Source organism: Deinococcus fonticola, assembly GCF_004634215.1.
GTDB classification, from domain to species: domain Bacteria; phylum Deinococcota; class Deinococci; order Deinococcales; family Deinococcaceae; genus Deinococcus; species Deinococcus fonticola.
This window is the reverse complement of record NZ_SMMH01000009.1, coordinates 1-55,390: the sequence shown is the minus strand read 5'-3', so window position 1 is coordinate 55,390 and position 55,390 is coordinate 1. Positions and strand designations below refer to the sequence as shown.

Annotated in this window: 56 protein-coding genes and 2 tRNA genes (1 of these 58 cut by a window edge); 27 read left to right on the top strand and 31 right to left on the bottom strand. The window is 65.1% G+C overall.

The genetic code is table 11. From position 1 onward, the window contains the following. From E5Z01_RS07095 to leuB, 4 genes are all read left to right on the top strand, one after another. Positions 1–685, top strand: partial view of a hypothetical protein gene (locus tag E5Z01_RS07095; RefSeq protein WP_135228728.1) — the 3' portion only. The gene continues 569 nt to the left of window position 1, outside the view; only the last 685 of its 1,254 coding nucleotides appear in the window; its start codon lies beyond the left edge, outside the window; the stop codon is at positions 683–685. Further along, entirely contained in the window at positions 678–1,958 is a 1,281-nt protein-coding gene (locus E5Z01_RS07090; RefSeq protein ID WP_135228727.1) for a hypothetical protein, read from the top strand. Before E5Z01_RS07095 ends, E5Z01_RS07090 begins: the two co-directional genes overlap by 8 nt. A gap of 167 nt (positions 1,959–2,125) precedes the next feature. Next, a complete protein-coding gene (locus tag E5Z01_RS07085; RefSeq protein WP_119766098.1) occupies positions 2,126–2,686 on the top strand; it encodes a 3-isopropylmalate dehydratase small subunit in 561 nt (186 codons plus the stop codon). 63 nt (positions 2,687–2,749) lie between these two features. Next, a complete protein-coding gene (leuB, locus tag E5Z01_RS07080; protein WP_119766099.1) occupies positions 2,750–3,805 on the top strand; it encodes a 3-isopropylmalate dehydrogenase in 1,056 nt (351 codons plus the stop codon). A 46-nt stretch (positions 3,806–3,851) separates the two neighbouring features. Here the strand turns inward: leuB and E5Z01_RS19440 are convergent, their stop codons facing one another. From E5Z01_RS19440 to pgeF, 6 genes are all read right to left on the bottom strand, one after another. Further along, positions 3,852–4,007 carry a hypothetical protein gene (locus E5Z01_RS19440; protein WP_167757812.1) on the bottom strand — a complete coding sequence of 52 codons (156 nt, stop codon included), beginning with the start codon at positions 4,005–4,007 and terminating at the stop codon, positions 3,852–3,854. Positions 4,008–4,107: 100 nt separating this feature from the next. After that, complete coding sequence (locus tag E5Z01_RS07075) at positions 4,108–4,596, bottom strand: GreA/GreB family elongation factor (protein ID WP_119766648.1); 489 nt, start codon at positions 4,594–4,596, stop codon at positions 4,108–4,110. Between the two features lie 188 nt (positions 4,597–4,784). Beyond that, positions 4,785–6,080, bottom strand: coding sequence for a PilT/PilU family type 4a pilus ATPase (locus tag E5Z01_RS07070; protein WP_240738219.1), 1,296 nt, complete (start codon positions 6,078–6,080; stop codon positions 4,785–4,787). Positions 6,081–6,153: 73 nt separating this feature from the next. Further along, positions 6,154–8,814 carry an ATPase, T2SS/T4P/T4SS family gene (locus E5Z01_RS07065; protein ID WP_167757811.1) on the bottom strand — a complete coding sequence of 887 codons (2,661 nt, stop codon included), beginning with the start codon at positions 8,812–8,814 and terminating at the stop codon, positions 6,154–6,156. A 145-nt stretch (positions 8,815–8,959) separates the two neighbouring features. Beyond that, positions 8,960–9,460, bottom strand: coding sequence for a YqeG family HAD IIIA-type phosphatase (locus E5Z01_RS07060; protein WP_119766100.1), 501 nt, complete (start codon positions 9,458–9,460; stop codon positions 8,960–8,962). After that, positions 9,457–10,188 (bottom strand): peptidoglycan editing factor PgeF, encoded by a 732-nt coding sequence (gene pgeF / locus E5Z01_RS07055; protein WP_135228726.1) that lies wholly within the window; start codon positions 10,186–10,188, stop codon positions 9,457–9,459. Before pgeF ends, E5Z01_RS07060 begins: the two co-directional genes overlap by 4 nt. An 87-nt stretch (positions 10,189–10,275) precedes the next feature. Here pgeF and ruvA point away from each other — a divergent pair, with 87 nt between their 5' ends. The 9 genes from ruvA (at position 10,276) to mntE (ending at position 18,993) form a co-directional block, all read left to right on the top strand. Then, the gene (gene ruvA / locus E5Z01_RS07050) at positions 10,276–10,875 is read left to right on the top strand and encodes a Holliday junction branch migration protein RuvA (protein ID WP_135228725.1); all 600 of its coding nucleotides are present in this window, start codon (positions 10,276–10,278) and stop codon (positions 10,873–10,875) included. Then, a complete protein-coding gene (locus tag E5Z01_RS07045; protein ID WP_135228724.1) occupies positions 10,872–12,170 on the top strand; it encodes a low temperature requirement protein A in 1,299 nt (432 codons plus the stop codon). The genes ruvA and E5Z01_RS07045 overlap by 4 nt, the downstream gene beginning before the upstream one ends. A 2-nt stretch (positions 12,171–12,172) precedes the next feature. Continuing rightward, positions 12,173–12,493 (top strand): hypothetical protein, encoded by a 321-nt coding sequence (locus E5Z01_RS07040; protein WP_135228723.1) that lies wholly within the window; start codon positions 12,173–12,175, stop codon positions 12,491–12,493. A 55-nt stretch (positions 12,494–12,548) separates the two neighbouring features. After that, positions 12,549–12,866, top strand: coding sequence for an ATP-dependent Clp protease adapter ClpS (gene clpS, locus E5Z01_RS07035; protein WP_135228722.1), 318 nt, complete (start codon positions 12,549–12,551; stop codon positions 12,864–12,866). After that, a complete protein-coding gene (locus E5Z01_RS07030) occupies positions 12,863–15,148 on the top strand; it encodes an AAA family ATPase (protein WP_135228721.1) in 2,286 nt (761 codons plus the stop codon). The genes clpS and E5Z01_RS07030 overlap by 4 nt, the downstream gene beginning before the upstream one ends. 108 nt (positions 15,149–15,256) lie before the next feature. Beyond that, the gene (locus E5Z01_RS07025) at positions 15,257–15,487 is read left to right on the top strand and encodes a FeoA family protein (RefSeq protein WP_135228720.1); all 231 of its coding nucleotides are present in this window, start codon (positions 15,257–15,259) and stop codon (positions 15,485–15,487) included. Between the two features lie 17 nt (positions 15,488–15,504). Further along, positions 15,505–17,730 (top strand): ferrous iron transport protein B, encoded by a 2,226-nt coding sequence (feoB, locus tag E5Z01_RS07020; RefSeq protein WP_135228719.1) that lies wholly within the window; start codon positions 15,505–15,507, stop codon positions 17,728–17,730. A gap of 10 nt (positions 17,731–17,740) precedes the next feature. Continuing rightward, a complete protein-coding gene (locus E5Z01_RS07015) occupies positions 17,741–18,028 on the top strand; it encodes a MarR family transcriptional regulator (RefSeq protein WP_135228718.1) in 288 nt (95 codons plus the stop codon). 56 nt (positions 18,029–18,084) lie between these two features. Then, complete coding sequence (gene mntE / locus E5Z01_RS07010; RefSeq protein WP_135228717.1) at positions 18,085–18,993, top strand: manganese efflux transporter MntE; 909 nt, start codon at positions 18,085–18,087, stop codon at positions 18,991–18,993. Positions 18,994–19,232: 239 nt separating this feature from the next. On the opposite strand, the gene E5Z01_RS07005 is transcribed toward mntE, so the two are convergent. The 6 genes from E5Z01_RS07005 to sdhC all read right to left on the bottom strand — a co-directional run bounded on the left by E5Z01_RS07005 (position 19,233) and on the right by sdhC (position 24,024). Further along, entirely contained in the window at positions 19,233–20,327 is a 1,095-nt protein-coding gene (locus tag E5Z01_RS07005) for a cytochrome P450 (RefSeq protein WP_240738218.1), read from the bottom strand. 69 nt (positions 20,328–20,396) lie between these two features. Then, entirely contained in the window at positions 20,397–20,600 is a 204-nt protein-coding gene (locus E5Z01_RS19930) for a cytochrome P450 (protein WP_240738216.1), read from the bottom strand. Between the two features lie 85 nt (positions 20,601–20,685). Continuing rightward, the gene (locus E5Z01_RS07000) at positions 20,686–21,393 is read right to left on the bottom strand and encodes a succinate dehydrogenase iron-sulfur subunit (RefSeq protein ID WP_170311953.1); all 708 of its coding nucleotides are present in this window, start codon (positions 21,391–21,393) and stop codon (positions 20,686–20,688) included. 126 nt (positions 21,394–21,519) lie between these two features. After that, positions 21,520–23,271 carry a succinate dehydrogenase flavoprotein subunit gene (sdhA, locus tag E5Z01_RS06995; protein WP_135228716.1) on the bottom strand — a complete coding sequence of 584 codons (1,752 nt, stop codon included), beginning with the start codon at positions 23,269–23,271 and terminating at the stop codon, positions 21,520–21,522. 10 nt (positions 23,272–23,281) lie between these two features. Further along, positions 23,282–23,659 carry a succinate dehydrogenase hydrophobic membrane anchor subunit gene (locus E5Z01_RS06990; protein WP_119766112.1) on the bottom strand — a complete coding sequence of 126 codons (378 nt, stop codon included), beginning with the start codon at positions 23,657–23,659 and terminating at the stop codon, positions 23,282–23,284. Beyond that, positions 23,659–24,024: a succinate dehydrogenase, cytochrome b556 subunit gene (gene sdhC, locus E5Z01_RS06985; RefSeq protein WP_135228715.1), complete on the bottom strand. Its 366-nt coding sequence runs from the start codon at positions 24,022–24,024 to the stop codon at positions 23,659–23,661. Before sdhC ends, E5Z01_RS06990 begins: the two co-directional genes overlap by 1 nt. 297 nt (positions 24,025–24,321) lie before the next feature. On the opposite strand from sdhC, the gene E5Z01_RS19750 reads away from it, so the two are divergent. The 4 genes from E5Z01_RS19750 to recD2 all read left to right on the top strand — a co-directional run bounded on the left by E5Z01_RS19750 (position 24,322) and on the right by recD2 (position 28,530). Beyond that, positions 24,322–25,089 (top strand): hypothetical protein, encoded by a 768-nt coding sequence (locus E5Z01_RS19750; protein WP_205750469.1) that lies wholly within the window; start codon positions 24,322–24,324, stop codon positions 25,087–25,089. A gap of 101 nt (positions 25,090–25,190) precedes the next feature. Beyond that, positions 25,191–25,769, top strand: coding sequence for an AAA family ATPase (locus E5Z01_RS06975; protein WP_135228714.1), 579 nt, complete (start codon positions 25,191–25,193; stop codon positions 25,767–25,769). Positions 25,770–26,093: 324 nt separating this feature from the next. After that, positions 26,094–26,243 carry a hypothetical protein gene (locus E5Z01_RS19435; protein WP_158591669.1) on the top strand — a complete coding sequence of 50 codons (150 nt, stop codon included), beginning with the start codon at positions 26,094–26,096 and terminating at the stop codon, positions 26,241–26,243. A gap of 148 nt (positions 26,244–26,391) precedes the next feature. Then, positions 26,392–28,530, top strand: a complete 2,139-nt coding sequence (recD2, locus tag E5Z01_RS06970; protein WP_135228713.1) for an SF1B family DNA helicase RecD2 — start codon at positions 26,392–26,394, stop codon at positions 28,528–28,530. A gap of 127 nt (positions 28,531–28,657) precedes the next feature. On the opposite strand, the gene E5Z01_RS06965 is transcribed toward recD2, so the two are convergent. Beyond that, positions 28,658–28,733 (bottom strand) — tRNA-OTHER (locus E5Z01_RS06965). A 215-nt stretch (positions 28,734–28,948) separates the two neighbouring features. On the opposite strand from E5Z01_RS06965, the gene E5Z01_RS06960 reads away from it, so the two are divergent. Further along, positions 28,949–29,218: a hypothetical protein gene (locus E5Z01_RS06960; protein ID WP_135228712.1), complete on the top strand. Its 270-nt coding sequence runs from the start codon at positions 28,949–28,951 to the stop codon at positions 29,216–29,218. Between the two features lies 1 nt (position 29,219). Here E5Z01_RS06960 and E5Z01_RS06955 read toward each other — a convergent pair whose 3' ends face one another. Beyond that, positions 29,220–29,645, bottom strand: coding sequence for a hypothetical protein (locus E5Z01_RS06955; protein WP_135228711.1), 426 nt, complete (start codon positions 29,643–29,645; stop codon positions 29,220–29,222). A 92-nt stretch (positions 29,646–29,737) separates the two neighbouring features. On the opposite strand from E5Z01_RS06955, the gene E5Z01_RS06950 reads away from it, so the two are divergent. Beyond that, the gene (locus E5Z01_RS06950; RefSeq protein ID WP_276321243.1) at positions 29,738–30,340 is read left to right on the top strand and encodes a PrsW family glutamic-type intramembrane protease; all 603 of its coding nucleotides are present in this window, start codon (positions 29,738–29,740) and stop codon (positions 30,338–30,340) included. 1,663 nt (positions 30,341–32,003) lie between these two features. Further along, positions 32,004–32,579, top strand: a complete 576-nt coding sequence (locus E5Z01_RS06945; protein ID WP_135228709.1) for a hypothetical protein — start codon at positions 32,004–32,006, stop codon at positions 32,577–32,579. Here E5Z01_RS06945 and E5Z01_RS06940 read toward each other — a convergent pair. The 5 genes from E5Z01_RS06940 to E5Z01_RS06920 all read right to left on the bottom strand — a co-directional run bounded on the left by E5Z01_RS06940 (position 32,554) and on the right by E5Z01_RS06920 (position 36,136). Then, positions 32,554–33,171, bottom strand: a complete 618-nt coding sequence (locus E5Z01_RS06940) for a hypothetical protein (protein WP_135228708.1) — start codon at positions 33,169–33,171, stop codon at positions 32,554–32,556. The genes E5Z01_RS06945 and E5Z01_RS06940 overlap by 26 nt on opposite strands. Positions 33,172–33,173: 2 nt before the next feature. Then, entirely contained in the window at positions 33,174–34,067 is an 894-nt protein-coding gene (locus tag E5Z01_RS06935) for a tyrosine-type recombinase/integrase (protein ID WP_135228707.1), read from the bottom strand. Between the two features lie 168 nt (positions 34,068–34,235). After that, positions 34,236–34,312 (bottom strand) — tRNA-Ile (locus E5Z01_RS06930). 78 nt (positions 34,313–34,390) lie between these two features. Beyond that, positions 34,391–35,503: a deoxyguanosinetriphosphate triphosphohydrolase gene (locus E5Z01_RS06925; RefSeq protein ID WP_135228706.1), complete on the bottom strand. Its 1,113-nt coding sequence runs from the start codon at positions 35,501–35,503 to the stop codon at positions 34,391–34,393. A gap of 51 nt (positions 35,504–35,554) precedes the next feature. Next, positions 35,555–36,136 carry a peroxidase-related enzyme gene (locus E5Z01_RS06920; protein ID WP_135228705.1) on the bottom strand — a complete coding sequence of 194 codons (582 nt, stop codon included), beginning with the start codon at positions 36,134–36,136 and terminating at the stop codon, positions 35,555–35,557. Positions 36,137–36,327: 191 nt separating this feature from the next. On the opposite strand from E5Z01_RS06920, the gene E5Z01_RS06915 reads away from it, so the two are divergent. Then, positions 36,328–36,756 (top strand): DUF3592 domain-containing protein, encoded by a 429-nt coding sequence (locus E5Z01_RS06915; protein ID WP_135228704.1) that lies wholly within the window; start codon positions 36,328–36,330, stop codon positions 36,754–36,756. 101 nt (positions 36,757–36,857) lie between these two features. Then, positions 36,858–38,210, top strand: a complete 1,353-nt coding sequence (ffh, locus tag E5Z01_RS06910; RefSeq protein ID WP_135228703.1) for a signal recognition particle protein — start codon at positions 36,858–36,860, stop codon at positions 38,208–38,210. Positions 38,211–38,319: 109 nt separating this feature from the next. On the opposite strand, the gene E5Z01_RS06905 is transcribed toward ffh, so the two are convergent. Further along, on the bottom strand, positions 38,320–38,850 hold the full coding sequence (locus tag E5Z01_RS06905; protein ID WP_167757809.1) for a metal-binding protein: 531 nt from the start codon (positions 38,848–38,850) through the stop codon (positions 38,320–38,322). A gap of 85 nt (positions 38,851–38,935) precedes the next feature. On the opposite strand from E5Z01_RS06905, the gene E5Z01_RS06900 reads away from it, so the two are divergent. Next, positions 38,936–41,032 carry a S8 family serine peptidase gene (locus tag E5Z01_RS06900; protein ID WP_135228702.1) on the top strand — a complete coding sequence of 699 codons (2,097 nt, stop codon included), beginning with the start codon at positions 38,936–38,938 and terminating at the stop codon, positions 41,030–41,032. Between the two features lie 98 nt (positions 41,033–41,130). Here the strand turns inward: E5Z01_RS06900 and E5Z01_RS06895 are convergent, their stop codons facing one another. Further along, a complete protein-coding gene (locus E5Z01_RS06895; protein ID WP_135228701.1) occupies positions 41,131–41,850 on the bottom strand; it encodes a hypothetical protein in 720 nt (239 codons plus the stop codon). Between the two features lie 103 nt (positions 41,851–41,953). Further along, positions 41,954–42,961, bottom strand: coding sequence for an MDR family oxidoreductase (locus E5Z01_RS06890; RefSeq protein ID WP_135228700.1), 1,008 nt, complete (start codon positions 42,959–42,961; stop codon positions 41,954–41,956). 185 nt (positions 42,962–43,146) lie between these two features. On the opposite strand from E5Z01_RS06890, the gene E5Z01_RS06885 reads away from it, so the two are divergent. Together E5Z01_RS06885 and E5Z01_RS06880 are read left to right on the top strand one after the other, a co-directional pair. Continuing rightward, complete coding sequence (locus E5Z01_RS06885) at positions 43,147–44,286, top strand: LCP family protein (RefSeq protein WP_135228699.1); 1,140 nt, start codon at positions 43,147–43,149, stop codon at positions 44,284–44,286. A gap of 82 nt (positions 44,287–44,368) precedes the next feature. After that, positions 44,369–45,652 (top strand): 3-isopropylmalate dehydratase large subunit, encoded by a 1,284-nt coding sequence (locus E5Z01_RS06880; protein WP_167757808.1) that lies wholly within the window; start codon positions 44,369–44,371, stop codon positions 45,650–45,652. 189 nt (positions 45,653–45,841) lie between these two features. Here the strand turns inward: E5Z01_RS06880 and E5Z01_RS06875 are convergent, their stop codons facing one another. Beyond that, entirely contained in the window at positions 45,842–46,594 is a 753-nt protein-coding gene (locus E5Z01_RS06875) for a fumarylacetoacetate hydrolase family protein (RefSeq protein WP_135228697.1), read from the bottom strand. A gap of 217 nt (positions 46,595–46,811) precedes the next feature. Between E5Z01_RS06875 and E5Z01_RS06870 the strand changes: the two genes are divergently transcribed. After that, the gene (locus E5Z01_RS06870) at positions 46,812–47,702 is read left to right on the top strand and encodes a hypothetical protein (RefSeq protein ID WP_135228696.1); all 891 of its coding nucleotides are present in this window, start codon (positions 46,812–46,814) and stop codon (positions 47,700–47,702) included. Between the two features lie 136 nt (positions 47,703–47,838). On the opposite strand, the gene hpt is transcribed toward E5Z01_RS06870, so the two are convergent. Continuing rightward, positions 47,839–48,366 (bottom strand): hypoxanthine phosphoribosyltransferase, encoded by a 528-nt coding sequence (gene hpt, locus E5Z01_RS06865; RefSeq protein ID WP_119766129.1) that lies wholly within the window; start codon positions 48,364–48,366, stop codon positions 47,839–47,841. Between the two features lie 59 nt (positions 48,367–48,425). Here hpt and trpC point away from each other — a divergent pair, with 59 nt between their 5' ends. Further along, positions 48,426–49,217, top strand: coding sequence for an indole-3-glycerol phosphate synthase TrpC (gene trpC, locus E5Z01_RS06860; protein WP_135228695.1), 792 nt, complete (start codon positions 48,426–48,428; stop codon positions 49,215–49,217). Positions 49,218–49,434: 217 nt separating this feature from the next. On the opposite strand, the gene E5Z01_RS06850 is transcribed toward trpC, so the two are convergent. The 7 genes from E5Z01_RS06850 to E5Z01_RS19745 all read right to left on the bottom strand — a co-directional run. After that, positions 49,435–50,286: a carbohydrate ABC transporter permease gene (locus E5Z01_RS06850; protein WP_135228694.1), complete on the bottom strand. Its 852-nt coding sequence runs from the start codon at positions 50,284–50,286 to the stop codon at positions 49,435–49,437. A 12-nt stretch (positions 50,287–50,298) separates the two neighbouring features. Continuing rightward, complete coding sequence (locus E5Z01_RS06845; protein WP_135228693.1) at positions 50,299–51,273, bottom strand: carbohydrate ABC transporter permease; 975 nt, start codon at positions 51,271–51,273, stop codon at positions 50,299–50,301. A 180-nt stretch (positions 51,274–51,453) separates the two neighbouring features. Beyond that, complete coding sequence (locus E5Z01_RS06840; protein ID WP_135228692.1) at positions 51,454–52,716, bottom strand: ABC transporter substrate-binding protein; 1,263 nt, start codon at positions 52,714–52,716, stop codon at positions 51,454–51,456. Positions 52,717–52,935: 219 nt separating this feature from the next. Further along, positions 52,936–53,262 carry a hypothetical protein gene (locus tag E5Z01_RS06835; RefSeq protein WP_135228691.1) on the bottom strand — a complete coding sequence of 109 codons (327 nt, stop codon included), beginning with the start codon at positions 53,260–53,262 and terminating at the stop codon, positions 52,936–52,938. An 8-nt stretch (positions 53,263–53,270) separates the two neighbouring features. Then, complete coding sequence (locus E5Z01_RS06830) at positions 53,271–53,513, bottom strand: hypothetical protein (protein WP_240738214.1); 243 nt, start codon at positions 53,511–53,513, stop codon at positions 53,271–53,273. Positions 53,514–53,598: 85 nt separating this feature from the next. Beyond that, positions 53,599–54,975, bottom strand: a complete 1,377-nt coding sequence (locus tag E5Z01_RS06825) for an acetyl ornithine aminotransferase family protein (protein ID WP_135228690.1) — start codon at positions 54,973–54,975, stop codon at positions 53,599–53,601. A 9-nt stretch (positions 54,976–54,984) separates the two neighbouring features. Further along, positions 54,985–55,390, bottom strand: a 406-nt coding sequence (locus tag E5Z01_RS19745; RefSeq protein ID WP_205750468.1) for a hypothetical protein, incomplete at its 5' end; no start/stop codon positions are given.

Genomic DNA, 55,390 nt, shown 5'->3' with positions numbered 1-55,390 from the left:
GCCGGAGGCCAAGCGGAGCACGTTCGAGGTTCGTCGACTGGCTCCGTTGTTCGCGCCTTCCAACCCGCCGTTTGCGCGCCAGTACGGGTTCGAATTCTGGCCGCTGGTGCCGCTGGAGTACAGCGCCGACGGAAAGAAATGGCTGAAATACCCCATCGAAGCCGATGAAACGGAGGCCGACGCGGCGCCGGAAGTGGCCGCGCCGGTGCAGGCCGAGGACGACCCCGTGAAAGCGCTGAGCGCCCTGCTGTCCGGCGAGTCCAGCGACGATGAGGATGGGGAAGACCCCTTCGGCATGCTGTCCAGCCTGTTCGAGATGCACGCCGCGCCCGTGACCGTTCACGCCGACGGGCGCGTCGAGTGGGCCGAAGGGGACATCGACGCCGAGCACGCCGAGGCGCTGCGCCAGAGCCTGCGGCGCACGACCGGGGCAGGGGAGGCCGCGCTCTGGGACGAGCGCATGGCGGAACTCGCGCCGGAAGGCTGGGCGGGGGCGCCGGTGGCCGTCAGAATGCAGGTGATGAAGCAACTGCTGAGCGCCGCGCCGGGCATGCTGGACCAGTCCTACGCCCCCACGGCGGTCAGTCTGGACGGCGTGAGCTGGGTGAACCTCGACCCGCTGTTCGGACTGGGCGACGACGAAGATGAAGAAGAGAATGACCTGACAGGAGGAACTCATGGGTGAAGCCAAACGACGCAAGCAACTGGGCCTGATGCCCACCATTTTTCCCTTCGAGGCCGAACTGACCGCCGAGGCGAAGGCCACGCTGATTCGCGGGCCGGAAGATCCGCAACTGCGTGAGGCGACCCTTCAGGCGCTGGAAAGCACGCAACTGGCGGGGAACGCCTGGGCCAGCGAGTACCGCACCGCGCTGGTCTTCGCTGGGAAGTATCAGGGCCGGCTGTATAACGCGCAGGATGTCGAGCAGATTCCCGTGCCGCCGCTGCGCCGCATCACCGGCGAAGTGGTGCTGAACCGCACGCCCGCCGAGGTGGACGGCCCCGCGCTGGGGATTCCCGGCGGGGTGGTGCGCCTGCGCGAGCAACGCCACTCCATGGACGGGAAAAAGTGGGAGTCCCTGCCCCCCGTGCGCGACGCCGCCCGCGTGCGCCGCATCATCGACGAGAACCCCGCTTTCGGCATCGACGGCGAAACCATCGGTCAGTTCAGTGTGGAGCACTGGGCCGAGGGCCGCATCGACGTGGAACCCGAACCGCCGGCCGGAGCCCTGGAAATTCTGGAGGACATGGCCCGCGAGTGGCACGGCAGCACGCCCGACCTGTGGGCCAAGTACCACGCCGAACTCGTGCCCGAGGGCGAAGCGCCCGCCGTACGCCGCACCTTCTTCGAGCTGCGCCACATTGCGCCCCTGCAGAACCCGACGCGCGGCCTGCTGTCGGTGCGCGGCGGATACGAAATCTACCCGCTGGTCGACCCCATGTACTCGCTGGACGGCGAAACGTGGCTCAGTTACGACGATCCGGACGCCGAACCGGTCGAGGACGATTTCCTTCAGGCTTTCTCCGAGATGCTGAACATGGAAACTGTCTCGGCAGTGGTGCACGCCGATGGCCGCGTCGAATGGGACGAACAAGAGGACATTCCCGCCGGTCAGGAGGAGCGCATCCGGGCTGAACTCCGCAGTGCCACCGGTGCTGGCGACCCGGAAAAGTGGGCCAGCTGGACGCGGGACGTGATGCGCGACACCTTTCAGGCACAGCAGAGCGGCACGGAGTCAGGCCTCACCGAGAACGGCGAGTGGCCCGTCCCTGTGGCCGTGCGCCTCGACCTGGCGAAAGACGCCCTGGAAGACCCGGATCCCCTCTCGCAGACTTTCATCGAGTCCGAAATTACCTTCGACGGGGAAACCTGGCGCGACCTGTACGACGAGGAAATGCCCCCCGAACTTCTCCTGGCCATAGCGAACATGAAACCCAACCCCCCGGCCGGGGAATAGGGCGTCAAAACCCCAGAAGGACGGAGGAGCCGGAGAGCCCCGTCCCTCTCTTTGTTCGACCCTTTTCCTGATACGCGAAACTTCTTCACTCCCGCGCTCCACCTTGTTTGCATGACGCGCCCTGCCTTGCTCAGCGGTGCGCCATCATGGGGGAAAGGAGACCTCTGATGCCCCGAGTCCATGTTTTTGCGCGTGACCACATCAACACCGACGAGATCATTCCCGCCCGGCACCTGACGACCTTCGAGGAAAAGGAGCTGGCGAAGTACGCCATGGAGGATTACGACCGGGACTTCGTGAAGCGCGTGCGGCCCGGCGACATCATCGTGGCCGGCGCGGATTTCGGGTGCGGCAGCAGCCGTGAACACGCGGTGTGGGCGCTGCGTGGCGCGGGCGTCACCGCCGTGATTGCGCCCAACTTCGCCCGGATCTATTACCGCAACAGCATCAACAACGGCTTCCTGGCGCTGGAGTGTGACGGGATTGTGGGGGCGTTTCAGGACGGCGACGATGCCGAAATTGACCTGCCGGGCGGCAGCATCACCAACACGCGCACAGGGCAGGTGCTGAAGTTCGTTCCGGTACCGGAGTTCGCGCTGGACGTGCAGAAAGCCGGGGGCTGGCTGGAGTACATGCGCGACCACATGCCGGCGCCGCTCGAAGCCGAGCACCTTGAAGCCCGCAGCGCGCAGGCCGGACACGGCCATCCTGGACGCACGGAAAGCTGACGAGGCTGACCCGTAGTCCCGGAGTCCCTTCGCCCCTTAAACTTCTCCAGAGGAGAACCAACGATGCCTAAAGTCATTACCCTGCCCGGAGATGGAATTGGCCCTGAAGTGACGGCGGCGGCCGTGGAGGTGCTGCGCGAGGTGGCGCCGGACGTGACCATCGAGGAGCGTCCGATTGGCGGCCTGGCCTACGAGGCGCACGGTGAGCCGTTCCCGCAGGTGACGCAGGACGCCCTGAAGGAAGCGGACGCTGTTCTGCTGGGCACGGTGGGCGGCGCTCACGACAGTCCCTGGAACAAACTGGAGCGCCGGCTGCGCCCGGAGTCGGGACTGCTGGCGCTGCGTAAGGCGCTGGGGTGCTACGCCAACCTGCGCCCGGTGCGCGTGCAGCCGGGGCTGGAGCACCTTTCCCCCCTGAAACCGCAACTGGCGCGTGGGGTGGATATCCTGATCGTGCGCGAGCTGCTGGGCGGCGTGTACTTCGACGGTGACCGCAAGATCGACGGCGACACCGCGTACAACACCATGCGCTACACCACGGCCGAAGTCGAGCGCGTGGCGAAAGTGGCCTTCTGGGCGGCCGAGCAACGCCGGGGCCGCGTCACCAGCGTGGACAAGGCCAACGTGCTGGAAGTCAGCGAACTGTGGCGGCGCGACGTGCAGGCCCTGCGTGACCGCGAGTACCGCAGCATCCACCTCAACCACGAGTACGTCGATTCGGTCGCCATGCTGATCGTCGCTGACCCCAGCCGCTACGACGTGATCGTCACCGAGAACCTCTTCGGTGACATCCTCAGCGACCTCGCCGCCGTGATCCCCGGCAGCCTGGGCCTGATGCCCAGCGCCAGCCTGGGCGACGGTGCTGGCCTTTTTGAACCCATTCATGGCAGCGCCCCCGATATCGCCGGGAAAGGAATCGCCAACCCGGCCGCCGCCATCATGAGCGTCGGCATGCTGCTGCGCCATGGCCTCAAGCGCAGCGACGCCGCCAACCACGTCGACCGCGCCGTCGCCCTGGCCCTGCGCGAGCACCCCACCCGCGACCTGGGCGGCACCGCCGACACCAGAACGTTTACCCGCGCGGTGCTGGAGAGTCTGGGAACGCCAGCCGTCGGCTGAAACAAACCATCAAGTCTTGAGGCGGAGGCCCTGCGCTTCCGCCTTTTTATTTCTGCTTTGCCCTCAATTCAGCCACACCGCGTTCAAGATCGCTGATGCGCCGCGGCTGATGGGTGCGCTTCGACACCGCACGCAAAATCAGCACCATCCCCACCAGCAGGGCGAAAATCAGCAGCAGTTCCGGCAGGCCAGTTCCAGGCATGGCCCAGATATAGGTTCACAGATACGGGCTCAACTCCCCGAAAGTTTCCACGAAGAAGGCCAGCCCCCGGTCAGGAAGGCTGGCCTTCTGCTGAATTTTCTCAGTACTCGATGCTCTTGACCTTGTACTTCATCTGCTTGCCGTTGTCGAGGTTCACCACGAAAGCGTCGCCTTTCTTGCGGCCCATCAGTTCCTTGCCCACGGGGCTGTCGTCGCTGATGCGCGGCAGGCCGGTGCTGATCACGGTGGCTTCAGGGGCGCTGACCACCTGCACCTTCATGTCCTTTTTGGTGGCCTCGTTGCTGAGCACCACGATCGCGCCCAGTTCCACGCGGCCCTCGTTCTCGTGATCCTCGATGATGGTGGCGCGGGCCAGCGTCTCCTCGAGTTCCTCGATGCGGGCTTCGATGTTCAGTTTCTCGCGTTTGGCATCTTCCAGGCCGGTGTCTTCGTTGTCGGCGCTGGTTTCCATCTGTTCCTGCAAAATCCGGGTGGCCTCGGCCAGGCGGTTCATTTCCAGTTCCAGGTTCTTTTGCAGGCGGTCATAACCGTCTTTGGTGAGGCGGACTTGTTTGATGATCTGGGTCACTTTGACTTCCTCCACTGGTGGGCCATGCGGGGCCAAACCTGTTGGTGTGCGGGTTAAGAATTCAGCGGGCATTCTGCCACAGCCGCGTGACGCTGACAATCCAGGGCGAACAGTTCCTTTATGAAGCCGTCTATAAAGTGGGGCGCCTCAGCGGCCAGCCCTGACCGTGAAGCGCCGCTGGGGCGTCGTTAACGCCGCCCGAATCCGGTGGTGGTGGCGGGCTGCTGGGTGGTGTTGCCGCGCCCTGCTTCCCCGCGAGCCGACTCGCCGCGTGCTGACTCGCCGCGTGCTGACTCACCACGTCCCAGTGAGTCGCGTCCGGTGGCGGTGGCGGGGCCGCTGGCAAAGGTGCTGGCGGTGGGGGCGCTGATGTTCGCGCCGCCCAGGCCGGTGGTGGGGTCGTTGGCCAGGCGCGTGAATTCCTTGGGGTCGAGCGAGCGTTCCAGGCCTGCCTCGAAGGAGATCAGTTTCCGGCGGAACAGGCCCGCCAGGTAGGCGTCCATGGTGACCATGCCCTCGCGCGAGTTGGTCTGCATGACCGACACGATCTGGTAGGTTTTCCCTTCGCGGATCAGCGAGCGCACGGCGGGGTTGGCCAGCAGCAGTTCGTAGGCCAGGATGCGCCCGCTGCCGTCGGCGCGGGGCAAAAGCTGCTGGGTCATGATGCCCACCAGGTTGTTGGCCAGCTGCACGCGAATCTGGGCCTGCTGCTCCTCGGGGAACACGTCCACGATACGGTCGATGGATTCGGGCGCACTGTTGGTGTGCAGCGTGCCCATCACCAGGTGCCCGGTTTCGGCGGCGGTCACGGCGGCCTTGATGGTCTCGTAGTCACGCATTTCGCCCACCAGGATCACGTCGGGGGCCTGGCGCAGCACGGCGCGCAGGGCGTCCTCGAAGGACAGCGTATCCACCCCGATCTCACGCTGGTTGATGATGCTTTCCTTGTTGCTGTGCATGAACTCGATGGGGTCTTCGATGGTCACGATATGCAGCTTCTTGTTGACGTTGATGTAGTCGATCATGGCGGCCAGCGTGGTGCTCTTGCCGCTGCCGGTGGGGCCGGTCACCAGCACCAGGCCGCGCGGGGCGTTGGCCATGTCCACCACGCTCTGCGGCAGGTTCATGTCCTGGGCGCTCTTGATGGTGGTGGGGATCAGTCGCATGACGCCGCCCACATAGCCGCGCTGCATGAAGGCATTGACGCGGAACCGGGCCTTTTCGCCCAGCGCGAAACTGAAGTCCAGTTCGCGGCGCTCCTCGAAGGTGCGCTGCTGGCGCTCGTTCATCATGGAGTACATCAGTTTGCGGGTATCGGTGGCGCTCAGGGGCGTAAAGCCCTGGCTGTCGTACTTGCCCGACAGCTTGTACTGCGGGGCCAGGCCCGCGGTGAGAATCACGTCGGAGGCGTTCAGTTCGGCGGCGAGGCGCAGGATATCGGTGATGTCGACTTGACTGCTGGTCTGTGACATGGACTGGGTCATGGGGGGCTTCTCCGGGCAAGGAAAGAAAGGGGCGGGGATCGGGGTGAGGGGCAGTTAGAGATCGGGGCAGCGCTCAGTTGGCGGTGACGGCCAGCACTTCCTCCAGCGTGGTCAGGCCCTGCAGGGCCTTCTCGATGCCGTCCAGGCGCAGGGTCTTCATGCCGGTTTGTTCCACGGCGATGTCCTTGATTTCGTTGGAGGACTTGCCGCCGCTGATGGCCTTGCGCAGGGTGTCGTCGATCACCATCAGTTCGTGAATGCCCATGCGGCCCTTGTACCCGGTGCCGCCGCAGCGTGGGCAGCCCGCGCCGCGCACCAGCTGGGCGCCGCGCAGCTCGCGCTCGGTGATGCCGAGGCGGCGCAGCACATCCGGGTCGGCGTTGGTGGGGGCCTTGCAGTCCGGGCAGACCCGGCGCACCAGGCGCTGGGCCAGTACCCCGGCCACCGCCGCCGAGATGTTGAAGTTCTCGACGCCCATCTCCTCCAGGCGGGTAATGGCGCCGGGCGCGTCGTTGGTGTGCAGCGTGGCCAGCACCAGGTGACCCGTCAGCGCCGCTTCCACCGCGATCTCGGCGGTTTCGGTGTCACGGATTTCCCCCACGAAGATGATGTCGGGATCCTGACGCAAGAAGGCCCGCAGGGCCTTGGCGAAGGTCATGCCGGCGGCGTTGTTCACCTGAGACTGGTTGATGCCGGGAATCTCGTATTCCACCGGGTCTTCGATGGTGGTGGTGTTCTTCTCGGGGCGCGCGATGCGCTTGAGGGTCGAAAAACTGGTAAACGACTTGCCCGAACCCGTCGGCCCGGTCACCAGGAAAATGCCGTTGGGGCGATCGATCACGTCCAGGTAACGCTGCATGTTGTAATCCGAGAACCCCAGCTGCTCGATCTCGGGAATGTTGGCGGCTTTCTGCAGGAGGCGCATCACGGCCTTTTCGCCGTACACCGTGGGCAGGGTCGACAGACGCAGGTCGAGGTCGATGCTGCCTTTCTTGAAGCGTACGCGCCCGTCCTGCGGAACGCGCCGCTCGGCGATGTCCAGTTTGCCCATGATCTTGATGCGGGCCAGGACGCTGGACGCTGCCCCTTTGGGCAGGTCGTTCTGGTCGCGCAGCACCCCGTCGATGCGGTAGCGGACACGCACGCTGTGCTCGGACGGCTCGATGTGAATGTCGCTGGCGTCCTGCAAGGCGGCCTCGCGGATGATGTTGTCCACCACCTTCACGATGGCGTTGTCATCCATGCCCGCCGTCAGGTCGACCTCTTCCTCGCGGGCGGCGGCCTTGCGGTCCAGTTCCTGCTTGAGGTCCGCCATGCCGGTGTTGCCGTAGTAGCGCTCGATCAGGCGAACGATGTCCTTTTCGGCCATGACCGCCGGGATGATCTCGCGGCCCGTGATCAGCTTCAGGTCGTCCAGCGCGAACACGTTGCGCGGGTCTTTCATGGCGACCACCATGCTCTGACCCTGCATGCGGATGGGAATCACGCCGTAACGCCGGGCGGTGCCGTCCTGAATGTTGCTGGCCGCCACCACGCCGGAGTCGGGCGGGTTCTGTACCGGGTCGAGGAACTCGTAACCCAGCTGCGCCGCGAGGCTGCGCGCCAGCATCTCCGGGCTGAGTTTCCCGGACTGTACCAGCGTGTCTTCCAGGCGTCCGCCCCCGGCGTTCTGTTTTTGCAGGGCGCCGTCCACCTCGTCGGCCGTGGCGAAGCCCAGATCCAGAATCACGTCGCCCAGCGCCTTGACCTTGCCCTCGCGGGCCTGCACCTGCAGGGCTTCGCGCAGCTGGTCACGCGACAGGGTGCCCTGCTGCACCAGTTGCTCGCCCAGCCGCCCGCGCTGCGGGTAGAACTCCTCGATCAGGCGCTCGACCTCGCGCTGGCGCGTCAGGATCAGTTGCACGGGTTTGCCCAGCAGCGCCTCGATGTCCGCCTGCTTGCGCGGGTCGCTGGTCAGCACCGTCACGCCGCGCCCCGATTCGTCGACCGGCACCGCCAGCAGCCTCAGTGCGTCGGCCCGCAGCATGTTCCCCAGGGTCTCCTCGCTGGGCTGGAAGCCGCTCGGTTCGCGCAGGTACGTGGTGCCCGCCTGTTCGGCCAGCACCTCGAACAGTTGATCCTCGGTGACGGCGCGCTGGCTCAACAGGACGGCTCCCAGCGCCTCGCCGGTCTGCTGCTGGGCGTCAAGGGCCACCTGCAACTGCGCGTCGGTCAGGTAGCCGCGGCTCATCAGGCGCTGCCCCAGCCGCCCGCTGAGGGCCTTGGTTTCCGAGGGCATCGGCACGTCCAGGTTCAGTTCGGGGTAGTGGCTCGACAGGCACCACATGATCTCGTCGCGCATGGCCTGGTACGGCTCGATGTTGTAGCCGCTCTCGTCTTCCAGGTTCTCGATGACGATGCTGGACAGCGGATCGACCAGCGCCACGCGCAGCGTCTGGCCCTCCAGCGCGAACGGAAAGGCCAGCGAGGCCAGGGCCGTGCGCCCCTGCACCGCCCCCACCGCCTGCGGGTCCGGGTTGACCACCAGCAGGCTCACCAGCGGGATGCCCAGGGCCTCCTCGATGGCGCGCGCGATGCGTTTCTCCGCAACGATGCCGGTGTCGATCAGCACGTCCGCGAGGCGGCCCCCCACCTCGGCGTGCCGTGAGAGGGCTTTTTGCAAATCCGCGTCGTTCACGTATCCCTGCTCCAGCAGCAGCGAACCGAGCCGACGATCACCTATCGAAAGAGCCAACGTTCATTCCTCCGTTCCGAATGCTCCCGCAAGACCACCCGTGCGCGGTGCGTGAGGGGCAAAGCTGATCCAGACTACCGGTTTCCAGGGTATGTGCGGCGCTGTCACAAGAATCTGATCCGGGAAACTGCCGTCCCTGGGCCAGTCAATGCGGCCAACGGTGGCCGTAGCGCCCCAGCACCTGGCGTTCCAGCAGCCGCGCCGCGCGGGTGTGCGGCAGGCCATTGTCCGCCAGCGGCCGCACCAGAATGGTGTGCAGGCCCGCCAGATTGCCACCCAGTACGTCCGTGAACACCTGATCCCCGACCATGCCCACCTGCTCGGGCGGCAGGCCCAGTTCGCGCGCACCCCGTTGGAAGGCGCGTGGGTGGGGTTTGCCCGCCATGCCGACGCCCGCGAAAGCCAGGCGGCTCAGCCAGAAGTCGGCGCGTTTCCCGGTGGCGTTGCTCAGCAGGTACAGCCTGATCCCCGCGTCCTGAAGGTCATGCGCCCAGCGCACCACCTCGGTGTTCTCCTGGTAACTGCGGTAAGGAATCAGGGTGTTGTCCAGGTCGAGCAGCAGCCCGCGCAGGCCGCGTGCCGCCAGAAATTCCGGCGTGATCTGCTGCACGTGATCGATCAGGTCGGCGGGGCGCAGCAGATTCATGCCTGTTCCCCCGGCAGGCCGATCACGGCCCACATGCGCCCGGTCTGTCCGGCGTCGCGGCGGTACGAATAGAAATCATCTTCGGTGGAGCAGCGGCCACTGACCCACACGTCCGTTACCCCGGCGCGGCGCAGCAAAAAGGCGTTCGCGCCCGCCAGGTCGATGCGCGCTCTGCCCTGGCCCTGGAGGATAAATTCACCCAGCCCGGCCGCCCTGAATTTCTCTGCCACGTCCTCACCCACCTCGAAGCGTTCCCCGCAGATGCCCGGCCCGACCGCCGCGTGAATCCGTGAAGGGTCGGCGCCCAGCCGCGTCATGGCCCCCACCACCTGGCCCGCGATGTCGCCCACGGTGCCCTTCCAGCCGGCGTGCGCGGCGCCCAGCACGCCCGCTTGCGGGTCAGCCAGCAGCAGCGGGTAGCAGTCGGCTGTGCCGATGGCCAGCAGGACGCCCGGCTTTGCTGTCACCAGGGCGTCGCCCACCCACACGCCTGGCCCCGCAGCCGTGATCACGTCGGTGCCGTGAACCTGATCCAGTCGGGCGAAAGCGGTTGCGGGAAAGCCCAGGGCCCCGGCCAGCCGGGCGCGGTTGCGGGCCACGGTGATCGGGTCGTCGGCCCGGTCGTCCAGATTCAGGCCAGCGTAAGCGCCGGTCGACTCGCCGCCGCGCCGGGTGGTGAAGGCATGCGGCACGTTCAGGTTGGGCGCGTAAAGCAGGGGAGAGGTCACCCGAACAGCCTAACTTGCGCCGGGCAAGGGGGGGCAGAGTGGCCTGGCCCGCGTTTCTGTTCCGGGCGTAACGCATACAATGGGGGCGTGATTGCTTACCTGTCCGGCGTGGTGCGTGAAGTGCGCGAGAGTAGCGCCGTCGTGGTCGCGGGGGGTGTGGGGTACGAGGTGCAGTGCCCCAACAGCACCCTCGCCAAACTGGTGGTCGGCCAGAACGCTGAATTCAGCACGCGCTTCGTGGTGCGCGAGGACGCTCAACTGCTGTTCGGGTTCAGTGACGCCGACAGCCTCCGGCTGTTCGACCTGCTGACCAGCGTTTCCGGGGTCGGGCCGAAACTGGGCCTGGCGCTGCTGTCGGCCATGCCGGTCTCGGCCCTGGCGCAGGGCCTGCTGAGCGGTGACGCGAAACTGCTGTCCAGCGTGTCCGGCGTGGGCAAGAAAACCGCCGAGCGCCTGGTGCTGGAACTCCAGGGCAAAGTGCCGGAGCACCTCGCGGCGGGCGCCACGAGCACGGGGGGCAGGGCCGCGCGGATCACCACCACCGCCAGCCGCGACGCCATTGAGGCGCTGCTGGCACTGGGCTTCCGCGAGGCGCAGGTGCGCGCGGCGGTGGCCGAACTGGTGGCGGCCGAACCGGACGCCAGCGCCGACGCCCTCATCCGTAAATCGCTCGGGAAACTGCGTTGACCGGCGCTTCGCCCTCCGACTCCGAGGTCGATCTTCAGGACGCGCCGCATACCACGGCGGGCAAGGGCCGCGAACAGAAGGTCTCGTGGCTGGAACTGTTTTTCGACCTGATTTTTGTGGTGGCCTTCGACCAGCTCGCCAAACGCCTGGGTGACGCGCCCACCCTGGAGAATGTGGCCGCCTTCACGCTGATGTTCCTGGCGGTGTGGTGGGCCTGGGCGGGCAACGCGCTGCTGTCGGCCCGCTACGGCAACGAGGGCCGGGTCTACCGCTGGGGCACCGTGCTGGAACTGATCTCGATGACCCTGATCGCTGTCACCGTGCGCGGCGACCTGCACCAGACCGGCTGGATGTTCGCCGCCGCCTACGGGGTCAACCGCGTGATTCAGGGGGTCACGTCCCTGATGGAGGGCCGCACGCACGCCGGCCCCTTCGCCCGCCGCAGCGGGGGCGGGACGCTGGTGGTCGCGGCGCTGTGGCTGGGGTCACTGGCTCTGCCGTCCGGCAGTACCGCGCAGTTCGGGGTGTGGGTGGGGGCGCTGCTGAGCGACCTGCTGCTGCCCCTGATGATTCGCCGCAGCCAGACCAGCCAGACCGACCTACCGCACGAGGAACACCTGCCCGAGCGGGTGGGCCTGCTGCAGATCATCGCGCTGGGCGCGGTGCTCAACGAAGTGGTGGGTGGCAGCCGCCGCCAGGAACTGGGCGTACAGACCCTGGTGCCGGCCCTGATGTCGATTCTGACGGTGGTGGCGCTGTGGCGGTTGTACTTCGACCAGGCCCGCGCCCTGCCCCTGCTGTTCGCGCACCTCGGGGGCCAGCTGGGGCGCTTACAGGCGTGGCTCTACGGTCATGTGCCCTTTACCCTCAGCATCGTGACGCTGGGCGTGGGGCTGGGCCACGGCATCAGCGAGGCCGACGCCCGAAAAGACGCCATTCAGCAGCAGTTCGTGGTGTGGCCGCTGGTGGGCGCGTTTCTGACCCTGGCCTTCCTGCGCCTCAATTCCCTGCGTGCGGCCCATTTCGGACTCTGGGGGGGTTCCCTGGCGGGTCGCCGGCGTGACCGCAGCCTGCCGGCCGTGCTGGTCGCGGCGGCCCTGGTCGGCACGCTGGCCTTTCTTGACCTCAATACCCTGCAATTGCAACTGCTGGTGGCCGCCGTGGCCGTGCTGGCCGCCATCGTGGTCGCCACCGACCCGGTGACGCGCCAGCTGGGCCGCCTGGAGGAAAAAGTGAACGAGGTGGTCACCGAGGCCGGCTCCAGGGCTAGCGCTGAGGAAGGCAGCGGGGGCTGACCATGACGGCCCCGCACCTGGCCCTGAACGTCACCGCCCTGCTGCTGGCGGGCCTGCTGCTGCTGGGCCTCAGCCTGCAACGGGGCTGGCGCCAGGATCAGGCCCGCTGGCCCCACCACGCCCTCTTCTTCGCCGTGACCGTCAGCCTGGCCCTCAGCCTCTTTCTGCTGTGGCGCCGTCACCTGCCCGTCTGGCCGCTGCTGCCAGCCCTGGCCCTGCTGCTGTCCATGCCGCTGACCCGGCCCGGTCAGGCCAACCACTGGCAGCGCGCCCTGCTGGTCACCCTCGCCTTCATGTTAGGCGTTCTCATCACCGTTCGTTAATGGCCCTGGCCGCACGCCACTGTCCCCGCCCCGTTCCCCCGCTATCTTGTGCCCCATGACAAGACCAGGCGGTCAGGGCCGCTCGCAGACGCTGGAGCGCACCGGGACGCAGCGGCCCCGGCTGTGGCGCGTGCTGCTCCTGAACGACGACTACACGCCCATGGAGTTCGTGGTGCTGGTGCTGGAACGCTACTTTCGCAAGGCCGAGCAGGAAGCGCAACTGATCATGCTGGCCGTGCACCACAAGGGTCAGGGCATCGCGGGCGTGTACACCAAGGACGTGGCAGAAACGAAGGTGGCGCAGGTGACCGACCACGCCAGGCGCGAAGGTCACCCGCTGATGGTGGTCGCCGAACCGGAGGACACCCCATGATTACCGAGGCATTGCAAGAGGCCCTGCAACGGGCCGCTGACCTGGCGCGCGAGGCCGGGCACGAGTACGTCACGCAGGAGCACCTGCTGTACGTGCTGCTCGACGACCCCGAGTGCCGCGAGGCGCTGCTGGCCCTGGGGCTGGATATTCAGCGCCTGCGCACCCGGTTGCTCGACGGCCTGGATGACCTGGAGGTCGTGCCGGGGGGCGCGCAGCCGGAATTCACGCTGGGCGTTCACCGCGTGGTGCAGGGCGCAGTGCTGCAACTGCACGCCAGCGGCAAGGGCCACGAGCAGGCAGGGGGGCTGCGCGTGCTGGTCGAACTGATGGAGGAGGAAGACAGCCCCGCCCGCGCCGCGCTGGAGGGCCTGGGCGTCACGCGCCTCGACCTGCTGGGTTACCTCTCGCACGGCACCGCGAAAGTCGAGGGCCGCAGCCGCGAGCGCCGCGTGGCCGGGGTGGACGGGGTGCAGGAGCCAGAGCCGGAGGCCCCCGCCGAACAGAACCCGCTGGAAGCCTACGCCAGCAACCTGACTGCGCAGGCCCGCGCCGGGGAATTCGACCCGGTGATCGGGCGCGACACCGAACTGACACGTATGACGCATATCCTGGCGCGGCGCACCAAGAACAACCCGGTGCTGGTCGGTGAACCGGGCGTGGGCAAAACCGCCCTGGCCGAGGGCCTCGCGCAGCGCGTGGCCGACGGAAAAGCGCCGGGGTTCCTGAAGGGCGCGGAGGTGTACGCCCTCGACCTGGGCGCGCTGCTGGCCGGCACGCGCTACCGCGGTGACTTCGAGCAGCGGCTCAAGGGCGTACTGGCCGAACTGGAGGGGCAAAACGCGGTGCTGTTCATCGACGAGCTGCACACCCTGGTCGGCGCGGGTGCCACCGAGGGCGGCAGCGTGGACGCCGCCAACCTGCTGAAACCCGCGCTGGCGCGGGGCACGGCTCATGGCAAGGGGCTGCGGGTTCTGGGCGCGACCACGCCCGCCGAACTGCGCCACCTGGAAAAAGACCGTGCCCTGTGGCGGCGCTTTCAGACCGTGGACGTGCCCGAACCCTCCGAGGACGACGCCCTGAAAATCCTCCGGGGCCTCGCGCCGCGTTATGCCGAGCACCACGGCGTGAAGTACACCCCGGACGCGCTGGACGCCGCCGTGAAACTCAGCGCCCGTTACCTGCGCGACCGCTTCCTGCCCGACAAGGCCATCGACGTGCTGGACGAGGCCGGGGCGGCCCTGTCGTCGGCCGGCAAGACCGGAAAAATTGGCGTGAAGGACATCGAGGCCACGGTGGCCCGCATGGCCCGCGTGCCGGTGGGCAGCGTCAGCGCCGAGGAAACGAAGTCCCTCGCCACGCTGGAAGAAGACCTGAAAGGTCGCGTGTACGGTCAGGATCAGGCGGTGCAGACCGTCTCCAGCGCCGTGAAACTGGCCCGCGCCGGCCTGCGCGACCCGCAGAAACCGCAGGGAGCGTTCCTGTTCGCTGGCCCTACCGGAGTCGGGAAAACCGAACTGGCCCGCGCCCTGGCCGACCGCCTGGGCCTGGAACTGCTGCGCTTCGACATGTCCGAGTACCAGGAAGCGCACACGGTGGCCCGATTGATCGGTGCCCCTCCCGGTTACGTGGGCTTCGACCAGGGCGGCCTGCTGACCGACGCCATCGCCAAAAATCCGCACGCGGTGCTGCTGCTCGACGAAATAGAGAAGGCCCACCCGGACGTATACAACATCTTCCTGCAACTCATGGATCACGGCACCGTGACCGACCATGCCGGGAAGAAAGTCGATGCTCGCGGCGTCATTCTGATCTTTACCACCAACGCCGGGGCCGCCGACGCCAGCCGGCCGGCCCTGGGCTTTTCCCGCGAGGGCCGCGCCGGCGAGGAAGCCGAAGCGGTCAAGCGCACCTTCACGCCGGAATTCCGCAACCGCCTGGACGCGGTGATTCACTTCAGGCCCCTCGCGCGCGAAGTGATGGGGCACGTCGTCACGAAGTTCCTGAACGAACTGATCGCGCAACTGACGGAACGGAACGTCACCCTGACCGTCAGCGAGGCCGCCCGCGCCCGCCTGGCCGAGCTGGGCTACGACCCGCTGATGGGCGCGCGCCCGCTGGCCCGCGTGATCGAGGAACGCCTGAAACGCCCGCTGGCCGACCTGCTGCTGTTCGGTGAACTGAAGGGTGGGGGAGAGGCCCATGTGGACGTGCAGGGCAATGAATTCACCTTCGGTCACACGCCCGCCGGGGCCAAGCCGGCGCGGAAAACACGCCCGGCCTGAGCGCTTGCGCTGAAGGTCGGCTGGAGCGGAGGGCTCCCCGTCCTCGGTAGACAAATACCGGTCAGGGGACTTGCATCCCGGCTAATCCCGAGTATTCTAGTCGGGTATATGGATGACGTGCCTCTCGCTACGCTGCACCCCGGCCAGTCCGGTCACGTCGTCTCGCTAGACCGGGAGCACCCGCTGCGCCGCCGCCTGCTGGAACTGGGCTTCGTGCGCGGTGCCAGGGTCACGGTGGTGCGCTGCGCCCCCATGGGCGACCCCACCGAACTGCGGATCGGTGGCAGCGCCCTGGCCCTGCGCCGGGCCGACCTGCACGGCATCACGGTGCGGCAGTGAGCCAGGCTGTGACCGCCATGCCTGCCCCACGCCCGCCTGGAGCCCTGGTGCCCGACGAGCAGGCCTGCCGCGACACCATTCAGCGCCTCCAGGCGGTCCGGGAGCCGCGGATCGTGGTGGTCGGCAACCCCAACACCGGCAAGACCACCCTCATCAACGCGCTGGCGGGCACCAACCTGAAAGTCGGCAACTGGGCGGGCGTGACCGTCGAGAAGCGCCAGGCCGACCTGCAACTTCAGGGGCGCACCATCCATCTGCTCGACCTGCCCGGCGCGTACTCGCTCAGCCCCTACACTCCGGAAGAACTGGTCACGCGCACGGCCCTGCTCGACGAGGGGCCGGATGTCATTTTGAACGTGCTGGACGCCGGTAACCTGGAACGCAACCTGTACCTGACCCTGCAACTGATGGACTTCCGGATTCCCGTCGCGGTGGCGCTCAATCTGGTGGACGAGGCGAAGGAAAAAGGCCTGACGGTGGACGCCGCCGCGCTGTCCCGCGCGCTGGGCGTGCCCGTTACCGAGACGGTCGCCAGCCGCCAGCAGGGAACAAAGACACTGCTGGAACACTCGCTGAAACACGCCACGCTGGGCATCGGCGTGCGCTACCCCGCCGCCATCGAGGACGCCGTGGCCGACCTGACCGGGCGCATGGCGTACCTGCCCACCCTGCCGCCGCACGCCTGGCGCTACCTGGCGCTGGCGCTGCTGGAAGGCGACCCCAGCGTGCGCGGGCGCCTCAGCGCCACCGGCCACACGGCCTTAATAGACGCCGCCGACGCGCACCTGGCCGCACTGGAAACGCAGGACACCGACGCCCTGATCGACATTGCCGAGGCCCGCTACGCCCGCGCCGGGGACATTGCCCGCCTGGCGGTGCCGCAGGTGCAGGCGCGGCGTACCCTCTCCGAGAAACTCGACCGGCTGACCCTGCACCCCCTCTTCGGAATTCCGCTGTTTCTGGCGCTGGTGCTGCTGGTGTTCCGCCTGACCTTCAGCGTCGCCTCGCCGTTCGTCGACCTGATCGGCGAGCCGCTTCAGGAGACCGCGGCGGGCTGGGCCTCGGCGCTGCTGGTGTCCCTTCCGCTGCTGCGTGACCTGGTGGTCGGCGCGATCATTCCCGGCGTGGGCACCGTCCTGAGTTTCCTGCCCACGCTGCTGGTGCTTTACCTGGCCATGAGTTTCCTGGAGGACAGCGGGTACATGGCCCGCGCCGCCTTCCTGATGGATCGCCTGATGCGCTCCCTGGGCCTGGACGGTCGCGCCTTCATTCCCCTCATTCTGGGCTTCGGGTGCAACGTGCCCGCCGTGAGCGCCACCCGCACCCTGGAACGCCGCAGCGACCGCGTGCTGGTCAGCATGATCATTCCGTTCATGAGCTGCTCGGCCCGGCTGCCGGTGTACGTGATCTTCGCCGCGGCGCTGTTCCCCCGCTCCGGCAGTTGGATCGTCTGGAGCATGTACCTGCTGGGCATGCTGATGGCCTTCCTGTTCGCGTGGCTGCTGCGGCGCACGGCCCTGCCCGCCGAGGGGGGCGGCGTGCTGCTGGAACTCCCCCCGTACCGTTTCCCGGCCTGGGCGGTGCTGTGGAAGCACGCCTGGCGGCGCACCAAGAGCTTCGCCAGACGCGCCCGCACCACCGTTCTGGCCACCGTCGCCGTGGTGTGGCTGCTGCTGGCCCTGCCTGCCGTGTCCGGCGGGAAGTTCGCGCAGGTCGACCCGAAAGACAGCGTGTTCGGAAGCGTTGCGCAGGCGGTGTCGCCCCTCTTCGCGCCGCTGGGCTTCGGCAACTGGCAGGCCACCGGTGCCCTCGTTCCGGGGTTCATTGCCAAGGAGGTCGTGGTCGGCACGCTCGGCCAGATCTACCTGGGCGAGCAGGCCGCCGCCCCCGCCCCACTGGGCCTGATTGAAGGAACGAAACAGGCGCTCGGCGCCACCTGGGACGCCCTGAAAACCAGTGTCGCCGCGATTCCCACCGTCCTGGCGCTGCCGCAACTGGGCGCAGACACCGGCGCCGACCAGAAAAGCCCGCTGGCGGCCGCCCTGGCCAGGGCGTTCACGCCCGCCTCGGGCCTGGCTTACCTGGTGTTCGTGCTGCTGTACACGCCCTGCATCGTGACCGTGGGGGCCATCGCGCAGGAACACGGGCGGCGCGTGGCCTGGATCACCGTGGCTTACCAGCTCGCCGCCGCCTGGATCATGGCCTTCCTGGTGTACCAGTTGGCCCGCGCGCTGGGCCTGTGAGGGCAACAAGGTGACTGCTCCACTCGCGCAGATTCTCCAGGCCATCGCGGGGCAGCCGCGCACGCCCGGCGAACTGGCCCGCCAACTCGGCACCACCGAGGACGTGCTGGGCGGCATGCTGCGCACCCTGCACGGGGGCGGGTTTGTGCAGGAAGCCCAGAGCGGCGCGGGTGCGTGCTCCTGCGGCCCCTGCGCCCTGAAAAGCCTTTGCCGCAACGCCGAAAGCGACACCCCGAACCTCTCACTGCTGCGCCTGACCGCCAGAGGCGAGGCGTACCTGCGGCGAAGTCAGACCTGAAGTGTCCTTGCCGGAGTGGCAGAATTCGCCGCGCCTAACCCTGTTAGCCTGACCGTATGACCGCCCCCCCACGCTCCACCGGCAACCCCGTGACCATCGCGGCGGTCAGCGTGGTTGTGGCCCTGACCGTGCTGGCCCTGAAATTTATCGCCTACCGCCTGACCGGCAGTATTGCGCTGTACTCGGACGCGCTGGAAAGCATCATCAACGTGGTTGCGGCGGGCGCGGCGCTGCTGGCCCTGTGGGTCTCGCAGCGCCCGGCCGACAAGACCCACCCTTACGGGCACACCAAGGCCGAGTACCTCAGCGCGGTGGTGGAAGGCGTCCTGATCGTGCTGGCGGCCTTCAGCATCCTGCGCGTGGCGATTCCGGACTTGCTGAACCCCAAACCCGTCGAGGCCACTTACCTGGGCATGGGTGTCAACCTGGGCGCCAGTGTGCTGAATTTCCTGTGGGCCAGCTTCCTGCTGCGGTTCGGGCGCACGCACCGCAGCCCCGCGCTGGTGGCCGATGGCAAGCACGTCATGAGCGACGTGGTCACCAGCGTGGGCGTGCTGATCGGTGTCGTCGCCGCCAAGCTCACCGGATGGGCCGAACTTGACCCCCTTCTCGCCATTGTGGTGGCGCTGAACATCCTCTGGAGCGGCTGGCACCTGCTGTCCGACAGTGTCGGTGGCCTGATGGACAAGGGCGTGGACGAAAGCACCGAAAGCCGCATCCGGCACGTCATGAGCACCCACGCCAGCGGCGCCCTCGAAATGCACGACCTGCGCACCCGCCACTCCGGCAAGGTGACTTTCGTGGAATTTCACCTGGTGGTGCCCGGCCAGATGACCGTCGCGCAGGCGCACGCCATCTGCGACCGCCTGGAAGAAGCCGTGACCAACGAACTGGAAGGCGCTCACGTCACCATTCACGTCGAACCCGAGGAGAAAGCCAAGCACCACGGCGTGCTGGTCATTTAAAGGGGAGGGCTGCCTCCATGCCCACGCTTCACGGCGCAACTGGAACCGTTTACCGAATGACGCCCTGAAGTGGAACATTCGCCCCACCTGACTGCCTTGTTTCCTGCGGAGCCAGGCCAAGCCAGTTCGATCTGCTGGTTAGAGAACCAGGGCGAACTGGCCTTTTTTCATATGGTTTGGGAGCTCAGGCCCGTGCGGCCGAGTGAACTTCCTGGCTTTGACGGCGCGCTGCCGGGGCATCACGCCAGCAGACTCACCGCCGCGTGCCTGACCTGCCCGACTTTCAGCACCAGTTTGGCGTCGGGGCTGGGAGTAGGGCGCGCCGTTTCCTTGAGGGTGTACGTGGCGGGAAGGGTACAGTCCAGGGTGTGCAGAATCGCGGCAGCGTTCAGCATGATCAGGCCCTCGGCCATGCCGCTGCCCGCGCAGGTGTGGGCGCCCACGCCGAAAGGCACGTAGGCGCCCGGCTGGCGGTGTTCGCTGCGGGGGGCGGCGAAGCGGGTGGAGTCGAAGGTTTCGTGATCGCGGTAGAACCGCTCCAGGCCGTGCGAAACGGTGGTGCCGATAATCAGGTTGGTGCCGGCTTTCAGGTGGTATCCGCCGAACTCGATGTCCTGCGTCAGGGTGCGGTTCATGGCGGGGGCAATGGGGTGAACCCGCATGGTCTCCATCACGAAGTGGAGCAGGTGCTTGCACTGGGCCAGTTGCTCGGCGCTGGGTGTACCGTGACGGAAGGCGGCGTCCACTTCAGCGCGGATGTCAGGCAGGTACTCGGGGTGCTTATGCAAGCGGTACAGCACAAAGGCCAGGCTGTTGGCGGCGGTGTCTATGCCGGCAATAAAGGCGCTGAGGCCTGCCAGGCGCAGGTCGCGCTCGCCCCACAGTTCCGGGTGGATTTTCGCGTCGGCCAGCACGTCGTCGAGCAGATCCGGGCTGCGGCCCGTTTCTTCGGGCGAGTGGGCGCGGTGTTCCGCGATGAGGTTCTCGACCATCTGCAAGACGCGCGCCTTGGACTGCTGGTATGCGGGGCTGTGCAGCACCAGCCGGGGCAACTGTTTGGTCACGGTGACCATCAGGGCGGTCTGAATAAATTTCAGCAGGTCGTCCAGGTAAGGGCGGGCCGTGCCCCCCACGACGATCCGCGCCAGTTGCTCGGTGATGACACTCTTGCAAAACGCCGTGACCGGAAAGTCGTCGCCGGCCTGGAAGGGTGCGAGGTATGCGGCAGCGACTTTCCGGGCGGGGCGAACATTCGCGGCGAAGTGAGAGCGGGAATACGCGCGGCTCTCGGCCCGGCGGTACAGGCGGTGCTGCTCACCGTCGAGGCTGATCATGCTGCGCTGCGCGCCCAGTTCCAGGTCGTTGGGCCGCCAGGCTTCCTCGGAGCGCAGGACTTTGTGACCCTATTTCATCACGAAGGTATTCGCCTCGGGGCCGGCCAGCACCGTCATCACCGTGTTGAGCGCCCGCACCTGATAAACCGGGCCGTGCTGCTGGTAGGCGCGGGTCAAAAAGGCGCGCATGCCGGGCGTGGCCATCAGGTCGAGCATGTTGCCCACGATGGGCAGGCCACGCACGGTGGGCGGTGTTCTGGGGATGACAATCATGCCCTCAGTCTAATCAGCCAGTCAAATAAAAGACTCCCCGGCTTTTCACAGCGGGGAGTGGAGTTCGGGGAAGCGGTGCGGGGTGTCAGGCCTGGCCGAACATCACGGCGCGCTTGACTTCCTCGATCAGTTGCGTGATCGGAATTTCGCGCGGGCAGGCCTCGGTGCAGTTGTACGCGGTGCGGCAGCGCCATACCCCGGTATTCTGGTTCATGATGCCCAGGCGCTGCTGGGTGGCCTGGTCGCGCGTGTCGAAAATGAAGCGGTGCGCCTGCACGATGGCGGCGGGGCCGAGGTAAGAGCCGTTCACCCAGAAGATGGGGCAACTGGTGGTGCAGCAGGCACACAGGATGCAGTTCGACGAGTGCGCCATCTTCTCAGCGTCCGCTTCGGACTGGTACATCTCCTTGGCCGGGAACGGGTCTTCGTGAATGAAGTAGGGCATGATGGCCTTGTAGGAGTCGAAAAACGGCTCCATGTTCACCAGCAGGTCGCGCTCGACCGGCAGCCCGCGAATCGGTTCGATGGTAATGGTGCCGCCGGCTTTCGCCACGTCGCGCACCAGCGTCTTGCAGGCCAGGCGGTTACGCCCGTTGATCAGCATGGCGTCGCTGCCGCAGATGCCGTGCTGGCACGAGCGGCGGAACACCAGGCTGGGTTCCAGATTCCACTTGATTTCGTTCAGGACGTCCACCACGCGGTCGTTCGGGGCGGCCTGAATGCTGTAGTCCACCCAGCGGCCCTTCTTGTCCTTTTCCGGGTCGAACCGCATGATCTTCACCTTCAGGTTCATCAGCGGAACAGTTCCGGCCGGGGCGGGGGCCACGCTGGAATGGGCGGTTGGTGCTTGAGTCATTTCACGATCCTTTTTCGTTAAGTCCCTGCCGGGTGATGAGTGGCATTACCCTGGACAGAGCTCTTAGTAGACGCGGGGCTTGGGTTCAAAGGAGCGGGTGAACCCCTTGAGGGCCACGTCCTTGTACCCGATGATGACGTTGCCGTCGTTGTGCAGGTCCTTGTAGCCCATCGAGTGCTTGAGCCAGTTCTGATCGTCGCGCTCGTGGTAGTCCTCGCGGTCGTGGGCGCCGCGCGACTCGGTGCGGTTCAGCGCGCAGGCGGTCATCACCTCGGCGCAGTCGAGCTGGAAGCCCAGTTCCATGGTTTCCACCAGGTCGCTGTTGTAGCGGCGGTTGGGGTCGCTCACGCCCACGTTCTTGTAACGGGCCTTGAGTTCCTTGATGATCTCGACCTGTTTGGCCATGTCGGGGCCGTTGCGGAAAATCCCGACGTTCTCCATCATGGTGCGCTGGAGCTCTTTGCGGATGGCCGAGGCGTTGTCGCTGCCCTTGCTCTCTTTCAGGGCGTCGAACACCGCCTGGCTTTCGGCCTCGGGATTCTGCGGCAGGTCGGCAAATTCGACCTGGCGGGCGTACTGCGCGGCGTAGATGCCGGCGCGGCGTCCGAACACCACCAGGTCGCCTAGGCTGTTGGTGCCCAGGCGGTTGGCGCCGTGCAGCGACACGCAGGCCTGCTCACCGGCGGCGTAGAGGCCCTCGATGGTGCCCCCCTGGCCGTCACTGAGGCACAGGCCGTTGAGGTCGGTGGGAATGCCGCCCATGGCGTAGTGCGCGGTCGGCTGCACCATCACCAGGTCTTTCACGGGGTCTTGCCCCAGGTAGGTGCGCGCCAGGTCGGTGATCTCGGCCAGTTTGCCCTCGATGACCTCGCGCGGCAGGTGGGTCAGGTCGATGTGGATGGCGTCCCGGTCTGGCCCCACACCGCGGCCCTCGCGGATCTCGGTGGTCATGCTGCGGGCCACGATGTCACGCGGCGCCAGGTCTTTGATGGTCGGCGCGTAACGCTCCATGAAGCGCTCGCCGCTGGCGTTGCGCAGAATGCCGCCCTCGCCACGAATGCCCTCGGTCACCAGAATGCCCAGCTTGGCGAGGCCGGTCGGGTGGAACTGGTAGAACTCCATGTCCTCCAGCGGCAGGCCCTTGCGGTAGTAGATGCTCATCAGGTCGCCGGTCAGCGTCAGGGCGTTGGACGTGATCTTGAAGATGCGCCCGTACCCGCCCGCCGCCAGAATCACGGCCTTGGCGTGGAAGGTGTGCAGTTCACCGCTCGCCAGGTCGTAGGCGACCACGCCCGAGCAGCGCCCGTTCTCGATCAAGAGATCCGTGACGTGGTACTCGTTGAAGAACAGCGTCCCGGCCTTCACGTTCTGCTGGTACACGGTTTGCAGGATCATGTGCCCGGTGCGGTCTTTGGCGTAACAGCTGCGTTCCACGGCGGCCTTGCCGAAGTCGCGGGTGTGCCCGCCGAACTTGCGCTGGGCGATCTTGCCGTCGGGCGTGCGCGAGAAGGGCAGACCCATGTGCTCCAGTTCGTACACCACGTCGATAATGTCCTTACTGAACACCTCGGCGGCGTCCTGGTCGGTCAGGTAGTCACCGCCCTTGATGGTGTCGAACATGTGCCATTCCCAGTGGTCTTCCTGCACGTTCCCGAGGGCCGCGCCGATGCCACCCTGGGCCGCGCCGGTGTGCGAACGGGTGGGGTAAAGCTTGCTGATACAGGCGACACTGGCGCCGCCTTTCGCGGCGTACAGGGCGGCCATGAGTCCGGCGCCGCCCGCGCCAACCACAACTACGTCGTAACGATGATGCATAGGTTTTCCTTTATATAGCGATAAGTCCCACGGTGCCGTACAGGAACAGCAGACCGATGAGGGTGTACATCAGCATTTTCAGCCAGGCCCGGTTGGGCCGCGAGCGGATGTGGTCTTCCAGCACGTAGCGCAGGCCGTTGGCGCCGTGCATCAGGCCCAGCGAGAGAATCAGGAAGTCGTAGAGCTTCCAGGCCGGGCTGCTGAGTTTGTTCACCACCGCGTCGAAGGTGGCGTCCATTTCGCTGACCTGCAGGAAGGTCATGTACATGTGGGCCAGGATCAGAAACACCAGGATCAGGCCGCTGACGCGCATGAACAGCCACCAGTTCAGTTCGGCGTTGCTGTGCGCCTGTTGCCGTGCGTCGGTCAGGGTGCGGGCGCGAATCATCAGTAGCCCCCCAGGATGCGCGGGATGTTCATGTACAGCGAGAAGGCCAGGAAGGCCAGCGTCAGGACGATCACCGCCATGAACGTCTGCTTCTGCACGCGCACGCCGAAGCTGGTGAAGTCCATCAGGATGATGCGCAGGCCGTTGAAGGCGTGGAAGGCCACCAGCGTCGCCAGGCCAATCAGGCCCAGGCGAAAGATGGGCAGGCCGTAGACGTGGTGAATGTCCATGTAGAACTTCTCGCCGAAAATAATGGAACCGATGCTGAAAATGTGCAGCATCAGGTACAGCAGGATCGCCAATCCTGAAGCACGGTGCAGGATAAACGGCCACTGGCCTGACCCCTTGTACTTCCAGTTAAACATTCCTTTTCCTCCTCAAATTCCTGGCCACTTCATCACGCTAGCGCCTCGCCGGGCGGACGAGTGGGTGCTGGACAGGTCTGCCGTCACTGCAAACGGCTTAAGAATACCATCATCCACACGCCAGGCCCTGCGCCGGCCGTGCCGGTGTCACCGTGGCTGGAACGTCCCAGCACGCACAAAACACCGGTGCCGGGTCTGAACGCCGGCGCGTCCGGGTTGGTGGGCCACCTCGGCCGCGCCGCACAGTGCTCCGCGCTTCACATGCCACACCCGCGCCGGAACGCTAACCTGAACGGCATGACCAGTGGCTCCACCCCGCCTGCCCTTCCCAAAAACGAGGCCGAGTACGCCCGCAAACTGGCCCTGGCCCTCCTCAGTACCCTGGAATCCAAGGGCCTCCTGACCAAAATGGATGTGGACACCATCCTGCACGTGGCGCACCGGGCGGCCATGGGGGCGGAGGGGGGCGACCAGACCGCTCAGGCTGCTGCCACGACGCCTGCGCCTGCCGCGCCGCTTGCCACGGTGCTGAACGCCCCCATCGAGGTCAAACGCCCGCTCGGCCCCGCTGTGCTGGGAACGCGCTGGGTCAAGCCGGACACGTCCGCGCCCCCGATTCGCCGTGAGGCCGCTGACCTGGCCCACGAGTCCGGCGCGGTGAAGGTCACCGGGCAGGCCGGCAGCGAGGGCAAATCCGCGCGTCCCCTCGGCCCGGCCATCCTGACGGGCAGCGGACGCGCCCAGCCCGCCACGGCGCTACCAGCCGACGAGATGCCTGTGCCCACAAGCGCAAGCGGTGTCCCCGGCGCTGAAGCCGCCGAGCCTGGTTCCTCCAGCGCGCTGGAAAGCACCCTGCCCCAGGCCCCGCAGGATAACCAGGCCACTCATGCTCAGTCGGGTGAAGCCCAGCCAGGCGAATCTCAATCCCAGTCCGCTGAAGCTCAGGCCCACCTGCCCGGGGAAGCGAATGTTCCGGGGCGTGAGCCGGGCGCCGCGCAGGAAGAGACTGCGGAGAAAAAAGTGCCAAGCCCACCGCCAGTCGTCATCGATTTCGAGATGGACTGAGACCCTGGCAGGCAGGCGCGTCACGGCCTACGCGAGCGAGAGCTTGTGGTTCGGGTTCGTGCCAATTTTGAGAGGATAGCCTGGGTACGCTGGGCGGCGACATGACCGTCCCTCTCCCTATCATCTGGATGAATGGCCCGTTCGGTATCGGGCAAACGCAGGCCGCGCAGGTGCTGCATACGCGGCTGCCCGGCAGTTTCCTGTTCGATCCTGAAGAAATGGGCCGCGCGCTGAAGAAACTGACACCCCGGTTCAGCGGCGACCTCCAGACCCACCCCATGTGGATTCCGCTGATGCTGGACGCCCTGCAATTTGCGGTCAAGCAGGCCGACGGCCCCCTGATCGTGCCCATGCCGCTGACGGATGTGGCCCGGCACCGCCGCCTGCTGAGCGGCCTGAAAGACCGGGGTATGGCCGTGCACCATTACACCTTGCTGGCCCCCGTTGAGGTGGTGCAGGCGCGGCTGCGCCGCCATGACCCGCCGGTTTCCTGGGAGGCCGGCGAGGTCGAGCAGCGCCTGAAGGCTTTTAGCGGCGAAGCGTTTGCCCGGCACCTGACCGCCGGCGAGCGTTCGCCGGACGCCATTGCCGAGGAGATCGCCGCCGACCTGGGGCTGACGCTGAAGCCGGCGCAGAAAGAGCCCCTGCGCTGGCTGAAAGCGCTGGGCAGCCGACGCTGAAACACGGCACACCGGAAAAATAGCCGCTTGAGAAGCAGGCCGGGGACGTACCGCTCCGGCTACTTTCCCCTTGTAATTCGGAGGCCTTTGCGGATAAATGGCCTGACGCCGTTCTCCCTACTGTCCAGCTTTGCTGGATGCGCCCAACTATTCAAATGTCAAGTCTACTGCAAGTCTATCCGCATAGAACAGGGTATTATGCAGCTTGCTGAATAAAGATCTGGCCCGGCCTTGAAAGCGCCAGGACAAAAACGCGAACGCCTTAAAACTGAAAAACGACGTCTATGACATGCTTTTTTCAGCCTTAGCTGCCATAATCGGTGCATGTACGCCAGTGACCTCGACCTCCTCACCAAAGCCAGACTGAACGCCACCCACGACACCGCCCAGGCGCAGCGCCGCGTTCCTCATCATTTCCCGCGCTGGTTACGCCGCGCCGCGTCCCAGGTCGTGGCGAAAATCACCCCTCACTAAAGCCATTCCCGGCATGAGACTCCAGGCGTTCTTCAACGTCTGGAGTTTTTGTGCCTTCTGATGGTCGGTGGCCTGGCTTCCTGTCTCAGTTCAGCGGCATCAGAATGAAGGCGGCACATTACGGCCCAGGTGAGGTATTCTGGAGGGCATGTCACCCGCGCCTGCTCCCCCCACCTACCGCGTGTCAGGGGGCGTGAACAAGGTGCGCTTCCGATCGGATTCGGGCTTTACCGTGATGACCGCCCGCCTGAAAAACGAGGAGGGTGAAGACCCCGACGCCACCGTGATCGGTGTGATGCCGCCCGTGGAGGCCGGCGACACCTTCAGCGCCGAGGTGGTCATGGAGGAGCACCGCGAGTACGGCTACCAGTACCGCGTGCTGAATATGGTGCTGGAAGCCACCCCCAGCGACCTCACCGAGGCGGGCGTGGCCGCCTACCTCGAAGCCCGCGTGGGGGGGGTGGGCAAGGTGCTGGCGGGGCGCATTGCCCGCACCTTCGGCAGCGCCACCTTCGACGTGCTGGAAACCGAGCCCGACAAGCTGCTGCAAGTGCCGGGCGTCACTGGAACCACCCTGCACAAGATGGTGCAGAGCTGGGGGCAGCAGGGCCTGGAACGCCGCCTGCTGGCGGGCCTCCAGGGGCTGGGCCTCAGCATTAGCCAGGCGCAGCGGGCCGTGAAGCACTTCGGGGAAACGGCGCTGGAACGCCTGGAGGCCGACCTGTTCGCCCTCACGGAAGTCGAGGGGATCGGTTTTCAGACCGCCGACAAACTCTGGCAGGCGCAGGGCCTTCCGCTGGACGACCCGCGCCGCCTGACTGCCGCCGCCGTGTACGCCCTGCAACTGGCGGGCACGCAGGCCGGACACAGTTACCTCCCGCGGGAACGCGCCGAGAAGGGCGTCATGCACTACACCCGCGTCTCCGCCGGGCAGGCCAGACTGGCGGTGGACACCGCCGTGGAACTCGGGCGGCTTTCGGACGATGAGTCCCCGCTGTTCGGGCAGGAGGCCGGCGACGAGGGGGCCAGCGGGCGCATTTACCTGCCGCACGTGCTGAAAGCCGAGAAGAAGCTGGCGCAGATCATCCGCACCCTGATGGCCACACCCCCTGCCGGTGAAGAGTGGACTGTGCCGGCCGGCGCGGCGCGGGGCCTCTCGGACGAGCAGGCCAGCGTGCTTGATCTGCTTGCCGACCACCGCCTGGTGGTGCTGACCGGCGGCCCCGGCACCGGCAAAAGCACCACCACCCGCGCGGTGGCCGACCTGGCCGAGCGGCTGGGCCTGGAAGTGGGCCTGTGTGCCCCCACCGGCAAGGCCGCCCGCCGCCTGGGCGAAGTCACCGGGCGCAGCGCCAGCACCGTTCACCGCCTGCTGGGCTACGGCCCCGCCGGGTTCCGGCACAACCACCTGGAACCGGCCCCCTACGACCTTCTTATTGTCGATGAGGTCAGCATGATGGGCGACGCCCTGATGCTCTCGCTGCTGAGCGCGGTGCCGCCCGGCGCACGCATCCTGCTGGTGGGCGACACGGATCAGTTGCCCCCGGTGGACGCCGGCTTGCCGCTGCTGGCGCTGGCCCAGGCCGCCCCCACCGTGCGGCTCACGCAGGTGTATCGCCAGGCCGCCGAGAACCCCATTATCCGCGCCGCGCACGGGCTGCTGCACGGCCAGGCCCCGCAGTGGGGCGACCCGCGGCTGAACCTCACCCAGACCGACAGTGACGGCGGCGCGCGGCGCGTGGCCCTGATGGTGCGCGAACTGGGCGGCCCCACCCGCGTGCAGGTGCTGACCCCCATGCGCAAGGGGCCGCTAGGCATGGACATGCTCAACCACCACCTCCAGAGCCTTTTCAACCCTGGCGAGGGCGGCATTCGCATTGCCGAGGGCGAAGCGCGGCCCGGGGACACCGTGGTGCAAACGAAGAACGACTACACCAACGAGATCTTCAACGGCACGCTGGGCACCGTCCTGAAAGCCGAGGGAAGTCGCCTCACGGTGGACTTCGACGGCAATGTCGTGGAACTCGCGGGCGCCGAACTGTTCAACCTGCAACTCGGCTACGCTCTCACGGTTCACCGCGCCCAGGGCAGCGAGTGGCCGGTGGTGCTGGGCGTGCTGCATGAGGCGCACATGCCCATGCTGTCGCGCAACCTGGTGTACACCGCCCTTACTCGCGCCCGCGAGGGCTTCTACGCCGCCGGATCGGCGTCCTCCTGGCAGATCGCCGCCAGCCGCCAGCGCGAAACGCGCAACACCGCCCTGCTGGAACGCATTCGCCACCGGTAGGGGGCGCTCAGGTCGAGGTGAAGAAGGCCCCGACCTGAACTGCCCTGCATAAAGCAGGGTCAAGGTGCACATCCCAGATACATAGACGAACCCCCGGCATTGAAACCGGGGGTTTTTGTCGTCTTGGTGGTGCGAATGCCCAGACTTGAACTGGGGACCTCACGCTTATCAGCTGCGTGGACGCGCTCTAACCAGTCTTTCGCTGTCCTGCACGGCGTTTTCTGATTTTGTGTGCGTCGGCCATCGCATGCCTCTTCTGACAGAACCCGAACACTGACCATCGTACAGCACAATTTCCATGACCGCAAACTTCTTGCACTGACCCCACGAGTGCATCAAGCCCATAGGCCAATTCGCCCTTCGCGTCCCCCGGTTCCCCTCAGTGGGCCGGGGGATTTTCCATTTTGGAGGAACTCCCATGATGCAATTCTTTGATGTTGAGGCCATCCGCGCCCGCCTCGCCGAAACCGGTGTGCCTGCCGGTGTGGGCCTGGCGTACCTGCAAGTCCTGACCAACCTGAACGCCATGAGCCACCTGATGAGTCCCAGTGTGGACTTACAGGACGAACCCGGCCAGGAAGAGCTGGAGAAGTTCTTCCAGCGTCATCAGGAGCGCCGCACAGCACTGGAATCCCAGTTCCCAGAATTGGCTATAGCTTCACGGCCCAGGGACTGGCAGCCTCAGTAGGTCAGAAGCTGTAACCCACACCAATTCGCGCTCCCACGCTGAAGTTGCCTGTTCCACCCAGTGGCAACAGATACCCAGCGTGACCTTCCCCGAAGAGGTTCACCCGTTCACTGGTGGGAACCTTCAAGCCCACCAGGGCATGTGGGTAAACACCAATGGTCAGGGCGGCGACATCCGTGCCCATGGTCGGCATCATGAGGGCGTCCAGACCAAGGCCCAGGTACGGCTGAAGGTTTGGTTCGCCCGTCATGGGCATGGCCTTCAGGTAAGCTAGTCCAAGGCCGAAGCCCATCCCTTCGCTCCCAAAGTGCGCGTAGTTCGCACTGAATCGTAGGTCACCCTGGCGGTACGACAACTGGCTGAGGGGGTAGCCAGCAGCGAAGGTGACTTCGGCAGCAGAGGCGACAGATATGGTCAGAAGGGTCATAGAGATGAGGAGGGTCTTCATGTTTCAACGGCACATTACCTGAAATTTACCGCCGAACAACATCAGGGTGGTCATTCAGTCCCGCCCGCCTGGTGGGGTACGTGGCTGGCGTGGGCCTGCTGGAAGAAGCAGTGAAACTTCTGCCTCTCTTCTGGCTGGCCGTGAAACTCCGGGAAATCAGCACGCCCCGCGAAGCGGCCTTCTACGCCGGGCTGAGCGGCCTGGCCTTCGGTGTCGCAGAAGCCGTGGCGTACTCCATCCACTACACGAACACCTTGGGCATGACCTACGGCGTGGTCGGGAGCGGCAACTATGTGGTGCTTGAATTTCTGCGCCTCATCACCCTGCCGTTTTTGCACTGCGTGTTCAGCGGCATCGCCGGGTATTACCTGGGCCTGAGCCTGCTGGCCCCACAACGCCGTACAGCGCTGCTGCTGCTGGGGGTGGGCACCGCCGCTGTTATCCACGGCCTCTACGACTTTCTGGCCGGGAACTGGCTGGGGATCGGGATGGGGGCCGTCGCCATCTTGATGTTCGTCGCGTATCTCCGCAGCGCGGAGCACATCACGGAGACCATCACCCGACTGCCCGCGGCGAGTCGCCTCCCTGCCCCCGCAGGCATCTCGGCTGGCCTCGCGGACATCGACGCCCCTTCATCACCCATCAAGGAGAACACCCATGACCGGACGACATGAAGTTCCCACCGCACAAGTCCCACCCCCGAAACCGCCCGCGACCCTGAACGCTCCCCAGGCCCAACCTGCTGCCCGGTCACAGCCCAGGGACACCGACGAATTGCGCGTGTGGCTGCCACGCGTCCTCATGCTGACTAACCTGTTGCTCCTGCTGCTGTTGGCTTCGCAGCTCTTCCGCACCCCCAAGTACGCGTACCAGACCGTTTCACCGAGCGATTCCTCGTTTGAGGAAGAGATGAACAAGCTGGGGCCGCCGGTTGGAAAGCCGAATCCTGCCGCCGCGCTACTTCAGGAAGTGGCTACGACACCACAGCCAGCTACGAGTGCATCATGTCGCGCCCCAAGCTGGGCTGGTAAACGACCCAGGGAAAAAGTATGAAACAAGCGAAACGCTGGATACTCGGAATCACCACCGGCATTGCGTTCTTGACATCATGCAACGCCGTCATTGCCCCCGCTGACTACACCTTAAATTTGACCGGTACAGGCGGGGTCGGAATCTGCATCGTGGAGCAGGAACGTGAGAACGAAACGATGTGCGAAGCCGAGGGCGTCTATATACCTGGACAGCCCTCAACGCCAAGAACCGGCATCATGATTCCCCACACAGTGAAGGGGACAAAAACGAGTTGGCGAAACATCTACTTCACCGTCGAACTCGTCACGGCGTCACCAGTCCAGGCCACGTTATTGCGGAACGGTCGAGTGTGCTGGGCTGGCCCGCGCATGCTCAGGCGCTCAGACTCCACGCACCACACCTGAGCACTGAGGCTGTCTCCTGGGCATATTGGTACGCAGGTCGCGGGGTTAATAAATACAGTGGTCGGCATGTGGTGGCTCTGCACGCACCAAATCGGCCTCGGCTGTTTGAGCATCATCTTCTGGCTGCACTTGCCCCTCACGACTCGGCAAGACACAAAGACCTTGCCAAACACCTACGTGATACTGAGTTGTTGCAGATGCTCCATCGGGGAAGACAGACGAGATTTCCGCTGGGCGACCCTGAGCGCCCCAAGGTCATCGTGGCTTTCCATATCCCACCCTTACGCGACCCACGTTGGGTCAACCCGATTCAACACATCGCCACACCGGAGTACCGGAAAAGTACCCACAACCCACATCACCGGCACGCCACCGTCACTCTCGCTGCCGAGCTGTATACCCTGTTCGGGGCAGTGCCACACGGTTGCCTGGCAGCTTTGGGGTTATACAAGGCAATGACACCCAGAGAACAGCAACACATGAAGAAGTTTAACTCTGTCCTTAAGACCCGCACTCGAAAGGTGAAGCGCCGTGCACCCCACCTGCACGCCTGGAAGGGCGTTGACCACTCTGTTCATCCCCTGCTGGGCCTCTCGCCGTTTGCGCCCCTGGACGGCACTCATACCAAGCGGGTGTTGGCAGACCTGCACTCCTCACCTGATCTGAGCGACCTCCAGTCCTTCTCTGTACCACTCAGTGCTGCCTGGGGTGGCGGCAAAACGCGTGTCTACGCCAGAAGTGAGCAAGAGGCTGAAAACACACTCCGTCAGTTTGAAGCACTGCCTTAAGCAGCCCTCGGATTTGCCCTGACCAATAACTCTCCTTTTTAACAATCGGTTTACCGCTTCTTGACCGCCCAGTTCCTGCTGGGCGGACTTCTTTTCCATTTGGAGGTTCCACCATGTACCAGAAACACGTAGACCCGACTGCTTTTATGGCTGCCCACGCGGCTGGCCTGAAAGACGCCGAACTGGCAGCCATGTTCAGCATCAGCCGCGCCACAGTGAAACGCCGCCGAAAGGAGTTTCGGCTCGGCAGCAACTGCCTCAGCAACAACAAAGGCGCTCTGGGAGAGCAACTGGTCGCAGAATTCATGCGCCGCGAGGGACTGAACGTCACTGAGACCGCGAGCAAAGCCCCTTACGACCTGCTGGTGAACGGTTTAAGGGTAGACGTGAAAGTCGGGTTGCGCCGCCCATCCGCGCACATCGCTGTGCCCAGCTACCAGTTCCGTCTGCCCCCACTCCGAACGTCCTACCAGGCGTCAAAGGTCTATAGCAAGGATTACCAGCGGGACACCGATTACCTGGCGCTGGCGGTCATCGAGAATGACCAGCTCCAGCACCTGTACACCGTGCCAACCCGATTCTGGCGACCCACCATTACGGTGACTCCTGGCAGCCGAGACTGTGACTACCAGGAGTTCAGAGATGACCTTCAGAACTTTGAGATCACTGGGGCGTGGGTGGAAACTTGACGCGGAGAGGTGGCAGGCCCCAGGCGGGCAGAATCTCCATCAGGCAGTGGACGATATCTGCCAGGCGCGGCGCGTCCAGTTCCATCTTCCAGGCCGGAGTGCCGTCGTATGGAGGCAGCCAGGCCCGCAGCCCGGCGATGTGGCGTCCCCTGGGTTCCAGGTACACCTCGACCTTGCTGAGGGCCACCGCCCGCCGCCACTGGGGCAGGTTCGCCAGGAAGCCGCCGGGGTTGCTCAAGTTCAGGTCTGGCCCGACCCAGGCGGGAATCTTGCGGGTGCACTGCTCGTCGTCCGCCAGGTCATACACCATTTCCTCGATGGGGAAGAGGGTCACCAGGGCCAGCAAGGTCATGACCTGCTGCATCGGCACGGAGACGTGGTCATACGCCTTGACGGGGCGTTCCCAGGCCCAGCGAATCTGGTTCAGGTTCCGGCTCAGCCCCAGGGTGACCCAGCGCATTCGTTCAGTGCGGGCCTCCGTGGCTTTCAGAAACTGGCTTTCCCCTGGCGTCGCGCCCTGTCCTTCCTGGCTTTCGACGCTGCCACGCGCTCCACCCAAGGTTGCTTCATCGGCCGCACCTTTCTTCGGCATACTCATCGCCCCTTACTGAGCGTGCTGAGGGGGCTGGCCCGCCGATGAACGTCTTTCAGGTCTTCGGTCACCAGAACGGCGTACCGGTTCGTCATCTCCAGCGTGGCGTGGCCCATGATGCGCTGCAACGTGAACACGTCCCCTTCGTTCCGCAGGTAATTCACGGCAAACCCCCGCCGAAAGCAGTGGGCGCTGTACTGCTGAATGTTCGCCGCATGACAGAGGCGCTCCAGAAGCTGCCCGACGGTGAAACGCGTCATGCCTGCTTGCGGCGTGGTCAGGAACAGGGTGTCCAGGCGTGACTGGGGCCGCTCCGACTGAATGTACCGGGTGAGGTGGCGCATCCCCACGCGGGAAATAGGGACGATACGGCTGCGTCCGCCTTTTGCGGCCTGAACCTCCAGCCGCCCGCCAGGTTGAATATCGGCCAGGCCCAGGCCGCAGAGTTCTGAGGCCCTGACTCCGGTGTCGAACAGCACAGCCAGAATCGCCCTATCGCGCAGGGGGTTCTTCGACAGCTGGGCAGCGGCCAGCAGGCACTGCATGTCATCGGTTCCCACAGCGGGCAGGATTTTCCTGGGCAGCTTCGGCATCGCCACGCGGGTCATGGGGGACTTCTGAATAACCTCCTCCGCTTCCAGCCAGGTAAAGAACGTCTTCAGGGGGCGGAGCCGGGCGTGTGCCCCGCCAGGCTTCATGGTCTCGCTCAGGTGCTCGGCGTACTCGCGCAGCAGCGCCCTGGTGACCCCCTCGACGGTCGTGACCTTGTGGGCGTGCGCGAACTGCTCGAAAGCCCGCAGCGCATTCCTGTACGCCACCAGGGTGTTCCGGCTGTGCCCCTTCTGGCGGCCGTACCCCAGAAAGTCCTGAATGTGGTGCCCAAGGGTGAAGTTCATACTCGACTCCTTCCACAAGGCTGTGTGACCTCACGCTTCGGGCCGCTGGAACCACACAATTCAGCTCCAATGACCTCACGCTTTGGTACGAAAACAGCCTTTATGAGAGTTCGAGTCCCAGTTCAAAAGAAACAGAAAATCCGCACTCAATCGAGTACGGATTCCGTTTGGTGCGAATGCCCAGACTTGAACTGGGGACCTCACGCTTATCAGGCGTGCGCTCTAACCAGCTGAGCTACACTCGCGTTCTCTGTGTCCTGGCTGGCCGCTTGAGCAGCGGGAGTTAATCTAACAGGCACCGCACAGACTGTCAACTCCCGGTCTCATCGGCCCAGCGGGGGCACGAGGCGGGCGTAAATGTCCAGCGCGTAGCGGTCGGTCATGCCGGCGATGTGGTCACACACGGCGCGGGGAAGGCCATCCACGTCGATGCGGGCCTGTGGGCGCGGCGGCAGCAGGCCGGGGCGGCGCGTGAAGGTGCCGAACAGCGTTTTCAGCACACGGTCGGCCTGCTCGACCTGCATTTCCACCTGCCAGTGCCGGTACAGGTTCTGGCGCAGGAAGTGGCCCGTTTCGGTCAGCAGCACGCGCATGGCGGGGCTGTACGCCACGAGTTTGTGTGGATGCTGCCGAATCTCTTCCGGCGACTGAACGCCGCTTTCCTGAAGATGCTGCGCGGTGGTTTCGGTGAGATCCGTGATCAGCCAGCCCAGCAGCTCGCGGTGCAGCGTGCGCCGCTGCTGTGAGGTGAGCGCAGTGGACGTGATGCCCGTCCTGACCCGCAATTCCGTCCACAGCGGCAGGTCGCTCAACTGCTCGGCGGTCATCAGGCCGCTGCGAAGCCCGTCGTCGAGGTCGTGCGCGGTGTAGGCCAGGGCGTCGGCGGCGTCCACCACCTGCGCTTCCAGGCTGGGTTGCCCCAGGCCGGCGCGGTTGTGCTTGTTCAGGCCGTCCAGCGTAGCAAGCGTCAGGTTGAGGCCCGGAAAATTCGGGTAACGGTCTTCCAGATGCGTCACGATGCGGCGCGACTGCACGTTGTGGTTGAAGCCGCCCTCGCCGGCCATCAAGGTGTCGAGCAGGCGTTCGCCGGCGTGACCGAAAGGCGGGTGGCCCAGGTCGTGCGCCAGCGCCATGGTTTCCGCCAGTGTCTCGTTGAGCCCCAGCGTCAGCGCCACCGAGCGTGCCACCTGCTGCACCTCCAGCGTGTGCGTCAGCCGCGTGCGGTAGTGGTCACCCTGCGGGTTCAGAAACACCTGCGTTTTCGCTTCCAGGCGCCGGAAAGCGGTGGTGTGCAGCACCCGGTCGCGGTCTTTCTGGAAAGCGGTGCGGGTCTCGGCTTCCCCTTCCAGGTAGATGCGCCTGGCCTGGGCGCTGCGCGTGGCGTAGGGGGCGAGGAAGTGTTCCTCCCTGGCTTCCAGGTCAGCGCGGGTCAACATGCCTCATGTTCGCAGGTCTGGAGGCCGGGCCGCCTGAGGATGAACGTTCGTTTACTTGCGGCCCTGCGCGTGATACTCGGCGTTCGGGACGAAGCCCAGGGCGCTGCTCACGCGGTTGGTCATGTTGAACATCCCAATCACCTGCACGGCCTCCATGATCTGCTCGTCCGAAAAACCGGCGTTCCTGAGCGGTTGCAGGTCAGCTTCCACCATCTTGGCAGGAAAGAGGGTCAGTTTCTCCGCGTAAGCGCATAACGCCTGCTCAGGCGCGGTCAGGTGCGCGTGCCGCCAGTTGACCGCCACGGAATCGGCCTTCACGGTATCCCCGGTGAAGTGCCGCAGGGCCGCGCCGTGACTGACCGCGCAGTAATTGCACCTGTTCAGGCCGCTGACCACCACCGCCAGCAACTCGCGCTCGGCATTGCTCAGGAAGCCCTCCTTGTTCACCAGCAGATTGAAGTAATTCCACCACGCCAGGAACTGCTCGCCGTTCAGCGACTGCGCCCGGAACACGTTGGGCACGAAGCCCATGTTTGCCTGGGCCTTCGCCCACAGTTTCTTCACGCCCTCATGGGCAGTGTCTTCGGTCGGCACGGGCAGGTAGGAAATCCGCTGGTCTTCGGTTGTGGGCATGCGTCAGCATACGTGGAATTCAACGCGCACTTCATGGGGTTAAGGCGCGTTGGTTTACAGGTGCCCCTTGCATTTCCGCATTTCCAACCGCTGTTGGAACGCTATTCTGGATGGGTATGTGCATCCTTCCATATTCCTACAGCCCCGTCAGGGCATTGCTTTAAAAGGGATTTACTGTGGCTGCGAGGTTCATGATTGTTTTGTTCATTACGCTTTTCGTGTTTTTCTTCGTGAGCGTGGGCCAGGCTGAAAAGGAAGAGTATTTCTCCATTCAAAACGCGCAGAAAGCCACGGCGAAGGTGGTGGGCCTCTACACGGGGCAGGGTGACTGTGCCATCCACTACGTCTACAAGGTTGGCGGGCAAGAGTATCACGACGAGCGGATAAGTTTGACGGTCATCAACAGGAAGTCAAGTTTCGATAGTGGTCTGTGTTCAAGAACGAAATTTTTGGTGGTGGGCGACTGGATTCCCATTCGTTACGACCGGGCCAATCCCGATCATGTCATTGCTTACTCCCAGTTCCCCTTCGTGCAAGTCCTAGGTCCAGTTGTGGCCGCACTCAGTTGGGTCTGGTTCATCGTATTATTCATTCGCCAGTGGAAGACGCCGAGGCGTTGATTTCAGGGCCAGACAGGGCAACGTAATGAATCGGGGCCAGTCATGGGTTTAACCGAGCCACGTTCCAGTCCTGTCAGGCAGCCCGTGATAGCCTTTTTCGCATGTTTGAGTCGCTCGGTAACAAGTTGCAGGACATTCTCGACCGCGTGGGGCGCGAGTCGAAATTGACGGAAGCGCAGGTGAAGGCGTCCATGCGCGAGATTCGCATGGCGCTGCTGGAAGCGGACGTGAACTTCAACGTCGCCAAGGACTTCGTGGCAAAAGTCAGTGAGCAGGCCGTGGGGCAGGACGTGATGGGGTCGCTGAACGCCGGGCAGACCGTCGTGAAACTGGTGCACGACGAACTGGTGGACACGCTGGGCGGCAAAACCGCGCAGCCCGAGCTGAAAACGCAGGGGAACGTGTGGTTCATGGTGGGCCTCCAGGGCGCCGGGAAAACCACCAGCACGGGTAAACTGGCCGCGCACTACAAGAAGAAAGGCCGGCGCGTGCTGCTGGTCGCCGCCGACACCCAGCGCCCCGCCGCCCGCGACCAGCTCGAAGTGCTGGGCAAGCAGGTGGGCGTGCCGGTGCTGAAAGTGAATGACGGCGAAACGCCCGCCGAAACCAAACGCCGCCTCGACGAGTACCTGAAAACCGATTACCGCGACCTGGTGATCGTGGACACCGCCGGCCGACTCCAGATCGACGAGGCGCTGATGGATCAGCTCGCGGCGCTGCAAACCGAGCTGCACCCCACCGAGACCCTGCTGGTGATCGACGCCATGACCGGTCAGGAGGCCCTGAACGTCGCGCAGACCTTCGACCAGCGCGTGCAGGTTTCGGGCCTGGTCATCACCAAGATGGACGGGGACGCCCGTGGCGGCGCGGCCCTCTCCGCGCGCAGCGTCACCGGCAAGCCCATCTACTTCGCCGGCACCAGCGAGAAGATGACCGGCCTGGATCAGTTCCACCCGGATCGGGTGGCCGGGCGCATTCTGGGCATGGGCGACGTGCTGGGCCTGATCGAGCGCGTGCAGGAAGCCGACATGAAGGCCATGGAGGCCAAGAAACCCGGCGACTTCGACCTGGAAGACCTGCTCAACCAGCTGCGGCAGATTCGCAAGATGGGGCCGCTGGGCGACCTGATGAAACTGATTCCGGGCATGAGCCGCGCGCTGCCCGAGGGCTTCAACATCGACGAGAAGCAGCTTCAGCGCATCGACGCCATGATCTCCAGCATGACCGTGGGGGAACGCCGCAACCCCAAGATCATCGATGGGCGCCGCCGCAAGCGCATCGCCTCCGGCAGCGGCGTGGACGTGCAGGACATCAACAAACTCCTGAAAATGCACGAGCAGATGAAGGAGATGATGAAAATGCTCGGACGCATGTCCAGCGGCGGCGGCAAAGGCATGCGCGGCATGAAACCGCCCAAAATGCCCAATCTGCCGCCCAGCGCCATGAAAAAGTAAGGAGTAAGAGGGGAGGGGTCAGTGGTCAGCGCCACTGGCCCCTTTTTTGAGCGCGTGGCATGTCTCTTCCAGCGCCATCAACATTTTTTTAGTCTTTTCCTGTTTGCCCTCAACGCCTGGCCCTGGCGAAGTCCCTGACCTTTTTGCTGGTTCTTCTGACGCCGTGGTCGGGCCTCACGCCGTCGGCGATCAGGTGCAGCCACTGGCTGAGGTAATACCCCAGGATCAGGGGCAGCAGAAACTTCACGCTGATGGGGTGCGGAACGCGCGGCAACTGCACGTCCGGCGCGAAGGTGCGCAGCAGGCCCACGATCAGCGCGATGACCACAGCCAGGTAAGCAATGCGCGTCAGTGGCCCCAGAATCCAGGTGTGGCTGAGGCCCCGGTGGCTGAAGATCATGCCGTAGGGCACCCACAGGAAGCCCAGCAGGCCCCAGTGGCGTTTGCTGTCCACCCGGCCCTCGGAAAGGTCCAGGTCCGGGGAAAGCAGGAAGGTGCCGGCCATGAACCCCAGCGTGAAGTTCAACGTCTGGACTTGCGTGACCACCAGCAGGTTCGTGCGGGTGGCGTACAGCACGCCCGCTGCCAGCACCGAGTACGCCGCGATGTTGATGAGGTTGTGAACGCGTCCACTCGGCATTCCCGCCATCATAGCCGCCTGCAAGGTCTCTGCTTCGGTGCGGCATTCACGATTCGTCAGCCTCGGTGCGGCATCCTGTGAAGGAATGAAACGTGCCCTTGCCTTAGGCGGCCTGACGGCCCTGCTGATGTCCTGCTCGCCCGCTCCGGTGAAGTTGAACGATATGACGGTCGACCTGGGGCAGGCCACGTCCACCACCGTGACCCAGTCCTTTGGTGGAACCTGGCGCGTGACCGGCGTGCCACTGTGGCTGAGCGTGAACCGCGAGACCGGCTCGGGCGCGGTGGCGTTGACCGTGACGGCGGATCGCAACGCCGTGACCCCGCTGCAGGCTGACCGCCCCACCCTGACAGACACCTTCAAGGTGGAATGGACGGCCGCCGACGGGCAGACCAGCGGTACGGCGCTGGTGAAGGTGAGCGCTGCGCAGTACACGCTGAGCGGCCGCGTACAGGAGCAGGCCAGCGTGAGCGCCGCCGATACGCTGGGCACCCCGGCGCTGAACTCGGGCGCAGCCGGCGAGTCCAACGGCATCATCGTGACGTACCGCTCGGGAACCCTCCGGGACGCGGTGCTGAGCAGCGACGGGCTCCAGGCGCAGAGCGCACCGGCCAGCTCTGCCGGGCGTAGTGCCGCGACCCTTCAGGAACTGGGGGTCACGCGCCCGCAGAAACGCGCCCTGACGGGTCAGAGTCTGGTGCTCAGCGTGCCGGCCACCCGCCAGGCCCTGGACACCCTGCGACGTGACCCGAACGTCGAGCGGGCGGTGCCCAACCGCGTCCTGCACGTTCTTTCCACGGGAACAGGCCAGGCACCCATGACCGGGCAGACGCTGGCCGCCCCGCTGCTGCCCACCGACCAGTACGCCCCCTTGCAGTGGGCCTTTACGCTGATGGGCTACCGGGCGGTGTGGCGCGACATGGAAGCCGGCAAGTACACCCGGCCGGTCACGGTGGCGGTGCTGGACAGCGGCGTGCGCTTCGAGCACCCGGACCTGGCCGGAAAGCTGTATGGCCCCAAAGAAGGCGCGCTGGACTTCGTGGACGGCGACACGGATCCCACCGACCCGGGCGCGCCCGACAGCCTGGGGGATCGGGCCACGCACGGTACGCACGTCACCGGCATCATCGCGGCCAACTGGGGGCAGAATGCTGCGCCTATCTGCGCCGGGTGCAGCCCCACGGGTGTGGTCGGCGCAAGCTACCGCGCTCCCGTCAAGGTGCTGCCCCTGCGCGTTCTGGGGAGCCAGGGCACCGATGTGGCCACCCTCACGACGGCCCTGCAATACGCCGCCGGTCAGGCCGTTCCCTTCCCCGCGCCCACCGCGCAGAATCCCAAGCCGCCGCAGGTGACCAACCCGCACCCGGCCCAGGTCATCAACCTCAGCCTGGGTGGGCCAGACCTGACCAGCGAGGAAGCGGCCCCCATGTGCGAGGCCATCGCCGCGGCCCGCGAGAGGGGCGTGCTGACCTTCGCCGCCGCCGGCAACGACAGCAGCGCCACGCCCTATTACCCTGCCGCCTGCCCGGCCGCCGTGGCGGTCGGCAGCGTCACCCTGTCCGGCGGCAGCGCCCCCGTCAAAGCGTGGTACAGCAACCACTACCCCAAGGTGGAACTCAGTGCGCCGGGTGGCGCGTCCCTGGGGGCCAGCCACCTCAACGGCGGCACCCTGAACGGCCAGCCTTTCCCGGACGACATCTTCAGTACCGCCTGGAACTACCAGAAAAACGAGCCGTCCTACCAGGCCATGGCGGGCACCAGCCAGGCCACCCCGCAGGCCAGCGCCCTGGCGGCCCTGCTGCTCAGCAAGGGCGTGACGACCGGGGCCGAGGCCACCCTGGCCCGCATGAAAAGCACCGCCACCGACCTGGGGGCTGCCGGATCGGACGACCTGTTCGGTGCCGGCATGCTCAATGCCGCCGCCGCCCTGAACGCCCCCGCTGTCAGCGACATGCTGGGCCTGCGTCTTCAGGACGCCCAGGGCCGCACCTTCCAGCCGGCCCTGAACACCCTGGGCCAGTTCACCGCTTACGTCGGTGATGGCATCTACCAGGTGATCGGGGGACGCGACCACGACGGCAACGGCATTTACGGCGAGGTGCAGGAACCCCGCGCCAGCAAACAGGTGACCCTGGGTTCCTCGCTGCCTGCCGTGAATGTGGGTTCACTCGTTCCGCAATGAACGAAGCGCCCAGATAACCTGTAAAAACCAGCAGCAGGCCACCTCATCTTCGGGGTGGCCTGCTGCTGGTCAGGCCTGGCGCGTTCCTTTATCTGGACTTATTTCACCTGGGCCGACAGGGTGGTGATGCCCCTGGCGATGTCGTTTACCGTGCGCCAGTTGCTGCCGGGCACGTCCTGCACGACGCTGGCCGAGGCACTGGCGCTGGTGGGCAGGCTGACGCCCGAGGTGCGGCCGGCCAGTTCCAGCACATTCCAGCCGGCGCGGGTTCGGGTGTCAACGCTGACGGTCAAGCGGCTGATGGTGTCGGGCGAGTTGATCAGCTTCGTGCAGTCCAGCTCACCTTTCAGGGTGGTCGCCTGATCGGTGTACACCCAGGCATGGCCCTTGAAGGCCAGGTGAGGCGGCAGGAACTTCAGGTCGGTGCTCAAGGTCATGACCTGCATGGTCGCGCCGGAGCGGGTGGCCTGCAGTTCCGCGAAACCAAAAGCCCTGGTGCCCGGCGTCCCCGAAGTCAGGGTACCCTCACAGCCGAGTTGCCCCAGCACAGTGTCGGCGGAAACCAGACTGCCAGCCAGTTTGTCCGGTGTGGGCAGCGGCAGCGTGAAACTGCCGTCTGCCGCGATGCTGGCGCTGGACAGCGTGGCCGCGCCGGCCGACACACCGTCCCGCAGCTCAATGGTGCCCGTGCCCGTCCCGCTGCTGACCTTGCCGGTAATCTGCACGATGGCCGGATCGCTGGGCTGCGGGGCGGGGGGGGTGGTCTGACAGGCCGTGAACAGCAGGCCGAGCGGCAACAGCGGAATGAGCTTCTTCATGGCCTGTCGAGCTTACCTTGCGGCTATGTGTATTGCCTTATTCCTTTCTGACGTTCTTGCAGTGTAGGTCAGTCGGTGAGGGCCTGCCTCTGGGACTTTTCCTTCAGTCCTTCACCCGGATGACTGTGCGCCCGCGCACGTGTCCGGCCAGAATCTGCTGCGCCAGGTCAGGCACATCGTCCAGCGCGTGAACGTGCGTCACGGTGTCCAGTTTGCCCTCCGGCAAATCGGCAGAGAGCCGCTGCCACGCCAGTTTGCGGCGGGCGCTGGGGCAGGTGTTCGAGTCGATGCCCGCCAGCGTCACCCCACGCAGGATAAAGGGAAACACCGTGGCGGGCAGGTCGACGCCCCCGGCGTTTCCGCACGCGGCCACCGTGCCGTGCGTGCGTGTGCTCGCCAGCGCCGCCGCCAGGGTGGTGCTGCCCACGTTGTCGATCACGCCCGCCCAGCGCTCCTTTTCCAGCGGGCGTTTCAGGGCCGTCAATTCGTCGCGGTGGATGATCTGCCCGGCGCCCAGGTGCCGCAGGTACTCGGCCTCGTCGGGGCGGCCCGTGCTGGCCGTCACGTTGAACCCCGCCGTGGCCAGCAGGCTCACGGCGGTGCTGCCCACGCCCCCCGCCGCGCCCGTCACCAGCACCTCGCCCTGATCTGGTTTCACGCCGTGATCCTCCAGGGCCATCAGCGCCAGCATGGCCGTCAGGCCCGCCGTACCCACGCTCATGGCCCACTCGGTCGTGCGGCCCGCCGGGAGCGGCACCAGGTGCTCGGCATTCACGCGGGCCAGCTCGGCAAATCCGCCGTCGTGGCGCTCGCCCAGGCCCCAGCCTGTGGCGATCACGATGTCACCCGGTTTGAACGCTGCCGTAGCGCAGGTCAGCACCTCGCCCACCAGGTCGATGCCGGGCGTCATGGGGTAGGTTTTGAGGATGCCGGGGCGGCCCCCCACCGCCAGGCCATCCTTGTAATTCAAGCTGCTGAAGTGCACGCGAATCAGGGTATCCGCCTCCGGCAGGGCACTCGTGGGCAGCACTTGAAACTCCGGGCGCACGCCGGCGTCGTCTTTCACCATACGCAGCGCACGGAACGACTCGGGCAAAACAGGGTTGGTCATGGGTAAACCTCCAGAAAGGGAATGTGCCCGCAGGGTAGCGCGGCCCGCGTGGGAAAACGAGCAGGGGCATAAAGAGGGTCGCTGTACAAAGGGCCGCTGCACAAGGAATCGCTGTGGCCCGCGCTGGCTGCCTGCGCAACTTTAGGTGGTTGGTTCGGTGCCCTTCTTCCCGCTATTCTCGCCCGGTGCGTCGCCCGCTTGTCATTACGCTCCTTGTCCTGGCAGGTCTGCTGGCCCTGGTGTCTCCCGCCATTCCCGCCCTGCTGCGTTACGGCACGCTGCCCCGCAAGGCCGACCGCCCGCTGAATGTCGTGCTGGCGGGCATGGACGTGGATTACGACTGGACGGCCTCCACCTGGCCCTACCCGCCCAAACCGCTTGATTTCACGACCCGCACCGACACGCTGATGCTGGCGCAGGTTCACCCGGACGGCAAAGTTAACCTGCTGAGCATCCCGCGTGACACCTGGGTGAACATTCCCGGTTACGGCTGGGGAAAAATCAACGGCGCGAACGTCCATGGCGGGGCAGACATGCTCATGAACACCGTGCAGCAGTTCACGGGCGTCCCGGTGGACGGGTACGTGTTCATGTCGCTCAGTGCCGTACGCGACCTGACCAACGCGGCTGGGGGCGTCACCGTGGACGTGCCGACCCGCATGAAGTACGACGACAATGCCGGGCACCTGCATATCGACCTGCAACCCGGCCGACAACACCTGAACGGCGAAGAGGCCGAGGGCTTCCTGCGCTTCCGGCACGACAACCTGTCCGACATCGGGCGCGTCGGGCGCCAGCAGATGTTCATGACTGCCCTGCTGGGCCGCGTAAAAAATCCCCTCAACTTCTGGCGGCTGCCCGCCATGGTCGGGGCCATGAACCGCAACACCAGAAGCAGCCTGACCCGCGCTCAGGTCGGCGCCCTGCTCGGCGCGGCGCTGGGCGGCCCGAAAGTCAACGCCCAGACCGTTCCGGGCAGCTTCGGCCAGGGCGGCACCTGGGTCGCCAACCGCGCCGAGCTGCGCACCATCATGCAGCGCGACTTCCGCGACCCGGGCGACCCCCGCACCCTCAGCGTTACCATCGGGAACGCCGCCGCGCCGAACGGCAGCGCCAAACGCACCAAAGCCAGGCTGGAGGGCCTGGGCTACACCAACGTCACCATCCTCGACGTGCCGCGCGTGGATTCCCCCACCACCACCATCACCGGAACAGGCGCGGCCCGTGTGCAGCAGGCCCTCGGTTTCGGGCAGGTGCAACCCGGCACGCCCCAGGCCGGCGCAGACATCAGCATTCAGCTGGGCGCCGACACGCCTGCCAATTGAAAAGTTAATCCTGCAAAATCTAATCAAGGGAATCCAGTCAAGGGAACGAACTTATCCCCGGCCATGCGCCACAATGCCTGACATGAGTGCCCCAAGGCAAAGGCCCCAGACGATGGCCGAGAAAATCCTCTCGCGGCGCGGCGAGCAGACCGTGTACGCCGGTGATCTGGCGGTGGTGGAGGTGGATCAGGTGATGGTCGTGGATTCCATCGCCCAGAGTTTCATCGAGCGGATGGAACGCGACCTGAACGCCCGGCCGAAATACCCGGAGCGCGTGAGTATCGTCATCGACCACGTGGCGCCGGCCAGCACCGTGTCGGTGGCGCAGGCGCAGAAAGAGGCGCGCGAGTACGCCGCGAAGACGGGCGTGCAGCTTTTCGACGTGGGGCGCGGCATCTGCCACCAGGTGCTGATGGAAGAGGGCCTGGCGAAACCGGGCTGGATCGTGCTGGGCAGCGACAGCCACAGCACCACTTACGGGGCCGTGGCGGCGTTTGGCAGCGGCATGGGGGCCACCGACATCGCGCTGGCCGCTGCAAGCGGCAAAACCTGGCTGCGCGTGCCGGACAGCGTGAAAGTCAACCTGAGTGGCGAACTGCGCCCCGGCGTGAGCGCCAAGGACGTGGCCCTGGAGATGATCCGCGTGCTGGGGGCAGACGGAGCCACCTACCAGAGCGTGGAGATTCACGCCGGTGACCGGTTTACCCGTGGCGAACGCATGACGCTGGCGAACCTGTGCGTGGAAGCCGGCGCGAAAGCCGGCCTGGTGGTGCCCGGCGGCGAAATATTGACCGCTTACGGGTACGACGTGCCCGCGTGGGTCTATCCGGACGAGGGGGCCACCTATGTGCAGGAAATCACCATCGACCTGGGCACGCTGAACCCCCGCATGAGCGCCCCCAGCGAAGTGGACAACGTTCACGACGTTTCCGAACTGCGTGGCCAGTTGCGCGGCCTGAAAGTCGATCAGGTATTCATCGGCACCTGTACCAACGGACGCATTGAAGACCTGCGCGAAGCCGCCGCCGTGCTGAAAGGCCGCAGGGTCGCGCCCGGTACGCGACTGCTGGTGATTCCCGCCAGCAGTCAGGTGATGGAACAGGCCTTGCTGGACGGCACGCTGCTGACCCTGCAACAGGCCGGAGCGGTGCTGGGCACCCCCGGTTGCGGCCCGTGCATGGGGCGGCACCAGGGTGTGCTGGCCCCCGGCGAGGTGTGCGTCAGCACCAGCAACCGCAACTTCATTGGGCGCATGGGCGACAAGGACGCCAGGATTTACCTGGCCTCGCCCGCCGTGGCCGCCGCCACCGCCGTGAAGGGCGAAATCGCGCTGCCGGATGATGTCCGTGAGGCGGTCGGGGCCTAGAGCATTTGCCAGAAGATAGCCAGAAGATAGAAAGCCTTCTTCTGGCCGACTGGCACAGCAGGAAGTGGCGGCCTCCGGGTGCCCTTACACTTCTACCGGTCACTCCCAGAAGTCGAGAAGCTAGAACTCAGGCCGTCGAGGGATTAACAGTCCTCTCGACGGCCTGACTCGTGATTTTTCGACCTACTATCAAACGATAGGCGTTTTCAGCACCCCGATTCCATCGACTTCCACTTCCACCACGTCGCCTTTTTGCAGCGGGCCGACCCCTTCAGGCGTTCCCGTCAGGACGACGTCTCCTGGCTCCAATGTCACGTATCTGGTGATGTACACGAGAATCTGCACCACGTCGAAAATCATGTGACTGGTGCGCCCGTCCTGGCGCGTTTCGCCGTTCACGCGCAGTTGCACGCGCACGTCCGCCGGATTCAGTTGCGTTTCCAGCCACGGCCCCAGCGGGCAGAACTTATCCGCCGCTTTGGCCCGGAACCACTGCAAGTCGGGCTTCTGGAGGTCGCGGGCCGTCAGGTCCAGCCCACACGTGTACCCCAGCACGGCGCCCAGCGCGTCGTCGGGTTTCAGCTGGCTGGCGCGCTGGCCGATCACCAGGGCCAACTCGCCCTCGTAATGAAAATTCTGCGTCCAGGTGGGGTACTCGACGCTTTCGTCGGGGTTCGCCAGGGCGTTCGGCCCTTTCAGAAAAATGCCCGGTTCACGCGGCAGGTCGCCCGTGTCGTTGCCCAGTTCCTTGATGTGATTCACGTAATTGCGGCCCACGCACACGATTTTCGTGGGTTCCGCCGGGGCCAGCAGCTTCGCGCCTTCCAGCGGGGCCGTTTCGCCGGTACGGGCGCCCGCCATGCCGCGCGTGAAGTGAATAACGTCTCCCTCGGCCTGCCCCCACTGCGGCTGTCCATCCACTTCCACTCGAACTATTCGCATACAGAAAGGATAAGGGACAAAAGGGGTAGCTCAAAAATGCCGAAAGCAGGGGGCAGAAGTTCGATGCGCTGTCTGACTCATGTTTTTCCTGTGCCGGTCACCCCGGGATTCTTTCGTTAGCCCCGGTTTAACCGCGTCCCGGCATGCTCGGCGCGTGGCCGGAAGTGGAACCCCCGCGTCACCTTCACCCCCGTTTCCCAGTCAAAAGGAGTTTCACATGAAAAAGGATGTTTTGGCCCGTTTACCGTTAATTGCTTTGGCGGCTTTGCCCCTCACGGTGGGTCTGGTGGTCGCGCAGACGAGCAGCAGTGCCAGTAGCAGTGCCAGCCCCTCGGCTCCGCAGCGCGTGCAGCCGCTGCAACCTGGGCAGCGCAACCAGCAGAATCAACAGAACCAGCAGGTTCAGCCACGTCAGCAGAGTGGCACGAATTACGCGAACGTGTTCCTTCAGAAACTGGCCGCGCAACTGGGCATCAGTGTGGATCGCCTGAAGGCCGCCGCGCAGGCCGCTGGAAAAAGCACCCTCGAACAGGGCGTCAAGTCCGGGGATTTCCCGGCGGAGATGGCGCAGAACATGACGCAGCGCCTTCAGGACGACCCCTTCGCGCTGGCTGGTGGACGTGGGGGACACGGCCTGCGCGGCGGGAAGGGCCACGACGATAATTTCAGTGGGCCTGGCAACGCCCGGGGTTTTCAGGGTAACCCGTCCGACCAGCAGATGGGCCGGGGCAGTGCTGATCGGGGCGGTGCTGACCGGCAGGGTGCTCGCGGTGGGTTCGGGCAGGCCGTGACGGCGGCCGTGGCCAAAGCGCTGAACCTGACCGAGCAGCAACTGTTCACGCAACTTCAGGGCGGGCAGAGCGTCGCGCAACTCGCGCAGGCCAGGGGCGTCAGCACCGCCACCCTGCACACCGTCGCCGTGAACGCCCTGAAAACCCAGCTTCAGGCCGACGTGAGCGCCGGACGCCTCACGCAGGCCCAGGCCGCGCAGATGGTCACGCAGGCGCAGGCCGACCCCAACTTCGGCCTGAACTTCGGGCGCGGTGGCCGGCGCGGTCAGGACGAACAGGGCGATACAGAGACGCCGGGCGACACCACCACGGATTGAGCCAGCCAGTCAGGGCAGCTTTACCAGGGAAAGAGAGGAAGGTCACAGCGGGGATGCTGTGACCTTCCTGTATTGGTGCTGATACGCTTTTCGCGCCTTCCCTGCTAGGGGGGGCGTCAACGCTCGGGTGTCCGGTTCACTCCTGACTGGTGATGAACGGCAGGTTGCGGTCGTACTGCGCCCGGTCCAGACCGTACCCGAACACGAAGGCGTCAGGAATGGTGAACCCCAGGTAATCCACCGGCACCTCCACTTTGCGGCGGCTGGGTTTGCTGAGCAGCGCCGCCACGCGCAGGCTGGCCGGGCCACGCCCCTCGAGGTAGTGCAGCAGGTAATTCATGGTGATCCCGGAATCCACGATGTCGTCCACCAGCACGACATGCCGGTCGCTGATGGGGAATTGCAGATCTTTGACGAGTTTCACCTCACCGCTGCTCTGCTTGGCGTCGCCGTAACTGCTGGTCTGCATAAAATCCAGGGTGCAGGGCACGTCCAGCGCGCGGACGAGGTCCGTGAAAAACATGAAGGCGCCGTTCAGCACGCAGATCAGGTGAGGCTCGTGACCTTCGTGATCCTTGCGGATGCTGGCGGCCAGTTCGTGAATGCGGGCCTTGAGTTGTTCGGGGCTGATCTGCACGGGGCCATGACTGGGGGCGAGGCTCATATGCGCTCAGGCTAACATGCCCGCCCTGCGCCGCGCCTGTCCTCCGTATACTCCGCTGCATGACATTCTGTGTGCCTGACCTTGATTTCAGCCATGTTCCCGGGGTGCTGGGCCGCATCGTGCAGGAGCGCGTGCAGGATTACCAGGACGCGGACGCGGCGCTGGGGGAAGCCCGCCCGGCAGCGCGGCGCTTCGAGGCGGCGCTGCGCCAGCCGGGCCTCTCTCTGATCGCCGAGGTGAAACGCGCCAGCCCCAGCCAAGGTGCCATCGCGCCGCTCGATCCGGCCACGGCGGCCCGGGAGTACGCGCGGGGCGGCGCGCAGGCCATCAGTTGCCTGACTGAACCCCGGCACTTCGGCGGCAGTCGGAAGGCGCTGCTGGAGGTGGTGCAGGCCGTTTCCCTGCCCGTGATTCGCAAGGATTTCGTGGTTCACCCGGCCATGCTGCGCGAGGCTGCCGACTGGGGCGCCTCCGCTGCGCTGCTGATGGTCAGCGTGCTGGGCAACGCCACGGGTGAATATTTCAGGATGGCCGAACACCTGGGCCTGGACGCGCTGGTGGAAGTCCACGACGAAGCCGAACTGGAACTGGCCCTCGAAGTTCACCCGCGCATCATCGGCGTGAACAACCGCGACCTCAAGACCCTCAGCATCGACCTCGGCCAGAGTCCGCGCCTGATTCGCCTGGCGCGTGAACGCGGGTTTACCGGCGTCCTGGTGGCGGAAAGTGGATACGCGACTCCGCGTGATCTGGCTGGGGTTCACGACCTGGCCGACGCCGTGCTGGTAGGCAGCAGCCTGGCGGGCAGCGGCAACCTGGCGCAGGCCGCGCAGAACTTGATGGCCCGGTGAGGGTGAAGGCCGCCCTGACTTTCCTGGGAACGGCTGACAGCAAGGGCGTACCGCGCTTCTGGTGCAACTGCCCGGTTTGCTGGGAGGCGCGGGGAACGGGGGTGAACCGGCGCACCCACACCGCCCTCGCGACAGCCTGACCATCACGCCCTAACCGCTTTTCTGCACACCTAAAAAAACCGCCCCCACAACGGATGCGGCCCCAGCGGACTTGTCCTCAGCCTTTCACGGCCCCGGCAGTCAGGCCCGACACGATGTTGCGCTGGAACACCAGCACCAGCACGATCAGGGGAATGGTCACGATGACGCTGGCGGCCATGATCTGCCCGAACGGGTTCTCGTACTGCGAAGCCCCGGAGAACTGCCCAATGGCGACGGGCACGGTCTTGGCGGCGTTGCTGGAGGTGAACGTCAGGGCGAACAGGAACTCGTTCCAGGCGTTGATGAAGGCCAGCAGGCCGGTGGTGACCAGCGCAGGCGTCATGACCGGTAGCAGCACCTTGAACAGCGTGGTGAGCGGACTGGCGCCGTCCACGTAGGCGGCTTCCTCCAGTTCGGTGGGAATTTCCCGCACGAAACTGGTGAGCGTCCACACCGTGAAAGGCAGCGTAAAGATCATGTAGGACAGCATCAGGCCAAAGACGTTGTTGTACAGGCCGAGCGCCCGGATGGTGGTGTACATGCCGCCCAGCACCGCGATCTGCGGAAACACGCTGACCCCCAGGATCAGGTACATCAGCACGCTTTTGCCTTTGAAACGGAATTTTCCCAGGGCGTAGGCGGCCAGCAGCGACAGCAGCAGGCTCAGCAGCACCGTGCCGCTGGCGACCACCAGCGAGTTCATCAGGTTGCGTCCGAACGGCTGGCCGGAAAACACCATGCGGTAGTTCTCCCAGGTGAGCTGCGAGGGAACCCACTGCAAGGCCTCGGCTGACAGGCGGGCCGGCGAGGTGAAGCTGGTCTTCAGGGCCCAGTAGAACGGAAACAGCACATAGAACAGGATCACGACCACGGCGATCCAGAAAAGGGCCGTGACGAGGGCGCGGACGGCGGGGTTCTTGGAGTTCATCGGTCACGCTCCTCAGTCGAATTTCACGCGCAGGCTGGTCACGTAGATGACCGTGAAGATCATGATGATCAGGAAAATCAGCACGCTGATGGCCGAACCGAAGCCGAATTCGGCGTTGTTGATCATCTGCTGCCGGGCGTAGATGCTCATGGTCATGGTTTCCGGCGCGTTGCCTTTCACGATGTACGGCATGTCGAACACGCGCAGGGCGTCCAGCGTGCGGAAAATCAGGGCGACCAGCAGCGCGGGCGTGAGGAGGGGCAGGGTCAGGCTGAAAAACTGCCGCACCGGGCTGGCGCCGTCCACGTCGGCGGCCTCGTACATGTCACTGGGGATACTCTGCAAGCCCGCCAGCAGCAGCAGCGCCATGAAGGGCGCGGTTTTCCACACGTCTACCGCGACCAGCGCGGTCAGGGCCGTGTCGGGATTCGACAGGAAAGACTGACCGGGCTGCAACATGCCCAGCTTCTGGCCCCACTGGCTCAGGATGCCGTAGGAGTCGTTGTACATCCAGTTCCATACCTGGGCGCTGACCACCGTGGGAATGGCCCACGGCACCAGGATGGCCGTGCGCAGCAGCCCGCGTCCCCTGATCTTGGAGTTGATCACCAGCGCGAAAACCAGCCCCAGCACCGTTTCCAGCAGCACCGAGAAGATCGTGAATTTGCTGGTGTTCCACACCGACTGCCACCACTCCGGCGTTTGCAGGATGCCCAGGCCCACGCCTTCCTCGTTTGTGAACCAGTAGTTCTCCAGGCCGACGAACTTGGGCGGCGCGGCGCTGTTGATGTTGTACTCGAAAAACGACAGGTAGATGGTTCGGAAGAGAGGATATCCGGCCACCAGCAGCAGCACAATTAGCATGGGCAGCATCATCCACATGGCGACCCGCGCCCGTGATTCCGCGAGGCCCCGGACACGCTGCCCGGAAACTGTCTTGCTGGCCGGAGGTGGGGAAACTGGGGGGGGATTGGGCGTGGTGGTCATGACTCCTCCAGTAATCAGGACGTGAGGGCTTCGGGAACGCAGGCCGCCGGAACCTTCAGGCATATGGAAAAGAAAGCGGAGTGCCTCCAGTGTAGACACTCCGGCTTTCTCTAAACCCTCAGAGCAGCGAAGTTGTGGGGATGGAGGGACAGTCAGTGTGAACCGCCCCGGGCTCACGTCTTACCAGCCACGGCCTTTGGCGCGGGAAATCTGCGTTTCGGCATTTTTCAGGGCGGCTTCAGGGGTGGCCTTTTTGGTCAGGACGCTGTAAACGGCGGTGGCAAAGGCGTCCGAGACCTGGTTGTACTTCAGGCCCGTGACGGTGGCGGGGCGGGCCACCGCGTTGATGAACACGTCGTACAGGCTGCCGAAGAACGGCACGGCTTTCAGTACGTCCTTGTCCTTGTACAGCGCGGGCATGGTGGGGTTGTAGCTGGCTTGTATGGCGCGGCGCTTCTGTTCTTCCTTGGCGGTCAGGTAGGCGACCAGGCTGGCGGCTTCCTTGGGGTGCTTGCTGTAGGCATTCACGGCCAGTTGCCAGCCGCCCAGCGTGGCCGAGGGCTTGCCGCCGGGGCCAGCGGGCAGGGCAGCCACACCGATCTTGCCTTTAATGGGGCTGCCGGCGGCCTGCCCGGCGTCATAGGCGTAAGGCCAGTTGCGCATGAAGGCCGAATTGCCGGCCTGCCAGATCTGCCGCGCCTCTTCTTCACCATAGGTGGTCACGGCGGCCGGGGAGATGGTGCCCACGAAGCCGGAAATGGTCTTCAGCGCGGCCGCGGCCCGGGGATTGTTGATGGTGATCTTGCCGTCGGGTTCCACGATACTGCCGCCCCCGAAGCTGTTGATCCACTCCAGGGCGTCGCAGGTCAGGCCCTCGTAATTCTTGCCCTGGAACACGAAACCCACGAACTTGGAATTGGTTTTCTTCTCGCCGGCCTGGATTTTGGCGGCCATGGTCTGCAATTCCGCCCAGGTTTTGGGGGGAGCCTTGTACCCGTACTTCTTCATCAGGTCCGTGCGGTAGTACAGCACACCGGCGTCCGTGAACCACGGCACGGCGATCAGTTTGCCGTTCACGGTGTTGTTCTCCACCATCGACGGGAAGTAGTCCTTCATCTGCGCGGCGGGAATCAGGCCCTTGAGATCAAGGAGGTGCTGGCTGATCAGGCCGGGCCACACCACGTCCACCATGTACACGTCCACGTCGGATGCTTTGGCGCCGAGCTGCTGCTGGTACAGTGCCAGGCGCTGGTCGGTTTCCTTGGGCACCTGAAGGACGTTCACGGTGTTGCCCGTTTTCTTGGCCCAGGCGTCCGCGCCTTTCCTGCATTCGTCGTACCCGCTGCCCACCGAGTCGCAGGCGAAGCTCAGGGTCACGGCACTGGCCTGCGAGGCCACGGCGAGGCTGGCGGTCAGGCCGAGAAGGGTCAGCATTTTTTTCATAGGTCTCCCTTGGTGAAGCCAGCCTGACCGCCGGGCACACCCCATGCGGAAGCGGTTCCACTCATTGATGGTTATTAATGCTGGCAGGCTACACCCGCTTTTCGGGCGTGTCAATCATCACAAAATCCTGACAGCCCTTCCCCTGAGGTGTCGGAAATGGAATTCAGCCTGTCAGGCCCACAAATCTCTGGCTGGGATTTGTGGGCGGACTAGGCAGGCTCAGGCCGATTCGTCCCCGGGCGTGGTCTTGCTCGGATCGGTGGCCGCCCCACTGGCCGGCAGGCCCTCTTTCATGCTGCCGTAGGTGCTGGGGTTCCCGTTGCCGCCCTGTTCCACCGGGCGCGGATCCGTGGTCATGGATACTTGTTGCGCCTGAGACGTGCCCGCGCCGGCGTCCGCATTCGCGTCGCTGGCGTCCGGGTAGATGCCCTGTGTCACCGCATCCCCGGGGTCCTTCGGCGTGCCCGTGTTCCACTGTCCCTGATCGTTGATGGTTTCCTGCGGCACGTTTGCCCGCGCCTCACCGTTCGGTTTGCCCTCACCCATACGTCCTCCTAGCGTTTACGCGGTTCGGCAGTTACGCCCGGATTAATTTCCTCCTCCGGGAGGTTCTCCACCTGCTGGGCTTTTTCCTGCATGCCGGTCTGCTGCACGTCCTTGATGCTGCTCAGGTCGTCCGTGTCCTTATGTGCACCCTGCGGACTGCGTTCAGTTTGCCCTTGACGCGCACTCGGGTTGCCTTCTCCCATCTTCTTGCCCTCCTTTGTTTTAATGTTGTTGCCAGCGTAATTCAGCACAGCAGGCAGCAGGAAAAGGAACCCTTTAGGTCTTGCATAAGGAAACCCGCTGCCGGTGGTGGCAGCGGGTCAGGACACCTTGATGTTAATTCAGGTCGCGCAGGGTGTCGCGCATGATATTCAGGCCCGTCTCAGCGTCCTCGCGGGTCAGGATCAGCGGCGGGCTGATGCGGATCACGGCCTCGCCGCAGTCGAGGTTCAGGAGGCCCTTCTCGAACATCGCCATGCTGGCCCGGTCGCGCAGGGCGCCGTCGGGGCTGCCGTCCGGCTTCACGAATTCCAGGCCGATGAACAGGCCCTCGCCGCGCACGTCGCCCAGGAAAGGGAACTCGGCCTGCATCTTCTTCAGCTCGGCCAGGATGTAGTTGCCGACCTGCGTGGCGTTGTCCATCAGGCTCTCGCCGCAGCCGGGGTGCTTCACCACGCCTTCGAGCAGATCCAGCGTGGCGTGAGACGCGGCCGCCGCGACCGGGTTCCCGCCGTAGGTGCTGCCGTGCGACCCGACCGGCCAGGTCATGACGCTTTCCTTGGCGAGCAGGGCGCCCAGCGGCATGCCGGACGCGATGCCCTTGGCGGACGTGATGATATCCGGCTGGCAGTCTTGACCGTTGTTGCCGAAGTGCTGGTAGCTGAACATCTTCCCGGTGCGGCCCATGCCGGCCTGCACCTCGTCGAAGATCAGCAGGATGCCGTGCCTGTCGCACAGCGCGCGCAGCCCCGGCAGGAAGTCGGCGGGCGGCACGATGTACCCGCCCTCGCCCTGCATGGGTTCCACGATGATCGCGGCGACCTCGTCAGCGGGCAGGATGCCCACGAAGAGTTCCTCGATGTGCGCCAGGACGGCCTGACCGCAGGTTTCGGGCGTGCTGCCCAGCGGCGGCCGGAAGGGGTTCGGGTACGGCACGTGCGAGACAGCTGGCAGCAGCGGGCCGAAGCCGCGCTTGTACTTCGTCTTGCTGCCGGTCAGCGTGATGGCGCCGTACGTGCGGCCGTGGAAGGACCCCATGGTGGAGATGATGTGCTGGCGCCCGGTGTGGTTGCGGGCCAGTTTCACGGCCGCTTCCACGGCCTCCGCGCCGCTGTTGCTGAAGAACACGCGCCACTTCTCCCCGTCCTTCTCCACGTGTTTCACGAGGCGCTCGGCGAGGCTGGTGGTGATCTCCTGCGGGTAATCGGTCAGGCACACGTGCGTGAACTTCGTGATCTGCTCCTGCACGGCCTTCACCACGTGCGGGTGCGCGTGCCCGGTCGTGCTCACGGCGATCCCCGCGAAGAAGTCCAGCATGGTGTTCCCGTCCACGTCGGTGAGCCACACGCCCTCGCCGTGGTCCGGCACGAAGGGGTAGGGGCGCATGTATGACGTGGAGAGGTGCTGCGCGTCACGCGCCATGATCTCGGCCGTTTTCGGGCCGGGGAGCGCGGTTTTCAGTTCAGGCTGACGGGGTTTGGTCGCGGTGGTCATAAGTACTCCTTAATTGTACTGGGCTTGATTGTGTTCGACTTGAAAGAGGTGAACGGCCAAGCTGATGGGGAGCCAATCATTGCGGTGCAAAGTCTCCCATTCTGGAAAGAGAGGTTTGGGATCGGCACCCAGCCATTCAGCAACATTAAAGTCCAGATTCTCTAAAATTGGAGGCTTTTCCGCACATACTTCAAGGACGAGATCACGAAAGTGTGCCGATAAAATATCGTACTCTTCCGCTTTTGCCTTCCAATCAAGGGTCATGAAAACATGGATTATAGCGGAAACCCTGACGGCCTGACAAACTTTATGAGAGAGGACGTAAAACCAGCGTCCAGCCGACTTCCAGCAACGTAATGGGGTCAGAGCATTTCTTCTTCCGTTTGCCCAGAGGTTCTGGATCAGGCCCACCTGG

Excerpts from the sequence above, each read along its gene's own strand:
- E5Z01_RS07060 (WP_119766100.1), bottom strand. The coding sequence starts at position 9,460 with ATGAATCTGCTGCGCCCCGCCGACCTGATCGATCACGTGCAGCAGATC.
- E5Z01_RS06935 (WP_135228707.1), bottom strand. The coding sequence starts at position 34,067 with ATGAACTTCACCCTTGGGCACCACATTCAGGACTTTCTGGGGTACGGC.
- E5Z01_RS06920 (WP_135228705.1), bottom strand. The coding sequence starts at position 36,136 with ATGCCCACAACCGAAGACCAGCGGATTTCCTACCTGCCCGTGCCGACC.
- E5Z01_RS06825 (WP_135228690.1), bottom strand. The coding sequence starts at position 54,975 with ATGACCACCGCGACCAAACCCCGTCAGCCTGAACTGAAAACCGCGCTC.
- E5Z01_RS06960 (WP_135228712.1), top strand. The coding sequence starts at position 28,949 with ATGATGCAATTCTTTGATGTTGAGGCCATCCGCGCCCGCCTCGCCGAA.
- E5Z01_RS06915 (WP_135228704.1), top strand. The coding sequence starts at position 36,328 with ATGATTGTTTTGTTCATTACGCTTTTCGTGTTTTTCTTCGTGAGCGTG.
- E5Z01_RS07040 (WP_135228723.1), top strand. The coding sequence starts at position 12,173 with ATGACGGCCCCGCACCTGGCCCTGAACGTCACCGCCCTGCTGCTGGCG.
- E5Z01_RS07000 (WP_170311953.1), bottom strand. The coding sequence starts at position 21,393 with ATGAACCTGAAGGTGAAGATCATGCGGTTCGACCCGGAAAAGGACAAG.
- E5Z01_RS07005 (WP_240738218.1), bottom strand. The coding sequence starts at position 20,327 with ATGATCAGCCTCGACGGTGAGCAGCACCGCCTGTACCGCCGGGCCGAG.
- E5Z01_RS06845 (WP_135228693.1), bottom strand. The coding sequence starts at position 51,273 with ATGACCACCACGCCCAATCCCCCCCCAGTTTCCCCACCTCCGGCCAGC.
- sdhC (WP_135228715.1), bottom strand. The coding sequence starts at position 24,024 with ATGTTTAACTGGAAGTACAAGGGGTCAGGCCAGTGGCCGTTTATCCTG.
- E5Z01_RS06940 (WP_135228708.1), bottom strand. The coding sequence starts at position 33,171 with ATGCCGAAGAAAGGTGCGGCCGATGAAGCAACCTTGGGTGGAGCGCGT.
- leuB (WP_119766099.1), top strand. The coding sequence starts at position 2,750 with ATGCCTAAAGTCATTACCCTGCCCGGAGATGGAATTGGCCCTGAAGTG.
- E5Z01_RS19435 (WP_158591669.1), top strand. The coding sequence starts at position 26,094 with ATGTACGCCAGTGACCTCGACCTCCTCACCAAAGCCAGACTGAACGCC.
- feoB (WP_135228719.1), top strand. The coding sequence starts at position 15,505 with ATGCCTGCCCCACGCCCGCCTGGAGCCCTGGTGCCCGACGAGCAGGCC.
- E5Z01_RS06900 (WP_135228702.1), top strand. The coding sequence starts at position 38,936 with ATGAAACGTGCCCTTGCCTTAGGCGGCCTGACGGCCCTGCTGATGTCC.
- E5Z01_RS06840 (WP_135228692.1), bottom strand. The coding sequence starts at position 52,716 with ATGAAAAAAATGCTGACCCTTCTCGGCCTGACCGCCAGCCTCGCCGTG.
- E5Z01_RS06925 (WP_135228706.1), bottom strand. The coding sequence starts at position 35,503 with ATGTTGACCCGCGCTGACCTGGAAGCCAGGGAGGAACACTTCCTCGCC.
- E5Z01_RS06880 (WP_167757808.1), top strand. The coding sequence starts at position 44,369 with ATGAGTGCCCCAAGGCAAAGGCCCCAGACGATGGCCGAGAAAATCCTC.
- E5Z01_RS06905 (WP_167757809.1), bottom strand. The coding sequence starts at position 38,850 with ATGCCGAGTGGACGCGTTCACAACCTCATCAACATCGCGGCGTACTCG.
- recD2 (WP_135228713.1), top strand. The coding sequence starts at position 26,392 with ATGTCACCCGCGCCTGCTCCCCCCACCTACCGCGTGTCAGGGGGCGTG.
- E5Z01_RS06870 (WP_135228696.1), top strand. The coding sequence starts at position 46,812 with ATGAAAAAGGATGTTTTGGCCCGTTTACCGTTAATTGCTTTGGCGGCT.
- E5Z01_RS07030 (WP_135228721.1), top strand. The coding sequence starts at position 12,863 with ATGATTACCGAGGCATTGCAAGAGGCCCTGCAACGGGCCGCTGACCTG.
- E5Z01_RS07085 (WP_119766098.1), top strand. The coding sequence starts at position 2,126 with ATGCCCCGAGTCCATGTTTTTGCGCGTGACCACATCAACACCGACGAG.
- clpS (WP_135228722.1), top strand. The coding sequence starts at position 12,549 with ATGACAAGACCAGGCGGTCAGGGCCGCTCGCAGACGCTGGAGCGCACC.
- E5Z01_RS07025 (WP_135228720.1), top strand. The coding sequence starts at position 15,257 with ATGGATGACGTGCCTCTCGCTACGCTGCACCCCGGCCAGTCCGGTCAC.
- trpC (WP_135228695.1), top strand. The coding sequence starts at position 48,426 with ATGACATTCTGTGTGCCTGACCTTGATTTCAGCCATGTTCCCGGGGTG.
- E5Z01_RS06875 (WP_135228697.1), bottom strand. The coding sequence starts at position 46,594 with ATGCGAATAGTTCGAGTGGAAGTGGATGGACAGCCGCAGTGGGGGCAG.
- E5Z01_RS06975 (WP_135228714.1), top strand. The coding sequence starts at position 25,191 with ATGACCGTCCCTCTCCCTATCATCTGGATGAATGGCCCGTTCGGTATC.
- hpt (WP_119766129.1), bottom strand. The coding sequence starts at position 48,366 with ATGAGCCTCGCCCCCAGTCATGGCCCCGTGCAGATCAGCCCCGAACAA.
- E5Z01_RS07090 (WP_135228727.1), top strand. The coding sequence starts at position 678 with ATGGGTGAAGCCAAACGACGCAAGCAACTGGGCCTGATGCCCACCATT.
- sdhA (WP_135228716.1), bottom strand. The coding sequence starts at position 23,271 with ATGCATCATCGTTACGACGTAGTTGTGGTTGGCGCGGGCGGCGCCGGA.
- E5Z01_RS07070 (WP_240738219.1), bottom strand. The coding sequence starts at position 6,080 with ATGACCCAGTCCATGTCACAGACCAGCAGTCAAGTCGACATCACCGAT.
- E5Z01_RS06890 (WP_135228700.1), bottom strand. The coding sequence starts at position 42,961 with ATGACCAACCCTGTTTTGCCCGAGTCGTTCCGTGCGCTGCGTATGGTG.
- E5Z01_RS19750 (WP_205750469.1), top strand. The coding sequence starts at position 24,322 with ATGACCAGTGGCTCCACCCCGCCTGCCCTTCCCAAAAACGAGGCCGAG.
- E5Z01_RS06945 (WP_135228709.1), top strand. The coding sequence starts at position 32,004 with ATGTACCAGAAACACGTAGACCCGACTGCTTTTATGGCTGCCCACGCG.
- E5Z01_RS06955 (WP_135228711.1), bottom strand. The coding sequence starts at position 29,645 with ATGACCCTTCTGACCATATCTGTCGCCTCTGCTGCCGAAGTCACCTTC.
- E5Z01_RS19930 (WP_240738216.1), bottom strand. The coding sequence starts at position 20,600 with ATGATTGTCATCCCCAGAACACCGCCCACCGTGCGTGGCCTGCCCATC.
- E5Z01_RS19440 (WP_167757812.1), bottom strand. The coding sequence starts at position 4,007 with ATGCCTGGAACTGGCCTGCCGGAACTGCTGCTGATTTTCGCCCTGCTG.
- E5Z01_RS06990 (WP_119766112.1), bottom strand. The coding sequence starts at position 23,659 with ATGATTCGCGCCCGCACCCTGACCGACGCACGGCAACAGGCGCACAGC.
- ffh (WP_135228703.1), top strand. The coding sequence starts at position 36,858 with ATGTTTGAGTCGCTCGGTAACAAGTTGCAGGACATTCTCGACCGCGTG.
- E5Z01_RS06835 (WP_135228691.1), bottom strand. The coding sequence starts at position 53,262 with ATGGGTGAGGGCAAACCGAACGGTGAGGCGCGGGCAAACGTGCCGCAG.
- E5Z01_RS06895 (WP_135228701.1), bottom strand. The coding sequence starts at position 41,850 with ATGAAGAAGCTCATTCCGCTGTTGCCGCTCGGCCTGCTGTTCACGGCC.
- mntE (WP_135228717.1), top strand. The coding sequence starts at position 18,085 with ATGACCGCCCCCCCACGCTCCACCGGCAACCCCGTGACCATCGCGGCG.
- E5Z01_RS06850 (WP_135228694.1), bottom strand. The coding sequence starts at position 50,286 with ATGAACTCCAAGAACCCCGCCGTCCGCGCCCTCGTCACGGCCCTTTTC.